Consider the following 57,671-nt stretch of genomic DNA (forward strand, 5'->3'; position numbering starts at 1 on the left):
GTTCAATGTAGTTTTCAAGTCCTTTTAGGGTTATGAAACTTGTGTAGCCAACAGCTATGACTACTATTTTAGATTTGTAAATATGAGCATTGGTGGTTATTGTAAAGTAATCTTCACTTTTTTCAATAGAACTTACTTTTTCGTTTTCAATTTGCTCAATATGAGGATAAAGGTTCTCTAGTTGTATTTTGCCATCTTGAAGAATGTCTTCACCTAAAGTTCCGGGTTGTAGTCCTAAAACATTATTAAACAGAGCGTTTTGAAGATGAGATGTTTTTTGATGAGTGATTATTCCAATACGTTTATCTTGAGCAAAAGGTTTATTTTTTGCTGAACCTAAAACTAGGGCACAAGATAAACCAGCTGCTCCTCCACCAATAATTAAAGTATCAAAACACATTAGCGTTGTTTGTCTAATTTTTCTATTTTTTTAGAAATTCTAAGAATTTGTAAAAGAATAATAGCACAAAGCGCTGCCACAATTGTAATTAATGCAGTTTGACTTTCTCCTGTTAATAATGCATTGAAATTTAATTTCGTAGCATTAAAAATAACAAGCCCAATTCCGATAATTGTTAAAACAAGTGTGAGTATTTTCATATTTAAAATAGTTTTATGCCAATAACTCTTTAATGTTATGGGCAAATAATTTTACAGCAATGGCTAACAAAATTACACCAAAAATCTTTCTTATAATGTTAATTCCATTAGTTCCTATAATACGTTCAATTTTAGCTGATGTTTTTAAAACAATAAAAATAACTAAGACATTACTTATTACGGCAACGATAATATTTTCAATAGCAAATTCTGCACGTAGAGATAGTAAGGTGGTTAAAGTTCCTGGTCCTGCCATAAGCGGAAATGCTAAAGGGAAAACGGAAGCGGTAACAGCGCTATGTTCATCATCTTTATAAAGTGTAATGCCTAAAACCATTTCTAGAGCAATAAAAAAGATAACAAATGCACCCGCTACGGCAAATGAATTAACATCAATACCAATAAGACTTAGTAAACTTTTACCTACAAAAAGGAAAATAATCATAATTACACCAGCGATAATTGAGGCTTTTCCACTTTGTATATGTCCCACTTTTTTACGTAGGTCTATAATAATTGGAATATTTCCAACGATATCAATCACTGCAAAAAGGATCATAAAGGCTGTGACTATTTCTTTAAAATTTAGGTGCATTTCTTCTTAATTTAAATTTTGTGATAACTTGAGTTTGTGTGTATAAGTACTTGTCTTATAATTTGTTAAATCTCATGTTTCACTATTTGGGTTGAAATTTTTTGCAAAGGTGCGATATTATTGCATATTTTCAATAATAAATTATAGTTAAGTTTAAGTATTTTTGTTCTCTGTTTTTTATGCTCAATTTCTACGCTTTAAAAGTGGCTATTAATAGTATATTTGCAGCAGAAAAAGAATTAATAACAGCCATTGTTATGGCTAATTTAATAAATTATGTTTCAACTCGGAAAAACCATTGTCTCTGAAGATATTATAGAGAAAGATTTTGTTTGTAATCTTTCAGCATGTAAAGGTGCTTGTTGTATTGATGGGGATGCTGGAGCACCTGTAGATAAAGAAGAAGTTGAAATTTTAGAAGATATATATCCTAAGGTAAAACCGTTTCTTCGTAAAGAAGGAATAGAGGCTATTGAAGCTCAGGGGACGTCAATTACTACAGAGTTTGGCGATTTTGAAACGCCTTTAATTAATGGAGCAGATTGTGCTTATGTTATTTTTGATGAAAAAAAGACAGCGCTTTGTGCTATTGAGGAGGCTTACAACCAAGGTGAGATTCAGTGGAAAAAACCAGTATCTTGTCATTTATACCCTATTCGTGTAAAAGATTATTCAGAATTTTCTGGTGTTAATTACGATAAATGGGAAATCTGTGATGATGCATGTTCTTTAGGTAAAGAATTACAAGTGCCAGTTTATAAATTTGTAAAGGAAGCACTAATTAGAAAATTTGGTGAAGATTGGTATGCTGAATTAGAAAAAGTAGCAGAAAAACACAAGTAAGATGTGTTAAAAAATAATATTACTTAGGTTTTATTGGTGCTATTTTAATAGCGACAGGTGTTTTAATTTTTTAATTATACTCCCATATAATACTTCTTTAAAATGGTAAATTTTTCTTTAGTGATATTTTAACCGATTTTTTAATTTATTCTTTTTTTATCCTTCAATTTTTTATGATATCTTAATTTTTAAGACTTGTTAGTTGCTCGTCTAAAGAATGTTAAACCCATGCTCTTTTTTGTTTGTAAATTTTTCATGTTTTTTAATATTAAACCCTCAGTAAACACGCTTGCTGACGTTTGATTTAATAAGAAAAAACTTACATTTTTTATTATTAAAAATACAACTTAATGATTTGTATTACAAGTGTTTAATGGTTTTTTTTGGAATAATCATGTTTTACGGGTGTTAAAGCGCTTTGTTAAAAACTTGTTGACAACGTTTATAAAATCAGCTTTCATTTTTGACTACAATTGTCAATCTTTGCATCAGGCATAATGAAATAGATTTTTGTAAATTTTTTATGATACAAAATCGAAAACTCTATTTTAAAAGCAAGCCCCTATATTCCTCTTAAAAAGGAAGAAATTTAAACTCGTTTTACGGAATTACTGATAGAATTTGGAATGATTCAAACTCATTCTAATGGATATCTAGTCTTTAAAATTAAAAGAAAAACTATGGAGATTACCCAGATTATAAAAAGAGATTACGAAACAACTCCGTTTGTTTTAAATAAGATTTCTAACGCTATTGAAAAAGCAATGCTTTCTGTAGGAAATGGAAGTAAAGAGGATGCAAAAGGGATTTCTGTAGATGTATTAGAAACACTTTTAGAAAGAAAAAAAGCAGATCATGATTATTTACCTACAGTAGAAGAGGTGCAAGATCTTGCTGAGGAGAAGTTAATGAAAAGTGCTTTTCATGATGTGGCAAAAGCTTACATTTTATATAGAGACGAGCAAGCGAGAAGTAGAAAAACAAATATTTTTGAAAAGCGTATTAACTTAAAACCTTACGAATATCCAGAACTTAATGAGTATGTAGATGCTATTAGACATTCGTACTGGATTCATTCAGAATTTAACTTTACAAGCGATATTCAAGATTTTAAAACAAGACTGACTGTTGTAGAGCAAAATGCAATTAAAAACACCATGCTTGCTATTTCTCAAATAGAAGTGGCTGTAAAATCATTTTGGGGAGAGATTTATAACAAAATGCCTAAGCCCGAAATAGGATCTGTAGGTGCAACATTTGCAGAAAGTGAAGTACGTCACCACGATGCTTACTCGCATTTATTAGAAATATTAGGTCTTAATAACGAATTTAAGAACCTTAAGAAAAAGCCGGTAATAATGAGACGTGTTCATTATTTAGAAACCGCTTTAAAGAATGCAAAAAGTGAAGACAATAAAGAATATGCAGAGTCAATTTTATTGTTCTCTTTATTTATTGAGCATGTGTCTTTATTTTCACAATTCTTAATCATCATGGCGTTTAATAAGCATAAAAATATGCTTAAAGGTGTATCTAATGTTGTTGAAGCAACTTCGAAAGAAGAGCAAATTCATGGTGACTTCGGAATTGATATTATAAAAATTATTAAAAATGAAAATCCAACATGGTTTGATGCAGAACACAGCAGTCTAGTAAGAGAATTATGTGTTGAAGCATTTGACTCTGAAAGCAAACTTGTGGATTGGATTTTTGAAGCAGGTGAACTAGAGTTTTTACCTAAAGATGTAATTAATGAATTTATTAAAAACAGATTTAATAATTCATTAGAAAGCATTGGCATCGAAAAAGTATTTGATGTTGATGAGAGCTTATTAGTACAAACCGAATGGTTTGATGATGAAATTATAGGAACAAAACATGGAGATTTCTTTGTAAAACGTTCTATAAACTATGCTAAGAGACAAAAAAGTGTAACAGGAGACGACTTATTTTAAACCACAACGACCATATGAACCAAGACATTAAAAATACAGTGATTCACGAATCAACAAAAACATCTAGCCACGATGAATTAATTAAAGCTAGAAAAGAAGCTATAAAAGAAGCTAAAACAGAACCAGAAATTAAGTGGTTAACAGAAAATAGTCGTCAGTTTTTAGCCTCAGGATACCTAACAGGAGATACAACACCTGAAGAGCGTATAAGAGAAATTGCTGATAACGCAGAAAAAATATTAGGCATCGATGGTTTTGCCGATAAGTTTTATGGCTACATGGCCGAAGGTTATTACTCATTAGCATCACCAGTTTGGTCTAACTTCGGGAAAAAACGTGGGTTACCAATCAGTTGTTTTGGTTCGCACATTTCTGATGATATGGGAGATATTCTATATACACAGTCTGAAGTTGGTATGATGTCTAAATTAGGAGGTGGTACTTCTGGTTATTTTGGTAAATTAAGACATAGAGGTGCGCCTGTAAAAAATAATGGTGAATCTTCAGGAGCAGTTCATATTATGCAATTGTTTGAAAAAATGGTCGATGTTGTAAGTCAAGGTTCAGTGAGAAGAGGTCGTTTTTCGCCATACTTACCAATTGAGCATGCAGATATTCACGAGTTTTTAGAAATAGGTACAGAAGGAAATCCAATACAAGAGTTAACCCATGGTGTTACTGTTGGTAACGAGTGGATGCAAGAAATGATTGATGGTGATTCTGATAAAAGAGCCATCTGGGCAAAAGTATTACAACGTAGAGGAGAAATAGGATATCCTTATATCTTCTTTAGAGACAATGCTAATAACGAAGCTCCGGACGTTTATAAAGACAAAAAGCATGAGATTTACGCTAGTAACTTATGTTCAGAAATTATGTTACCTACAAACGATCGTTGGTCTTTTGTTTGTGTACTATCTTCTATCAACTTATTGCATTATGATAAGTGGAAAGATACCGATGCTGTAGAAACTATGGTATACTTTTTAGATGCGGTTTTAGAAGAATTTATTACCAAATTAGAAGTTTACAGAGATTCTGAAAACCGTGATGATAGACATACATTTATGTTTATGGAAAAAGCATACACGTTTGCTAAAGAAAACAGAGCTTTAGGTTTAGGAGCTTTAGGATGGCACTCTTTATTACAATCTAAAATGGTAAGTTTTGATAGTAAGGAAGCTTTTGATTTAAACAGTGAGATCTTTAAAACAATTAAAGATAAATCTGTTAAAGCATCAGAAGAATTAGCAACATTATTTGGTGAGCCAGAAGTTTTAAAAGGTTACGGAAGACGTAATACAACATTAAATGCTGTAGCGCCAACAACATCTTCTGCGTTTATTTTAGGACAAGTATCTCAAGGTATCGAGCCAATTTGGTCTAACAGTTATGTAAAAGATATTGCTAAAATTAAAACGACGATTAAAAACCCGTATTTAGTAGCGCTTTTAGAAGACAAAGGATTAAACACTAGTGCAATTTGGAAAAGCATCCGTGATTACGATGGTTCTGTACAACATTTAGATGAGCTTACAGAAGAAGAAAAAGACGTATTTAAAACCTATTCTGAAATTGACCAAATGACCATTATTTATCAGGCGGCAAACAGACAAAACCACATAGATCAATCACAGTCATTGAATATTATGGTGCATCCAGATATGCCCGTAAAAGATATTAATAAGCTTTATGTAACAGCATGGCAGTTAGGTGTAAAATCATTGTACTACCAACACAGTATGAATGCTGCACAGAAGTTTAAACAAAAGAAAGATTGTGCTAGTTGTGAAGGCTAGTAAATTGCTGCGAAAGTAGTAATCTCTCTTATTATAAATTTTAAAACCACTCAATAAAAAAAGTTTGGGTGGTTTTTTAAGGCAAAATTTTAAAGTGTTAAAATTAATTTAAGATATTGATGTTTAGGTTTTTACAAATTTTTATTTGTGTAAAGTGTCACAATTAAAGATTCATGGGTGTCGCTTAAAAAAGAGATTAAATAATAAGTTTAATTAAATTAAAAATGAAGAGGTGAAAACAAAGATTAACCTTAAAATTTAAAATTAGGGTAAAAAAAAAGGGATGGTTTTGCAGAACCTCCCAATTTTTGTCATAATGTATTAATTGGTTTCGAGGCCAAATAAATAAAAAAGATTGAGGAATACCTCACCTCCTTTTCATGCTTCAAAAGTAATGAAATGAATTCTTCTTGACAAAATTTATCGTTCTGCTAATTATTTTTTTTATTAACAAGTGTTTACAAACAAATAAGGATATGGCATTAAATTTAAATAATGTATTAGTAATAGGAGTCTCATCAAGAGCACTCTTTGATTTAGAAGAAGAAAATTTGATTTTCGAAAACAAAGGAATAGAGGAATATCGTAAACATCAGTTGAAAACTGAAGATGTACCATTAAGACCTGGTTCAGCATTTTATTTAATTAAGAATATTCTTAATTTGAATAAATTGTCTAAGGGCAAAATCGTAGAAGTAGTTGTTATGTCTAAAAATAGCCCTGAAACAGGTATGAGGATATTAAACTCTTTAAATAACTATGAATTAGATATAACGAGAATGGCTTTTACAGGAGGTGAGCCATTGAATCAAAATTTGATTGACGGTTATCGTATCGATCTATTTTTATCTAAAAATGAAATTGATGTTCAAATGGTTATAGATAGTGGTTTGTGTGCAGCAGCAACTATTTTAGAAAATCCTTCAAACTATCAAAATACAGATAATAGAGTTAAAATAGCTTTTGACGCAGATGCAGTATTGTTTTCTGAAGAATCTGAACTGAGATATAAAACAGAAGGAATGGACTCTTTTCATCAATTTGAACAAGAGCATGAAAATGAACCTTTAAGAGAAGGTCCTTTTGCTTCTTTGATAAAAAAATTATCTATAATTCAATCCGAATTTCCTGAAAGCATAGAATTGTCACCACTTAGAATTGCAATAGTAACTGCTAGAAATGCACCATCTCACTTAAGAGTTATAAAAACTTTGAGAAAATGGGGTGTTTATGTTGATGAAGTTTATTTTTTAGGTGGTTGGCCTAAACATAAGATTCTTCAATCTTTCGGTGCTCAAATTTTCTTTGATGATCAAGTTGTACATTTAAAAGACACTTGTAAATGGATTCCTTCTGGACAAGTTCCATATAATAGTGGTTCTTTACTAAGAAAGATATCTTAATCAAGTCAAAAAGCATCTCAGAAATGAGATGCTTTTTTTATATTAGAGTTTTGCTTCGTGATCTTAAAGTATTATAAATTAAATATGAAACACATTCTATTCCTATTACTAATCTCAATAAGTACTTCAATGGTGGCGCAATCAGGCCAGGCAGTCCTTATTTTAAAAGACAGTACTCAAATTAAAGGGTATGGTGAAATTAGCGGAATTAGTTCAATTGTTTCTGTTAAATTCAAGAATGATACCTTAAAATATAAAACCTATAAATCAAAAGATCTTATCGGTGTAGATATTCTAGAAAACGATTATTACAGAAAATTCCGTTATAAATATATTGATGGTGATAAGTATCCAGAAATTATGGAAATTGTTGCTATAGATAATTTAAGCCTTTATGTGAGAGTTTATGAAGGCGGTGTTTTATCTAATTCATTTTTAAATGAAGCGTCATTTAATACGCTTCCAAATCAAACTGTAATATTAGATAATGGTCAGGAAATAAGTTTAAGTCAAAGTCGTAACATTTATATAGAAATAGATATTCCGAGATATAGTTACTATGTTGGTCTTGGTGATAGTGATCAGGTAGAACATCTCTATACTAAAGGACTACCTTTTGCTAAAAGCTTTAAGAAATCAATGAAAAAATACTTTAAAGATTGTTCTGCTTTGTTAGAGAAAGTTGAGAATAAAGAATTTTCAAAAGATAACTTAATAGACGTATTAGAATTTTATAATCAGAATTGTTTTAAGTCAAATTCTAATTAAAACCATAAGTTGAAAATCTACTCTTCAACCAAAGTGTCAGTTCCTAAATACTTATCAGCTTTGTTATAATACCAAGCTCTTACTTTAGGGATTTTAATACCGTTTAGAAGTGTTTCTTGAGAAAGTAATATATATTCACCACTATCTGGTTTCTCTTTACCATTCTCGTCTGTTTTAAAGAACTGATAGATTTCCATGGCATAAGTCTTGGGGTTAAAATAGAAGTACCAAACATCGCTTCCTACGGCTTCATCATAAGTCACTTTTAAAACCAAATAGTCTTTGCCTTTAAAAGTTTTCTTTTCAACGGTATCATTAAGATTGGTGCCGGCGTCTTTCAACTTCATCGGTAAACCATATAAATACGAATAGTAGTTTTTGTACAACGTAGCTCTATCGCAAGTCATGTTCTTTTGTTTAGCCGCTGAGCTATCTAAAACCTTTCCGTTATAACTCATGGTACATTTACGCTTGTTTAAAGTGTAAGTGGTGGTAACGGTATCTTTTGTGGCGGTAACGCTAAAATATTCAGTAGGTAAATTAATAGAGATGATACTGGTACGTTTTGCAGATTCTGGTGTCGTCATTTCTACATTAAAGGTCTCATTAAAAGTGTTCCAATTTCCGTTTGGATCGTGATAGGCAATGGCTTTGTCTAATAAGGTTTCAGGACTTATATTCTGACCAAAACTTAAAAAAGAGATAAAGAAGAGACTGTATGTAACGAATGATTTCATAGTTTTAATTTTGCTACAAATTACACATTAGGGCATAAAAAAAAGCATCCAATGCCGAATTTTACGGGAGGATGCTTTTTTGTGTTAAAATCTAAAAAAGATTTTTTTCTTATTTTTCTTCCATTAACGCGAAGAACTTATCAATGTTTGGCATTAAGATAATACGTGTTCTACGGTTTTTAGCTCTGTTTTCTTTAGTGTCATTTTCAACTAAAGGTTGGTAGCTACTACGACCAGAGGCGATTAATTGCTCAGGTGCAACTTTAAATTGGTTTTGTAATTTTCTAACCACAGATGTTGCACGTAATACACTTAAATCCCAGTTGTCTGCAATTTTATCTGTATTGATGCTTCTAGCGTCTGTATGACCTTCAACCATAACATCTAAACTTGGCTCAGAGTTAATTACGTCAGCTAATTTTTGTAAAATTTTGTCAGCTTTGTTTCCAACTCTGTAACTTGCTGTGTTAAATAACATATCGTCATCAATAGAGATCATAACAACAGTTTCGTTAATATCTACTACAATATCTTCGTCTTCGTTAAGATCGCTAGTGTTCATAGCTTTGCTTAAGTTGTACTGAATCGCTAAATTCATTGAATCTTTTAAAGTTTTTGCGCCAGCTAATTTTTCAGCATCTACATTTTTCAATGTTTCTTTCATCTTTTCTTTACTAGCTACAGATACTACGGTACCATCTTCAGCTATTTGAAATTTAGACTTACCGCTTTCAACTTCTTCGTTTAAAGATTGTATTTTAGAATTGTAATCGCTAACGCGAGCTTCTATTGCTGCAAATTTATTTTCTAAATCTTCTTTTTCTACTCTTGTTTTAGTCAGTTCACTTGTAATTTCCCCGTTTTGTTGCTCTAAGGCTACGTATTTCTTTTTTGAAACACAAGCTGTTAACATAATGGTTGCTACTAATAGGATTGAAATTTTTTTCATCGTAGGTTTTAATTTTATTAATTTCTAAAATAGATATACGGCGCTAGCCATAATCTGGATGTTAAAAAGCCTTATTTTTTTTAAAAAAATAAGGCTTTTATTTGTAATCTATTTACTATCAGGTTAATAATGATGGTAATTTATTCTTCTTCTGATGTCTCTAAATCATGAGTTAACCTTGCTGGTTTAACAGAGCTATCGTGTGCGTTATAATATTCTTCTAAAAGATTCATTGTCGCTGTTAATAGATCTTTAGTCTCTAATAATAAACTGAAATATAACGTTGTGTTTTTAGGACTTGATTCTTCAGTACGTGTACGTTCTACTTGTTTCTGAATTTTTTCAGTCACTAAATTGTAAACTTTAGATCTATCACTTAATATTTCTCCAATTTTTTCGAAAGATCTAGAATTAAAAGCTACTTGAGCATTGTTAAATAAAGCTTCAATTTTCTCATCGACTTCTTTCAGTTCTTTAATCTGAGAGAATTTTAATTTCTTATGATTGTTATTGACGTGCTTATGACTCGTTTTAGAGATGTAATCTAAAGACTGCGTAATATCTTGTAAATAACCTAATATATTAATGTAGAAGTTACTTGCAGAAAGACTTGGTTCTTCTAAGTTTTTAATAAAATAGAAGATGTTATCTCTTAGATCATCAATCTCATCAGAAAGCTTTTCAATTTGTTTTTTATTCTTCTTTAAGACTTTTAAATCTTGAACAGCTAAACCGTTAATAGCTGAAGAATAAATTTTATTACCACGTTTAATAACACTTGCAATGTTAGAAGCACTTTCGTGTATAACCCCTTGTGTAGAGCTACTTTCAGCTTTTTCTAACTGATCTTCTTCTTTCATCATTTTAGAACTCTGACGGTGAGATATAAAACTTCTTAATAATAAAAGGATCGCTAAAACTAATAAGCCTACTAAAGCATAGCCTTCTCCGTAATATAATATAAAGGCCATAATTGATGCGGCTGCAAAAGCACTAAAAGCAGTGAAAAACCAACCACCGATAACGTTTAATACACCTGCAACTCTGTAAACAGCACTTTCACTTCCCCAAGCTCTATCGGCTAAAGAGGTTCCCATTGCTACCATAAAGGTTACGTATGTGGTAGATAAAGGAAGTTTCATAGATGTAGCAATAGATATTAATACACTTGCTACCATTAGATTTACAGCTGCCCTTACAAGGTCAAACGCTGGTATATCTTCGGCTTTGGCAATAACTTTAGGCTTTATAAATTGTTTGTCTGCCCATTCCATATAAGGTTTAGGTAATATACTGTTTAAGGTATTAGATATTGTAATTGTAGATCTAACAATCATACGAGATAAGAAGTTAGGTTCAAAACGTTCTTTAACTTCATCTTGTCTCGATAAATCTACAGAGGTTTTAACAACTGAACGAGCTTTACTAGAAAACCATAGTGTTAATACCATAATAAGTCCTGCTATAAGTAATAAGATAGGTTGTGTCTTTACAGGTGCGCTTAAGGCTGTCATTACAAATTCTGTAGGCAAAGCTCCACTGATTGACCATGCTTCGTAAGAATTGTAAGCCGCAATAGGAACACCAATAAAATTCACTAAATCGTTACCAGCAAAAGCTACAGCAAGTGCAAACGTACCTACAACTATAATAATGGTATATATATTGGTTTTAAATGTATGGATAACGAAATAAGATAATAGTGTTAAAACTACAAAGCTAATTCCTATAAGTGCAACAGGGTTAGATGATATTACATTTGTGATATCTGCACTCATAAAGCTTGCGTTCTTAATCCCTTTTATTAATATGAAATAAAGAATTGAAGTATTTGCAACGCCGCTAAAAAGAGCACCATACCAAGATGGTTTTTCTTGAAACTTAAATGTTAATAGTAATCTAGAAGCGTATTGTATAATGGCACCAATAGTGAATGCAACAACTACGGAGAGTAGTATTCCTAGAATAATTTCAATGGCTTTAGAGTTGTTAATATATGTGCTTAAATCTACTATGGTTTGTGAGCTATCACTGTAAATTTTAATTAAAGCAACAGCTACAGAAGCACCTAAAAGTTCAAAAACAATAGAAACTGTTGTTGAAGTCGGCATACCTAAGGTATTAAAGAAATCGAGGAGTAGAATATCTGTGAGCATTACAGCCATAAAAATGACCATAATTTCATTAAACATAAATTCACCAGGGTTGAAGATACCTTTCCTGGCAACTTCCATCATTCCACTAGAAGTTAAAGCACCGACAGCGACACCAAGACTTGCTACAATCATTATTGTTTTAAAAGATACTGCCTTAGATCCGATAGCCGAATTTAAAAAGTTTACAGCATCATTACTTACACCAACTACTAAGTCTGCTACAGCTAAAAAAGCTAAGGCAGCGAGCATATAGATATAGAGGTTGTCCATTGAATTTAGTATATAAAAATTGAATGCAAAGTACCCGTTTTATGAGGAAGCGAATGTTACCTTAATGTTATTATTTTAAGTCGAGTGTGATTAAAATATATTTTTTACTTATATTTTTTCAGACTTTTATATTACAAGATGTAAGCATATATAGTTTTTCTTTTCTATTGTAATTGTCTAAACGATACTCTATTCTAAATTGAAGTTTTGTTTTTTCTTAAATTAACCAACCTATTCATGTTGCTGTTCTTTGGTCTAATGTTAGTTTAATCTTTTTTCTCATATTTAGTAAAGCTTCAATATAAGCGTTAAGATAACTTTCTCCTATACTCAGCTTTCTGCCTTTTATTGTGGAATCTATGCCGTAAGGGTTTTCCGATCTTATTATGGTTAAGGCTCTAAAGAAACGTTGTTCAAGTTTTAATTTATGATTAAACTATAATTGTTCTTTGGTTTTTGTATCATTATGTTACTGTATTAATCTATGCTCATTGCTTTCTCCATCTATAGATGCTCTTAGAGGATATTGAACCCCCAAACCTAAATGGTGCTTGCTATTTATATTAAAAGTTGAAAAAGGTATAAAAATTTAATTGTCTGTTTTCAGATTCTATAATTTCGTTTTATAGAAGTTGTAACACGATCTTACTTCAAATTTTATTTTGTTTTATTGTTGCAGTTATTGTGTATTAAAAGTCGTGTTTCTCTTAAATCTGTTAAGCTATTTTGTGAATAGAGAATGAGATTCGTTGATAATATAAATAGTATTGTTACGCATTTGAGTCGTATCATGTCTGTTAATCATTGATTCGATAGAGTTCATTTATTTTTGGTAAGCGTGACTATTGTAGTTTTTTATTTACGCGAAACTGTTATTAAGTAATGAAAATTATTTTGTTTAGAATAGCTTTTTTACAGTGTTTGATAATCTTATATCTTTATTAAGATGTGATTTTATTTTTCTAAATAGCTGTTAATTAGTGTGTTTCATTTTATTTTTTTTTTTCTTAAGCTTATGGTGATATGGCTTAAGGTGTTGGTAATTAGTTTTTTAAGGTTTTAATGTTAACTTAATGTTACGTAAGTGTTGTTTAAATGTAAAATTTGTAGTATATTCGTGATATAATAATTAACAATACAAAAACCCAAGAAATTATGAAAAAGATAGTAACATTATTAGTAATGCTGTGTGTAGGGTTTTCTTTCGCACAAGATAAAATCAATCCAAAATTAGAGAAAAAAGATAATTTAGTAGTAGCTACTTATTACCATGATAATGGAGAAGTACAACAAGTAGGTACATTTGATGCTGATGGTAAATTACAGGGAGAATGGACAAGTTATGATGCTAATGGAAAAAAATTAGCTTCAGCAACTTATGAAGCTGGTAAGAAGGTAGGAAAATGGTTCTTTTGGGGTAACGATTCTTTAAAAGAAGTAGATTATAAAAACAACAGTGTAGTACATGTTGTAGAATGGTCTAATGATAGAACTTTAGTATCAGTTGATTAACTAAATAAACTCTATAAATAAAAAAAGAGCTGTAATTTAATTACAGCTCTTTTTTTGTTTAATAGGTTTTAATATTATAAACTCATACTATATCCAAGGCTAAATGTTGTTCCTGGATTTCTTAATGAAAAATTAGCAGTTGCATCTCCATAAGACTCGTACTGACTTAATTTATCATCGTTAAGAATATTGTCTACCTTTAAGCTCAGCTTAGACCTATTATCCTTACCAAAGCTTTTTGAAAGGTTAAAGTTTAAGCTATTAAAAGATTGTGTGTATACATCTGGGTTTTGGCCAAAACCTACAACCTCTAATGTTTTACCTTGAACATTATAGAAAATACCAGTTTCAAATCCTGAGTCTGTATTGTTATAGTTAAGACCAACGTTTACTAAAAATGGCGATTGTCCTTGTAATTCACGGGTGTCATCTATAGTTTCTCCATCTCTAGCAAATTGTTGTCTAGATTCATATTCTTGGCCCTCTCCTTTAGCCATTTCGATTTTAGAATCTATAATTGAAACATTAACATTTAAACTTAAGTCACTTAACGACTCAGATATAAAACTAAAGTTTTTACGACCTTCAAATTCTAAACCTAAAACTTGTGCTTCTGGTGAGTTTCTAGGTGTAAATTGATTAGGTGCAACAAATGAATATGCAACTAATTCAATAGGGTCTTTAAATCTTTTGTAGAATCCACTAATAGCAAACATTTGCGCCTTTTCTCCAAAAAATTCATATCTGGCATCAAAGTTATTAATGTATGAAGGTTGTAAATCTATATTCCCTAAAAATGTGATTCCTGTAAGTAAATCTGAAATCTGTACTACTGAAGATTCTTTAAAACTAGGTCTAGCTACCGAACGGAAGTAAGATAAACGGATGTTAGATTTTTCGTTGGCTTCATATATGAAGTTTGCGGATGGAAATAAATCTAACTCTTCAATTGTTTTTTTGTCATTATAGATTTCGGTACCAGAATTATTTTGTCCTGTAAATAAAGTTGTAAAGTACTCTGCACGAACACCAATTATGGATTTTAATTTATCAGTAATCTTAAATTCATTAGAAACATAAACTGCAGCTGTGTTTTGAGTAGACTCGTAAGAGTTAGCAGGCTCAAAATTACCACGAATGTAAGAGCCAGAGTTAGTTTCAGGTGTCCAAATATTGCTAGGATCTAAAATAGCATTTGGATCTCCATCAAAACCAGAAGTGTTTACGCTTCTAAAAGCAACCTCGTATTTATAGATGTCATAGTTACGTTGTTTGTAACTTGCTAAAGCACCAAATTTAAGAGCCGCTTGGTTGTTAAATAAATTATATTTTTTAGTGAAATCAACTTTAGCTGTAGCATTAACTTCTTCTAGGTCTCTCCATAAACGTTGTGGGAAACCAGCATCAGAACTGATACTTGTAGAACCATCATTATTGATGATGAAAGTAGTTAATCTTACATCTTTATCGTAAACGCGACTAATACTTGGAGAAACTTTCCAATCTATAATAAAATCATTTTCAGCAAGGCTATGTTGACCTCCAATTAAAAAGTTAGTTAAACTGCGTTGTGTGTATTCTAAGTTGTCTTTATCAACGTCAATATCGTTAGAAATTTCAGTGTTTTGTGTAAATAAGGCAGCTCTACTTTCTCCACTCTGAATGTGTAATACATTAAAATTATATTTAGAGTTATCAGTTTTATAAGATAAGCCAACTAAACCGCTTAATAAAACATTATTTTCTCCTAAATCACCTATTTGTCTACGGTCAAACCTTAGTTCGTTAACTGAGCGATCTTCATTTTTTTGATAAACTCCATTTTCGAAACCTTCATAAAATTTAGTGTCGTTTTTGTAGTTTATAGATGCTATTAAGCCTAATCTATTGTCTCCAATATCAAATTGGTTACCATAATTAAAACCAAAACTGAAGTTAGGTGCGCTACTTTGACGCTCTGCAGCTAAAGTTCTATTAAAAGAACGTGTTATACCTTCTAAACTTGAGTTATCACTAGATGCAGGATTTGGAACGGTATTAGTAGGTGAAATTGGTAAATCTCTATCTCCACTATCAAAACCTAGAAAATCTGTTCCGCTACCTTCGTAAGTGACATAGTTAGAGTTAAATGTCATATCAGGATTATAGCTTGTAGAAAGCGAAAAACTTATGGCTTTTTTAGAAGGGAAATCTTTTGTAATGATATCTACAACACCTCCTGTAAAATCTGCAGGTAAATCAGCAGAACCAGACTTTTTAACTATAATATTCTCTAATATGTTAGTTGGGAAAATATCCATCTGAACCGTATTTTTATCAGGGTCTAACCCTGGAATGTCCATACCATTTAAAATAGATTTTGTATAACGATCTCCTAGACCTCTTACATATACAAATTTTCCATCTTGAACAGAAACACCTGGTACACTTTTAATCGCAGAAGCAATATTACTTGCACCTGATTTTTTTATGCTTTCTATAGAAAGACCATCTAGTAAAACAGCCGAATTACGTTGAAGATTTAATACAGATTCTTCTGTGTTTCTTCGTACTGATGTTGTAATTACAACTTCGCTTAATGCGGCAGAAGATGGATTTAAGGTAACGTTAACTTCAGTAACATTATTAGCTGTTATTACAACTTCTGAAATCGCTTTAGTTTCATATCCAACAAATGAATATACTAAAGTGTAAGTTCCAGCATCTAGTGTTAATTTATATTCACCATCAAAATCAGTTGTGGTACCTGTTGAAGAGTTTTGTACTATGACGTTAGCAAAAGGTAGTACATCGTTAAACTCTCCGTCAAAAATTTTTCCTGTTACTGTACCAGTTTCTTGTGCTGATACAAATGAAAAGGATAATAAAATTGCAAAAAATAGAGATACGGATTTAAGCATTTTTGGGTATTATTTAAAATATACAAAATGCCCGAAAGTTATTTCCGGACATTTTGATTATTATGTTTGTTAATTTAGAATGCGTTTTGTGAAGCAGCATAAGTCCAACCAAATACAGATGTATCTGCACCAGTTGTAGCTTCAGTAGCTGTAATTGCTGTAGCATTATCAGTAAAGCTCTCCATGTTAGCATCAGCTTGAAAGATATCAGCAAGAGCAACTCCTGTTGGTAAAACAACTTCCCAGTTAGAAAATGTTATTCTTCCAGCAGCTAGTTCAGTATGTGAGTCATCACCACTAATTCTTACTGTAGATTCAGCTCCGAAGTTATAAACTAAAACATTGTTCATGTTTGCAATTAAACCATCTCTACAATCAGCAATGTAGTTAGATGTAGATGCGTTACCAATTAAAGTAATATCATTGAATGTGTAACCAGCTTCAGTTGCAACAGATCCTTCAGGACCGTCTAATTCTAAAGCACTACCAGACTCACTACCTAAAATAACAACTGCATTAGTTACAGTACCTGACCAAGCTTGGTCAGCATCTAAACCATCATCACCGTCACCCCATGTAATTAAGTTTGTAGCGTTTACAGTTCCACCGAACCATTCAAAACCATCATCTTGGTTAGATACAACTTCTAAGTTATCTAACGTAGTTCCAGAACCAACACCACCTAAAGTAATACCGTTAATTTCGTTATCAGAACCGATAGTGATACCACCATGTCTTACAGAGATATATTTATAAGTACCAGAATTATCAGTAGCATCAGTACCACCATATTGACCGTAATCTTCAGTTGCAGGAATACCTTCAATCTGTGCAGTTTCAACATCTCCACTAACAGAGATAGGAGCACGACCTAAGATGATTAAACCTCCCCAAAGACCTACGTCATTTGAATCTAAGTTAGAACCTGCAGTTTGACCAACAGTGATATTATCTAAAATAGAAGTCATTATAATTGGGTTGCTTGCTGTACCTTCAGCCATAACTTTACCACCTTGATCTACTACTAAAGCAGAAGCTAAAGATTCTTGTCCTTCAGCACCTTTAATAATAGTACCAGCTTCAATAGTTAAAGTAACACCTTCGTTCACAACAACTTTACCACCTAAAACGTAAATGTTTTCTGCAGACCAAGTTTCATCTGAAGTTAAAATTCCTGATTTGTAAACTTCAGTTACAATTCCATCGTCATCTCCACCATCATCAGTTGAAGAATTGTCATCATCACTACTACAGTTAAATGCGAAAAGTGAAAATGTAAGTAAGAAAAATAAATTTTTAATTGTTTTCATTTTGTTTTTGTTCATTAAATGTTATGCTGCAAAGAAAGCTTGTTAATTCGTGTTTTGAGTTATTCAAAAATTACCAATTTGTAATTAAAAGGTTAGTTAAACGTATTCTTAATATTAACTAGTTTTGAATATGGAAACAATTAGTTAACATTGAAATTTGTTTCATCTATCTAAGCATTATATAATCGATTGTTTACCAATTTATTTATCTTGCATCCTATAAGAATGTAATTATGAATTGGGAACAACTACTGTCGTTAAAGCGCTATGGCGATACAAATAAAAGATTAAGAAAAGAACAAGATGAAACACGTTTAGGCTTTGAGGTCGATTATGATCGTATTATATTTTCTGCAGAATTTAGAGGATTACAAGATAAAACACAAGTCGTTCCGTTGTCTAAAACCGATTTTGTACATACGCGTTTAACGCATAGTTTAGAAGTTAGTGTTGTTGGGAGATCTCTTGGTAGAAGAGTTGGGCAGTTATTATTAAAGAAACACCCGCATTTAGAAAGTTCTCATGGTTATAAAATGAATGACTTTGGTGCTATTGTTGCAGCAGCAGCTTTAGCACATGATATTGGAAATCCTCCTTTTGGTCATTCTGGTGAAAAAGCAATTGGAGCTTATTTTAAAGAAGGGAGTGGTGCTAACTTTAAAGACTTATTAACGGCTAAAGAATACCAAGATTTATGTGATTTTGAAGGAAATGCTAATGGTTTTAAAATCTTAACTGAAAGTAGAGAAGGTAGAGAAGGTGGTTTGCGTCTTAGTTATGCAACCTTAGGTGCTTTTATGAAATACCCAAAAGAATCCTTACCTAAGAAACCAAGCAAGCATATTGTAGATAAAAAATATGGCTTTTTTCAAAGTGAAAAGCAAATGTTTAATGATGTTGCTACTGATTTAGGTTTAATTAAAAGACATGATGATTATCTAAGTTTTCAAAGACATCCTTTGGCATATTTAGTTGAAGCTGCTGATGATATCTGTTATACTATAATTGATTTTGAAGATGGAATTAATTTAGGTTTAATACAAGAAGAATATGCTTTAGAGTACCTAATTAATTTGGTTAGAGATAGTATTATAACTAAAAATTATAACACATTAAAAACAACTGAAGATCGCGTAAGTTATTTACGGGCATTAGCTATTGGGCGATTAATAGAAGAAGCTGCTACTTTATTTATGAAGCATGAAGAAGCAATCTTATCCGGTAAATTTGAGACAGGTTTATTAGATGTGAGTCAGTATAAAGCGCAAATCAAGGATATTATAGATATTAGTATCAATAATGTTTACCGATCTAAAGAGGTTATTAATAAGGAGATTGCCGGTTACCAGATTTTGAATCAATTATTGGAATCATTCGGAAAAATGGCTTTTAATTATTATGATGATAATATGTCTAATTATGATAAACTACTATTAAGTACATTGCCCGAAATTGTAAAACTTAGTAATGAATCTTTATATGAAAACCTGTTAGCTATTTGTCTTTATATTTCAAAATTATCAGATACAAATGCTATGCTATTACATAAAAAACTTCAAGGACAAATATTATAGACTTAATGGTTATTGATCACTAAGAATAAATTATCAATTGCCTCTTTTATTGAAATTGTATCTAATTTTTGCAGTTGCAGTAATTGTTCTACTGTTCCGTGTTCAATAAATTGATCTTCAATTCCGCGCGTTACTATTTTAGGATTGTAATTATGGGTGTTTGCAAAGGCTAAAATAGAACTTCCAAATCCACCAATAATAGTACCTTCTTCAATGGTGATTATGGCTTTTTGGGTTTTAAATATTTCATGCAATAGATTTTCGTCTAATGGTTTTACAAATTGCATGTCGTAATGACTTATCGCTTCTTTTTTATCATAAGTTGAAATTGTATCTTCTACTGTTTTGGCAATCGTACCAATAGAAAGTATGGCAATTTCATTTCCTGATTTTAATTGCTCTCCTTTTCCAATTTCAATCTTTTTAAAAGGTTTTTTCCAATCTAATATATGTCCACGTCCCCTTGGATAACGGATAGCAATAGGAAAATCAATACCCAATTGTGCTGTGTACATTATATTTCTTAGTGCAATAGCATCTCTTGGTGCAAAAATCACCATATTAGGAATGCAATTAAGGTAGGCTAAATCAAAAACGCCATGGTGTGTTGCTCCATCTTCACCAACTAATCCAGCACGATCCAAACAAAAAATAACAGGTAAATTCTGTAAAGCTACATCATGTATAATTTGATCATAAGCCCGTTGTAAAAAGGTAGAATAGATATTACAAAATGGAATAAGACCTTGCGTAGCCATACCAGCAGCTAAAGTAACGGCGTGTTGTTCTGCAATACCGACATCAAAAGCACGATTCGGAATAGTTTCCATCATATACTTTAAGGAACTTCCTGTTGGCATTGCTGGTGTAATCCCTACAATTTTATCATTTTTTAATGCTAATTCTACAATGGTCTCACCAAATACATCTTGAAATTTTGGCGGTTTTCTAGAGCCAGATTTAGCAATGAGTTCTCCTGTTTTAGCATCAAATTTTCCTGGCGCGTGATATTTTATTTGGTCTAATTCTGCTTGTCGTAATCCTTTTCCTTTAGTGGTGATAATGTGTAAAAACTTAGGACCTTTTACGGTTTTTAAACGCTTTAATTCAGAAAGTAATAACGGTAAATTATGACCATCAATAGGTCCTGAATAGTTAAAATTTAAAGCTTCAAAAATATTATCCTGCTTTTCGGTTCCTTTCTTTACATTAGTTAGGTATTGTTTTAAAGCACCAACACTTGGGTCAATACCAATAGCATTATCATTTAAGATAACGAGTAGGTTAGCATTTGTAACTCCTGCGTGGTTTAAACCTTCAAAAGCCATTCCGCTTGCTATAGACGCATCACCTATAACGGCAATATGATGTTTGTTTTCTCCTTTTAGTTCTGAAGCAATCGCCATGCCTAAAGCAGCAGAAATAGATGTAGAGGAATGCCCTACACCAAAAGCATCATAATTGCTTTCACTTCGTTTAGGGAAACCACTTATGCCTTTTAATTGCCTGTTGGTTTCAAATACGTCTTTTCTACCCGTTAGTAATTTATGACCATAGGCTTGGTGACCAACATCCCAAATTAATAAATCTTTAGGGGTGTTAAATATATAATGTAGAGCTATGGTTAGTTCTACAACTCCTAAACTGGCACCTAAATGTCCTTCTTTGGTTGCGACGATATTAATTATTAACTCGCGCAATTCTTTAGCAAGTAAAGGTAAATCGTCCGGTTTTAGATTTCGTAAATCTTCAGGAAGGTTAATATGGTCTAAAAATGTCTTGTTCACGGTGTAAAAATACGAGATTTAGTATTTCTTATGTATGCTTTGTGTTCTCTCTTTTTAGTTAAAGAGATAATTAACTGTAAGTAAGCGTCTTTTTATAAGACTTAATTATCAGAATTAATCCCTATTTATGATAAAAACATACATTTGCCTAGTCCTTTTCTTATTGTTATCAGCTTCTTATTCGTTTGGTCAAAGTGATCTGAAATCTTCAAAATACGGAATCACGATACTTGATTATTTAAAGGATAATAAATCAAATTTCAATTTTATAGATAAAGATTTAGAGAATCCTGTAATAAACAACGAGTACTATTCTGAAAATACAGAAGTAACTCATGTTTATTTAAATCAAACCTATCAAGGCATCAAACTTTATAATGCTATATCTAGCATAGCAATTAAAGATGGTGAAATTTTTTATTATGCTAATAGGTTTTTAAATCACATACCGTCTAAAGTTAATTCTACAACACCAGCTTTTTCTCCTAATGCTTCAATTATTAAGGTTGCTCAACAATTTGAATTAGGAAATGTGAAAAATATGCAAGAGTTAGAGCATAATGGTAATCAATATGTATTCTCTAATTCTGGGATTTCAACACAAAATATTAAGGTTGAATTGGTTTTTGTAAAACAAGATGAAAATTTAAAGTTAGCATGGGATTTTATTATTTACACTAATGATAATAAGCATTGGTGGAGTGTTAGGGTTAATGCAATTACAAATGAGGTCATAGAATTTAATGATTTAATCTTAACCTGTACTTTTGATGCTGAACACGACCATTCTAAGCATGCGGATCAACAAGATTTTACAAAACTAGCTCCAATAACTAATTCTGTTTTGGTTGATGGTTCTAATTATAACGTATTTCCACTCCCTTTAGAGAGTCCAAATCATGGTTCTAGACAAATTGTTACAGAACCTGCAAGTTCTAATGCTTCCCCATTTGGATGGCACGATAATAACGGGTTTCCTGGTGCTGATTTTACAACGGCTAGAGGTAATAATGTTTGGGCTAAAGATGATATTAGAGGAAATAATTCTAATGATAGTTTTTCTCCAGAAGGTACAGCATTCTTAAATTTCGATTTCCCATTAGATTTTAATTTATCTCCATTAGACTATCAAGAAGCTGCTATTACCAATTTGTTTTATATGAATAACATGATGCATGATATATGGTTTAATCATGGTTTTGATGAGAGTTCGGGGAATTTTCAAACAACAAATTACAGTAATCAAGGTAATGGTGACGATTTTGTTTTTGCAGATGCTCAAGACGGAAGTGGTTTTAATAATGCTAATTTTGGGACGCCTCCAGATGGTGTTAATCCAAGAATGCAAATGTTTTTATGGTCTCCACCAGGTGGTGATACAAGTGAGCGTGTTGTTATAGAAAACGGGAGTTTAATGGGAGAGTATGATGCTTTGGGTGCTTCGTTTGGAGCGCTATTGTCTGCTGTGCCTGTAACATCTAGTTTAATATCAGTAATTGATACTACGGCAGATACTTTAAATGCTTGCGAAACAATTATTAATTCAGCAGAACTTAATGGAAATATAGCAATATTAAGACGTGGAGAATGTGAGTTTGGGGCAAAGGTTTTAGCAGTAGAAAATGCAGGTGCTATTGGTGTGATTGTTGTCAATAATACGGCTGGTGAAAGCATTGAAATGGGACCAGGAGCTGATGGAGATTTAGTAACGATACCTTCAGTAATGGTGACACAAGTTATTGGAGAAGCACTTATTTCTGCATTAAATAATGGAGAAAACATTACAGCGAGTTTAGTAGGGCCAGATTTAACTGATTTTATTGATGGTGGATTTGATAATGGAATTATAGCTCACGAGTACGGTCATGGTATTTCTAATAGATTAGCTGGTGGTCCATCTGCAGCTAATTGCTTACAAAATAATGAGCAGATGGGAGAAGGATGGTCAGATTGGTTTGCTTTGATGGTTACTATGAAAGCATCAGATGTTTCTACTGATGGAAGAGGAATCGGAACATTTGCAACAAGCCAATCTACTACAGCAGTTGGTATTAGACCCGCACGCTATAATACTGATTTTTCAGATAATGGATTTACATATAACGCATCAAATACACTTTCTCAACCCCACGGTATTGGTTTTGTTTGGGCAACCACATTATGGGATTTAACTTGGGCTTATATAGATAAATATGGTTTTGATTCTGATCTATATAATGGAAATGGTGGTAATAATAAAGTGATGAATTTAGTGATTAATGGCTTAAAATTACAACCATGTAATTCTGGATTTGTAGATGGTAGAGATGCTATTTTAGCAGCTGATAGATTAACTACAGGAGGTGTCGATCAGTGTTTAATTTGGGAAGTATTTGCTGCTAGAGGTTTAGGTGTGAATGCAGAACAAGGCGATGTTGATTCTCGTAGTGATCAAATAGAAGATTTTACAATGCCATTAAGTAGTACTCCATCATTAGCTAATTGTTCGGCTTTAAGTGTTAATGAATTTGATAAGGCTAATCTTAGTATTTATCCAAATCCTACGGAAACAGAATTATCAATTACGTCAATTAATACTTTAGGTGATGTTAGTATTAGTATCGTTGATCTTAATGGTAGAATTGTATATAAAACACAAAAAGAATCATTTAATAGTGTTACTATAAATACGAGTCAATTACAAACTGGATTATATATTTTAAGAATTATTGGAGTTAATATTAACTTCAATGAAAAAATAATAAAGAAGTAATGTATCTTTATTTTTTAAATTATATATGATAAACCCATTTGACGATACTTACTTTATGAAAAAAGCACTTCAGGAAGCTGAGGCTGCTTTTGAAAAAGGTGAAATACCTGTTGGCGCAATAATTGTTGTAGAAGATAGAATCATTGCAAGAACACATAATTTAACAGAATTACTCAATGATGTTACTGCGCATGCAGAAATGCAAGCCATTACGTCTGCTGCTAATTTTTTAGGAGGAAAATATTTGACTAACTGTAGGCTTTATGTCACTTTAGAACCTTGTCAAATGTGTGCAGGTGCATTGTATTGGAGTCAGATTTCTAAAATCGTCTATGGTGCTTCTGATACACAAAGAGGTTTTAAAACGATGGGGACACAATTGCATCCTAAAACAGAGGTAGTTAGTGGAGTCTTAGCGGAGGAAGCTTCTGCTTTGATGAAACGTTTTTTTGTTGAAAAACGAAATTTAAATTAAGGCTTAAAAAAGACAAGAGATATGAAAGTGAAGTTTATAATATTAATAGCAATCAGTTTATTTAGTTGTAAGGCCAACCAAAATAATGATAAAATGGCAACTATTGAAACGGTGTTAATAGCAAAAGGAAATCTTCATGGTTCAGGATCTGAAGGATTTACTAAACAGAATATGATTATTGATAACCAAAGTGATTGGGAGTCTTTATTGTCTCAAATAAATACAGTTAATAATGTATCTGATCATTTTACAGAAACTAAAATTAATTTTTCTGAGTATACTGTTATTGCGGTATTTGATGATGTTAAGGGAAGTGGTGGACATAAAATAGACCTTGATGTTATAAAGACAAGCAAACAAGTATTGGTAACTGTCGATTTTGTTAGTCCGAGCGGAATGGCTACAACCGTAATGACACAACCTTACTATATAACTAAGATTCTTAAAACGGATTTACCAATTATATTTAAATAGAGGTAGAGAATTTTTAGAATAAAAAAAGGCAAAAAAAACGCCCAACCAAAGGCTGAGCGTTGAAACTTTAAGATATATACTTATAATACCTGCACATTTGCAGCTACTAAACCTTTTCTTCCTTCTTCTTCATCGTACTCTACATTGTCACCTTCGCGTAATTCTACGCCATTAAGGTTTGATACATGTACAAAGATGTCTTTTCCTGTTTCTTCGTTGGTAATGAATCCAAATCCTTTTGAATCATTAAAAAATTTAACTGTTCCAGTCATTATAATATAAATAAAAATTAAAGCACAAAGATAAATAAAAATTAAAACTCAATGTTATTAAATTGTTTAATTTTAAATTATAGCTTAATTATTTGGTTGCCTAAATGACAAATTATGATCTGTAATCTTTTTGGTTTTCTCGCATTTTATCAAGATTTTCTTTAGTTAACATATAATCTTGTACGTCTTTATCTTTCCATCTGTAGTATGAAAATAATGGAAAAACAACGAAAAATAATCCTAATACACCAAAGCCAATAAGTTTTTGATTGTACGCTACATCAAATACCAATCCACTAACAATACTGGTTAAAGAGGCTATAAAAGCAATAAAGGTTATTATTTTGATGGGTTTCATAGTTCTGAGTTAATCTTTTGAATAGAGGTGAATACTTAAATTTAATTTAAGATGTAATATTAATTAATTCACGTCTGTATGCGGTTAATAATTTTGATTTTGAAATAAACCCAACATACATTCCGTCTTTAATAACTGGTAAATTCCAAGCGTTACTATCTTGAAATTTCTTCATAATAACGGTCATCTTATCCTTGTCGATATTGATAATAGCTGGTGGTTTTTGCATCACTTCAATCGCTAAGACTTTATCATATAATTTCTGGTCAAACATTATAGATCTTATATCATCTAATAGAATTACTCCTTTTAAAGTTTTGTCTTTTTCATCTAAAACAGGAAAGATATTCCGATTGGATTTAACAACGGCATTATTAACAATTTCACCCAAGGTCATTTTAGTAGTTACACTTGTAAAGTTTGTTTCAATAACTTTATGGATGTCCATTAATGTTAAAATGGCATGATCTTTATCGTGGGTAATTAAGTCGCCTTTTCTACCTAATTCCATAGTGTAAACAGAATGTGGGGTGTAAAATCTTGTAATACCAAACGAAATCGCTGAGGTGATCATTAAAGGAATAAATAAATCATAGCCACCCGTTAATTCTGCAATTAAAAAAATAGCAGTTAATGGGGCTTGTAATACTCCAGCTAATAAACCAGCCATACCAACAAGGGTAAAGTTACTTTCAGAAACAGGCGAACTAAATAAGCCACAATGGTTAATTATTTTAGCGATACAGTTTCCCATTAAACTTCCCATAAATAGCGTAGGGGCAAAAATACCACCAACACCTCCGGCACCAAATGTTATGGCACTTGCAAAAATTTTAAAAAATACAAGTCCAGCTAAAAGAGCAATGACAACCCAAATGTTAGTAAGATCTAAATTGAAGAAGTTATTTTCTAGCGCTTTTTGAGGATTTCCTGCAATAAGGCTGTTCATTGTTTCGAATCCCTCTCCGTAAAGTGGTGGGATAAAAAACACTAAAACCCCAATAGCAAAACCACCAACAAGAAGTTTTTTTATGGGTGAGTTTAGTTTGTCAAAAAAATCTTGAACTTTCTCGTAAACCTGATTAAAATAGATAGAAACAAAAGCCGTACAAACCCCTAAGAAGGCATAAAATGGAACATCTGATATGATAAAATTATCTTCAATTCTAAAAGGAAGTAACACATCATCTCCAAAGAAAAAATAAGACGTGATAATAGCTGATAGTGATGCTAACAATAAAGGCAGCATAGAAACCATAGTTAAGTCTAAACTAAAGACTTCAATGGCAAAAATAATAGCAGCAATTGGCGCTTTAAAAATAGAAGACAATGCACCAGCAGCAGCACAACCAATAAGTAAAGTTTTGGTCTTCTGGTTCATTCTAAATAACCTAGAAATATTAGAGCTAATTGCTGCACCTGTTGCAACAGAAGGTCCTTCTAATCCTACTGATCCACCAAAACCAACGGTTAAAGGTGCTGTTAAAATAGACCCAAACATTTGAAATTTTCTTATAACGCCTTTACGTTTTGCTATGGCGTATAACGTGGAAGGGATACCATGGCTAACCTTGGCTCTTATGACATATTTTGATACTAAATAGACTAAAATAAATCCTATTAGAGGAAATAAAAAGTAAAAGGCATGATGGTAATACCTTACTAAATTTCCTTCTAATAAATGTTGAATAAAGTGTGTTAAGTTTTTAAGTATTACGGCTCCAATTCCAGAGGTAATACCAACAAGTACACTTAGGAAAAACACAAACTGTTTGTCAGAAATATGTTTAGTTCTCCATATTAGAATTTTTTTAAAGATGGGATGTTTTCTTGGCATGGTCTTAAAGCTAATAAAAAAATCCTGCACGGAGCAGGATTTAATATTTTTAAGCTTTTAAATTTAGTTTTAAACTTAGTTCTTCAAGTTGTTGATCGTCAATTGGTGCAGGTGCATCAATCATTACGTCGCGGCCTGAATTATTTTTTGGGAAAGCAATAAAATCGCGTATAGTTTCTTGTCCGCCTAAAATAGCAACAAGTCTATCTAAACCAAAAGCAAGTCCTCCGTGTGGTGGTGCTCCATATTCAAAGGCATCCATTAAGAAACCAAATTGTGCTTTAGCATCTTCTTCAGAAAACCCTAAATGTTTCAGCATAATAGCTTGTGTTTTCTTATCGTGAATTCTAATAGAACCTCCTCCTATTTCATTACCATTTAAAACTAAATCGTAAGCATTTGCTTTTACTTCTCCTGGTTTAGAATCTAACAATTCTATTTGCCCTGGTTTTGGTGATGTAAAAGGGTGGTGCATGGCGTGGTAGTTACCCGTTTCTTCGTCTAGTTCTAATAAAGGGAAATCTATAACCCAAAGCGGTGCAAATACTTTAGGGTCTCTTAAACCTAAGCGTGTTGCTAATTCCATACGTAAAGCACTTAATTGCGCTCTTACTTTATTAGTGTCGCCAGATAAAACGCAAACTAAATCACCAGCTTTTGCTCCTGTGATTTCTGCCCATTTAGCTAAATCTTCTTGATCGTAAAATTTATCTACTGAAGATTTATAAGTTCCATCATCATTACAACGCGAATAGATCATACCTAAAGCTCCAACTTGTGGACGCTTTACCCAGTCTATTAATTTATCAATTTCTTTTCTTGTATAAGAATTTCCACCTGGTACAGCAATACCAACGACTAATTCGGCATTATTAAAAACACCAAATTCTTTATGTTGTGTAACTTCGTTAAGTTCTCCAAACTCCATTCCAAATCTAATATCTGGTTTGTCATTTCCGTATAAACGCATCGCATCGTCATAAAGCATTCTTGGGAATTTTTCAATTTCAACACCATTCACTTCTTTAAGTAAGTGACGTGTTAACCCTTCAAAAACATTTAAAATATCTTCTTGCTCTACAAATGCCATTTCACAATCTATTTGTGTGAATTCTGGCTGACGGTCTGCACGTAAATCTTCATCTCTAAAACACTTTACAATCTGAAAATATTTATCCATACCACCAACCATCAATAGTTGTTTGAAAGTTTGTGGCGATTGTGGAAGTGCGTAAAATTGTCCTCCGTTCATACGAGAAGGCACAACAAAATCACGAGCACCTTCTGGTGTAGACTTTATTAAATAAGGTGTTTCTACTTCGATAAAACCATCGTTAGAAAGAAAGTTTCTTACCGCTTGCGTAACTTTTGCTCTAAAGATTAAGTTATTTTTTACAGGATTACGACGAATATCGATGTAACGGTATTTCATTCGTAAATCATCACCACCATCTGTTTTATCTTCAATAGTAAAAGGAGGTGTTAATGATGTGTTTAAAATGTTTAATTCTGAAACTAAAACTTCAATATCTCCTGTTGGGATATTTGGGTTTTTAGAAGCACGTTCTACAACTTTACCTTTCGCTTGGATAACGAATTCACGTCCTAATTTTGAAGCCTTTTCCATGATGTCTTTTGGAGTGCTTTTCTCATCAAAATAGAGTTGTGTAATTCCATAACGATCTCTAAGATCTAAATAGATCATAAAACCTTTATCTCTAACACCTTGAACCCATCCTGAAAGTGTAACTTCTGTATTGTTGTGTGATGTTCTTAATTCACCACAATTGTGACTTCTGTACATAATGAAATTTTAATTTTGTCCGTCCTTGCTAATGCAATTATGAATGCGGGTGCAAATTTAACTAAGTTTAATTATTATTAGATAAGGAAACAGGATTTTTCGTGATAAGAAGGTCGAATAATTTAAAGAATATATAAATGAACCTTTCATATTAAAAAATATAATCTAAAATTCAGTTTAAATGCTATAAGATGAAACCTTAACAAAATATAAACACGCTGTATAAAAGTCATTTTACGACTATTTATACAGCGTGTTTTTTTCTTAAAATAAGAATCTAGTTAGTTATCTATTTCAATTGGGTCAAAATCTTTAGCTTCATTTGCTCTTAAAGGTTCTGATGTTAATTTTAAGCGCAACCACATTTTAAATTTCACACTTAAGAAAAATAGAATTGGGACTAGAATTAAGGTTAAGAATGTAGCGACTAATAAACCATAAATAACCGTCCATGCTAATGGTCCCCAGAAAACAACGTTATCTCCACCCATGTAAATGTTAGGGTCTAAGTCTGAAAATAAAGTAAAGAAGTTGATATTTAAACCAATTGCTAATGGCACTAATCCTAAAATTGTAGTAATAGCAGTTAATAAAACAGGTCTTAAACGCGCTTTACCTGCTCTAACAATACTTTCAAATAAGTCTTCTGTTGTTAAGTAATCACTTTCAATAAGGTCTAATTCGTTTTTCTTTCTATCAATTAAAAGTTGCGCATAATCTAAAAGAACCACACCGTTATTTACTACAATTCCGGCGAGTGAAATAATACCCACCATGGTCATCATAATAACGAAAGCACTACCTGTAATAACGATACCGCCAAACACACCAATAAAACTTAAGAAAATCGCAATCATAATAATAGTTGGCTTAGAAATAGAGTTGAATTGAAAGATTAGGATAAAGAAAATTAACCCAAGACCTGTAAAAAATGCACCAACTAAGAAGGCCATTTGTTTGTTTTGTTCTTCAATTTGACCAGTGTAATCGATATGAATGTCTTTAGATAAACCTTCATAACTTTTCATTTCATTTTGAACTTGAGTCACAATAGCACCTGCGTCTGTAAATCCTGGTGATAATGCAGAATATACGGTAACCACACGTTTAGAGTCTATGTGTTTTATAGCACTAAAACTAGAAGTATTTTTCTGCCTTGCTACAGTAGATAAAGGAACTTCCTTAATCTGACCTAAGTTATCTCTAAATGTAATGTTCTGATTAAAAAGAGCACTTTTATCATAACGATTAGCTTCGTTAAAACGCACATAGATATCAAAATCATCGCCGTCTTCTTTAAAAATTCCGGCTTTAGAACCAAAGATGGAATTACGTAATTGATCTCCAATTTGCTTTGCCGTAATACCTAATTCACCTGCTTTTTTTCTGTCGATTTCAACTAACATTGAAGGCTTATCTTTATTAACGTCAATTTTTAGCTCATCAATCCCTGGGATGTTTTTAGCGTTAATAAACGTACGCATCTGTTCTGCAGTAGCAATTAATTCATTATAATCATCACCGATAATTTCAATATTAATAGGAGAACCCGCAGGTGGTCCGTTGGTGTCTTTTTCAACAGAAATTAAAACTCCAGGATAAATACCTACTAAGGCTTCTTGTACTTTTTGGCGTAAGATCTCACTATTTTCTCCACGTCTAAATTTATACTCGCGCATAGAGGCTGTAATCTTAGCTTTGTGTGGCATTTCTGCACCAGATCCCATATCTGTTTGTGGGTTACCTGCACCTTCACCAACCTGAGAAACCGCACTTTCTACTAAGAAGTTTCTGTCTCCATCCATGTATTCATCTGAGTTAATAACAGCATCAATACGTTTTTCTATCTGAGCAGTAATAGCATTGGTTTTTTCAATAGCTGTACCTTGTGGATACTCTATGTAGACAATAATTTGGTTGGGTTTATTATCTGGAAAAAATTCAACTTTTGTACGTTGTGTCTTTAGTGAGATACCAAAGGCAACAAATGCTGCAATTAATAATAAGAATGTGCTAACACTTAATATCGTTGGTGACCAACCAGACAGTGCGTTACGTAATCTTATTTCGTACCAATTTTCGAACTTCACTAAAGCTTTATTCTGAAAATTATTAGCCATTCCTCTAACAATATAACGGTAAACCCATAGCATAACCGCTGTGAAAATCATAATGGTACCTAAACCTTTATAAGCACCACCAAATAATAGAATTAAGATTCCAAATAAAGCAATAATGATAGTGATTTTAATCAGTTGTTTTAACGGCATATCCTTGTCTTCCGTAGTCATGTAACGAGAGACTAATACTGAATTAAAAAAGATAGCTACAATTAAAGAAGAACCTAAAACAACAGATAATGTTATTGGTAATATCTTCATAAACTCACCCATAATACCAGGCCAAAGTCCTAAAGGAACAAAGGCTGCAACGGTTGTTGCTGTAGATATAATAATAGGATAGGCAATTTCTCCAATACCTTTCTTGGCAGCCTCAATGCGGCCCATACCTTCATCTTCCATTAAACGGAATACGTTTTCAACAACCACAATTCCGTTATCTACTAACATTCCGAGTCCCATAATAAGTCCAAATAATACCATAGTATTTAAACTATAGCCTATAAAACTTAAAATCATAAGAGACATAAACATAGACATTGGGATTGCAAAACCAACGAATAATGCATTTTTAAATCCTAAGAAGAACATTAACACGGTAACAACCAAAATAACACCAAAGATGATGTTGTTTACCAAGTCGTCAACCTTACCAATGGTTACAGGGGATTGGTCGTTGGTAATTGTTACTTCTAAATCTTTTGGGAATACATTATCTATTGCATTTTGTACAATAACCTGCGTTTGTTCTGCAGCAGCAACCATGTTTTTACCAGCACGTTTTTTAACGTCTAGCATTACTACTGGTTTTTCTGATTTTCTAGCAAAAGTGGTTTTGTCTTCTTCGTGAAAAGAAACGGTGGCAACATCTTTTAAGTAGATAGGATTACCATTGTCTGATTTTACAACGAAGTCTTCAAGTTCAGAAGGATCTTCAATTTCACCAATAATTCTAATAGTACGTCTTTGTCCACTCGCTTTTAAGTTACCAGCAGATTGTGTTACGTTTCCATAACTAATAGCAGCAAGAATATCATTAAAAGTCACTTTAGAAGCCATCATTTTATAGATATCCACTTCTACTTCTACCTCTTTTTCTTGAGCCCCACGGATGTCTGCCTTCTTAATTTCTTGTAAATCTTCAATTTCTTCTTGAAGATATTCAGCATAATCCTTTAATTTTTCAATAGGGTAATCACCAGAAATATTAATGTTAAGAATAGGCATTTCTTCTGAAAGACTCAATTCAAAAACATTAGGTTCTACTTTTGCATCATTAAATGTTGGCCAATCTTCACTTGCGGTTTCAGAATCAATTTCATCTTTAACCTTTTGTTTGGCTTGTTCTACGGTAATGCTTTCGTCAAATTCTACAACGACCATAGAGTAATCTTCTTGTGATGTTGAGGTGATTTCTACAACATTACTAACCGTTTTTAGACGGTCTTCTACAGGGTTTGTAATTAACTTTTCAATATCTTCAGCAGTATTACCAGGATAAATAGTACTGACGTAAATTTTAGTCTCATTGACTTCTGGAAAAGCTTCTCTTGGCATGTCGAAAAAAGCTGAAATTCCTAAATAGAAAAATACAGCAATAAGCACATACATTGTGGTTTTATTGTTAATTGCCCAGGAAGACCAACTAAATTCCTTTTCGGTATTTTTTTTGTTTTCAGCCATTAGTTTTTAGTTTCATAATTAATAACTTCAACAGATTGTCCGTCTCTTACACTACGTGCTCCTTCTTGAATAATTTCTGCACCAGAAGAAAGTCCTTCAAGGATTTCAATAATGTCACCTTGCGTTTTTCCGGTTTTAATGATAATGCGCTCAGCGGTACCAATACCTTTTTCATTTTTATCGTTTACAACATAAACGTATTGTTCTCCTTCTGCATTTTCTGAAACAACACTTTGAGGAATTAATATAGCCTCCTCGCTAGTATAGTCGTTGATTTTTAAACGTGCAGATAAATTAGGTTTAATGGCTTTGTCCTTGTTAGGGATTTCTACTTCAATCTTGAAAGTACGGTTTGCAGGGTTGATAAAATCTCCAGCTTGACGAATTTTGGTTTCTATTGTTTGTCCTAAAACAGGAATGTTTACACTTACATTTTTTCCTTTAGTAACATTAGAAACATAACTTTCTGGTACTTCTGTTTCAATATACATATTGTCTAAATTTACAATACGCATTAATGGAGACTGACCAGCAGCAACAACACTTCCTTGTTCCGTAATGATATCGTCAATAGTTCCAGAAAAAGGAGCTTTTACTGTTGTTTTGGCGATTTGCTGATACAATTGGTTTACAGCTTCTTGTTGCGACTGATAAGTAGATTTTGATTGTAAATATTGAATTTCACTTCCAATATTTTGTTCCCAAAGTCTTTGTTGACGCTCGTAAGTCGTTTTAGCAAGTTCTGCTTGTATTTTTAATTGAGCCAGTTGCTGACTTAATCCTCCGTCATCAATCTTAGCTAACGTTTGCCCTTTTGTAACTTTTTGTCCTTCCTTAACATATACATGGGTTAAAATACCGTTGTACTCAGGTGTTATGGTTAAAAGGTTTTTAGTAGTTACGTTACCTTGAAGTTCTAAAACGTGATTAAAAACTTCAGTTTTGGTTTTAAACGTTGTAATTAAAGGAACATTTTTAGTGGTATCAACTGTTTTTATTTTTTCATCTAAAAGCTTAATCTTATCGTTAATAGCCTGTTGTTCTCCAACAAGTTCGCCACGTTTTTCTCTTAAAGTTTTAAGATTACCATTTTCTATAAGGTATTCTACTGAGTTTTTCTTTTTCTCAGAACACGATACTGATAGCGCAGCAACGATTATTAATAGATATATATATTTCATTTTAATTAGGATTTTTAGTTATTGATTGGTGTATTTAAAACGGTTTCTAAAACAGCTTTAGAGTTAACAACATCTAGCATTGCTTGTAGTAATTCTTGTTGTGCTGCGTACAATTGAGTTTGGGCTTGTCTTAGTTCAAAACTAGAACCAATACCTTCAAAAAACTTAGTTTGATTTTTAGTTTCAATACGTTCTGCAAGCTCTAAATTCTCTTTTTTGTTGTCGTAATCTTCTATAGCGAATTGGTAATCGCTTTTAGCAGATGCAATTTCTAGTTTTATACGTTGTTCGGTTTCTGTAAGTTCCGTTTCTGCTTTTTCTAAATTAATTTGAGCACGTTGGGTAGAAGCATTTCGCATACCTGAGCTAAATATTGGAATATCTAAGCTTACACCAAATAAAGAAGATCCAAACCAATCTTGACTCTTTTTAGTGAAATTAAACTCATCACCATAACCAGAGTAACCACCATTTATAAAAGCATTTAAGGTTGGTAAGGCTTTACTTTTTTCTAACTTCAATAATAAAGATTTAGCTTCTGCATCGTTAGATGCTATTAGGTAATCTATAGTACTCTCTGGGTTTTCTTCAATATCTAAAATATTAAGAGAGATATTATTTTCGGTTAATGTTTCTAAATTATCAGTTAAAGTTAGTGTGTCGTGCACGTCTAGCCCTAAAGTGAAATTAAGCATCTGGTAGGCTAATTTTTTTAATCTATTAGTATTACTTAAACTGCTCTTAACACCAGATAATGTAATTTTAAGTTGTTCTACACTTTCTTCTTCCTCTAAACCATTTTCAAAAATCTTATTGGTTTCGTAAAGGTTTTTTTCTAAAACTTCTATGTTACGTTCTAAAATAGCAATGCTTTCTTCGGCTAAAAGAACATTACCGTAAGCATCTATAACAGCTTTTCTAACTTCTAAATCTGTTTTTACTTTAGCATTTTTAGATATTTCTAAATATACTTTAGCAGATTGTAATCCTACAATGTACGAACCATCAAATATTTTTTGAGATAAGGTTGCAAAAGCTGTTACACTTTGTTTTGTGCTAAAAACAACCTCTGCAAATTCGCCTTCTTGTCCTCCAAGAAATTCTGCAGGAATAACTGAAACTTGTTGTTTTAAATAATTTTGATAATCTACACTTGCACTTATTTGCGGTAAGCCGGTAGCAGTAGTTTCCCACTTTTGTTGTTTTGCAGCATCAATATCACGTGTTGCATTTATGGAAGATCTGTTGTTTTCCAAAGCATAGTCTATGGCTTCTTGAAGCGAAAGGCTAGAGGGTTGTTCTTGTGAAAACCCTGTTTGGAAAAGTATGAAAGTGACTATTATAGTAAGTGTTTTTTTCATTACTTAATTTTGATTGATATTTAATTTTGTTAGTGTTTCTAATCCTTTTTGTGAGCAAATACCTCTTAAATGGTATTCTAAATAATTGTTCATTAACATTGTCATTGAGAAATTTTCACGAGGAAAAATATCCTGATCTTTTAATGATAAAATGTTATTAAAGTAGAGTCTTGCAATAAAATTAATATCTATTGTTTCTCTATAAAGTCCTGCGGCAACTCCACGATCTAAATTACGTGTCACGCAACCTGTCATTTTTTGGTACTGTTTACCTTTTAAAGAAGCAAAAATCTTTGGGTAATATTTCTGAAGCTGATATTGTGGTGATGACTTTTCATCTTTTAGATGTGTCATTACAAACTTTTTTATTTCATAGATTTCTTCAATAGGGTTTTTGTCAAGTTCGCAAATACAGTCTATGCCATAAGAAATGTTATTAAAAACATGCATTGCCGTAGCTTCTACTAATTTAGTTTTATTTTGAAAATGTTGATAAATCGTTTTTTTAGAAATTCCCATTTCATTAGCAATATCATCCATTGTTACACTCTTAAACCCTAGGTTTAAAAATAAATCAACAGATTTATGTATTATTTTGTCTTTCATTTTTAGTGTTTCCACGCTTGGAAATCTTATTTTTAATAAGGTGCAAAACTACAATAGGAAACTTTAAAAACCAAAAAAGTTTCCTAAGTTTAATGTTTTTTTTACCTATCGCATTATATCAGTCAATTTTTTCAAACTAGACAGTCTTTATTATTGAAACAATTGATTTATTTTTGCCTTATGCAACACATTGAACAGTACCAAAAACCATTTCTAAAATATTTAGAAACTTTTACCGTAAATAAAGAACCTCAAAACTTATATCAACCTATAAATTACATTCTTCAATTAGGTGGTAAACGGTTGCGACCTATTTTAACTTTGATGACTGCTGAGGTTTTTGGAGGAACGGCAAAAAATGCAATGGATGCCGCTTTGTCTATAGAGGTGTTTCATAATTTTTCGTTAGTTCACGATGATATTATGGATGATGCACCTTTACGTAGAGGTGAAGCGACCGTGCATGAGAAATGGAATCTTAACACAGGTATTCTATCTGGTGATGCCATGTTGATTATGGCTTATCAACTTTTTGAGAATTATGAGCCCATTATTTTTCAAGCTTTAGCAAAATTATTTAGCAAAACAGCTTTAGAGGTTTGTGAGGGGCAGCAATATGATATCGATTTTGAAACTCGTGACGATGTTACGATTGCTGAGTATCTTAAAATGATAGAGTTTAAAACAGCCGTTTTAGTTGGTGCAGCCATGAAAATGGGAGCTATTGTAGCTAAGGCTTCAGAAGAAGATCAAACTTCTATTTACGAATTTGGTCGTTTATTAGGAATTGCATTTCAACTGCAAGATGATTATTTAGATGCTTTTGGAAACCCTGAAACTTTTGGAAAACAAGTTGGTGGTGATATTCTTGAAAATAAAAAAACCTATTTGTATTTAAAGACTTTAGAATTAGGGACTGCAGATGATAGTTCTAATTTGAAAAAAGCGATTAATAATACAAAGCTTTCTAATGATGATAAAGTTGAAATGGTAAAGCAGCTTTTTGTGAATTCAGGTGCAGCAGAAGCAACTCAGATTGCTGTAAAAGCTTATACAAATAAAGCACTGAATGTTTTAGAAACATTAAATATTGCAGAAGAAAGAAAACAATCACTTAGATTATTTGGAGCGCAATTAATGAATAGACGTGTATAATGACTTTGCCCTCTAATTTTGAAGATTTAATAACAGAAGCAGAAAGTTTAAACCTTTATAAAAAGCTGATTTTGCAACTGAACAAGGATCTGTTGTATGCTAATATTGATTTAGAATTTCATAAAGATACTTTGCCAACAAGTTTAAAGTTAGTACTACAAGAAACAATTTTTAATCTTATAAACTCTAAATTTTCAGACTACCTTAATTTATTATATATCGTTGATGTTTCAGAAATAAAAATTAAAAACCTCGATGGTAGTGATGTTTTAAAAATGTCTGAAGACGTTACTTTTTTGCTGCTACAACGCGAATGGCAAAAGGTTTGGTATAAGTCTAAATATGTTTAGATTATTTATTTGGGATAAATTTATCTTATTTAAAATAATGTTGTATTTTTGTATTCTAAATTAATTATACAATGTTTTCTAAAGCCTGTGAATACGGAATAAAAGCAGCTATCTTTATTGCTAGTAATTCATTTGAGAATAGACGTGTTAGTCCAAAAGAAATTTCAGAAGAGATTGATTCTCCCCAAGCTTTTACGGCTAAAATTTTACAAGCTTTAGTTAAGAATAATATTGTAAAATCTGTAAGAGGTGCTTATGGTGGTTTTGAAATTGATAAAGATAAAATTGCAACCACTAAACTAGCGCAAATTGTTTATGCTATTGATGGAGATGGTATCTATAAAGGTTGTGGATTAGGTTTGCATACTTGCGATGAAAACCATCCTTGTCCTGTACACGATAAGTTTAAGGTTATTAGAGATGAACTTCAAGATATGTTAGGAAACACAAGTTTAGAGCAATTAGCATTAGATATAAAATCTGGTGTATCATTTTTAAAGGTCTAAAAAAAATTTGAATATAAATAAGATAAATTTATCCGAAATAAAATTATAATATGGAAACACTTCAAAAAAATACCGTAAAAGAAATAGGGCAGTATGTTGCTGATGATTTTAGAACTGCAGCAATTTTTTCTAAATATAAAATTGATTTTTGTTGTAATGGTAATAGAACAGTAGAAGAGGCTTGTGAAAAAAAAGGAATTGATAGTACTAAATTAATAAAAGAGATTCAGCAAGTTTTAGACTCTAAATCTGGTGAAAGTATTGATTATAAATCTTGGCCATTAGATTTGTTGGCAGAGTATATTGAAAAAAAACACCATAGATATGTTGAAGAAAAGACTCCTGTTTTACGTCAGTTTTTAGATAAATTATGTAAAGTACATGGCGAGCGTCATCCAGAATTGTTTGAAGTCAATAAATTGTTTACAGCTTCTGCTGGCGAATTAGCATCACATTTAAAGAAAGAAGAACTCATTCTTTTTCCATTTATTAAAAAAATGGTCGCTGCTAAATTAGAAAATGGCGCAGTACAATATCCGCAATTTGGTACGGTTGAAAACCCTATTACTATGATGATGGAAGAACATGATAACGAAGGACAACGCTTTAGAGATATTGCCGAATTGACAAATAATTACAATCCTCCAGCAGACGCATGTAATACTTATAGAGTGACTTACGCTATGCTAGAAGAATTTGAAAAAGATTTGCACCTACATATTCATTTAGAAAATAATATATTGTTTCCTGAAGCTATAAAATTAGAACAACAATTTGGTTAATATCAGATTCCTTAATTGTTTTCTTACTTTAGAAAATCCTAAGATGTTAATCACTGACATCTTGGGGTTTTCATTTTTGTAATGAGTATATTTCTAAATCGTAATCTAAACGATGCCCAAAAAATTAGTTGTCATATGTTTAATTAATTTTCTAATTGCTGCCTTAATGGGGTTGGCGCTACGCTTCTCATTTTTACAATCCATTGGTTTAAATTATAGATTTTTAACGCATGCGCATTCTCATGTTGCTATGTTAGGGTGGGTATATTTAATGTTATTTACACTTTTTGTGCATTATTTTATTCCAGATCAACCTAAACGTTTTACACGTTTGTTTTGGGTAACAGAATTTGCTGTTGTTGGGATGATGATAAGCTTTCCGCTTCAAGGGTATGCTGCTATTTCTATATCGTTTTCAACACTACATATTTTTTGTAGCTACTATTTTATGCATCTCATTTGGAAATATCAAAAAGTAAATAGTAGAGTAAGCCAAAAACTATTAAAAACAGCACTCATTTTTATGGTGGTTTCTACGATAGGTGTTTGGTGTTTGGGACCTGTGATTTCTATACTTGGTTCTGATTCAGTGTTTTACAATATCGCGATTCAATTCTTTTTACATTTTCAGTTTAATGGTTGGTTTTTAATTGGAGTTATTGCAATTTTCTTTCATCTTTTAAGAGTTGAAGATTCAAAAATATTTAGACAGTTTTATGTCTTATTAATCCTATCAACTATATTAACGTTTGCATTGCCAATTCAATGGTTTTTACCTCACAAGAGTTTGCTATGGATTAATGGCGTTGGTATAATTCTTCAGGTGGTAACACTCTATTTATGCTTTCAAATACTAAAATCAAAACAGCTTATTTTAATCAAAAATGAGCATACGCTTGTGTTATATATGTATGGTTTTGCTCTGGTTTGTTTTTTGTTAAAAGTCGTGTTTCAAACCCTTTCAGTTTTACCTCAATTTTCAGAAGTTGTTTTTAATCATCATAATTTTGTGATTGGTTTTATTCATTTATTAATGTTAGGTGTGATTTCAGGATTTCTATTTGCTTTTATTCTAAAAAGTGAATTGGTAACCAATTCTAAAAGCTTAACTATTGGTCTTTATAGCTTTGTTTTGGGTTTTCTTTTAACAGAAATATTACTCTTAATTCAAGGTGTGATGTTTTACTTTGAAATAGGCTTGCTTTCAAATTATTATCTATTACTATTTATGTTTAGCATTTTATTGCCCTTAGGAATTAGTTTTATTTTATTCAATATTATTAGAAAAAGTAGACAATACAGAGATTTATAGGCTATAAAAAAGACGTGTTTTTTGAAGTTAATATTTTAAACTGATTTATGTCATAGTTTTATATTCAGGGTTATAATAACTTTAATAATAAGTTCTAGAGTTATGAAGAATATACTTCTACTTACTGATTTTTCTGAAAATGCGACTAATGCCATTAGGTATGCTATGCATTTTTTTGAATCTAAAAAGTGTACGTTTTATCTTATGTACGTGCATAAAATTGGGAATTATATCTCTGACGATTTATTAATATCTCCCAAAAATAGTATCTACGATTCTATAACAAAGAAACCAAAGGCAAAATTAGAAACCTTAATAACCATACTTAAAAATGATTTTAAAACTGAAGATTATCATTTTGAAACTGTTGTAGATTATGATGTTTTTACTGATGCCATCAATCAATCTATTACTAAATTTTTGATAGATTTTGTAATTATGGGAAGTAATGGTACTTCTAATGTTAAAGAAGTTCTTTTTGGTAGTAATACAATGAATGTGATTAAAAAAGTAAAATGTAAAACCATTGTAGTACCCAAGGATTATAGATTTAAACCTCTTAATCAATTTCTTGTGTCTTTAGAATTAGATAGTGCGTTAAATACCGAGTTGATTGAAAATATTATAGATTTTACAGAAGACTTTCATTTAAAGCTTCACGTACTTAGAATTATTTTAGGGAATAATGATTCTAATATTATCCTTAGAGATAAGGAAAGGTTATCGCTTTTAGATGCTAAATATCAGTATATCGAAGATGTACCTATAGATTATGCGGTGTCCAGTTATCTTCAAACTAATGATATTAATATAACCGCTTTTATTGCACAAGATAAGTCATTTTTAAAACGATTATTTAATGCTTCTCCAAGTAAAGAATTAAAGTCTAGAATGAAATTACCATTATTAGTGCTGCATAGTCAATAAAGTAGATGTCGAATTTAAATCGTGAAATTATGATTAAGTCATTAAGTCATGAAGATTGTAAAAGAATACTTCATAAAAATTACATAGGTCACTTAGCATATGTGTATCATAATAAGCCCTTTGTTGTACCTATTACTTACTATTACGATGATAATAGAATTATTTGTTACTCTAATGAGGGGCATAAAATATCTGCTTTGCGTAAATACAATAGAGTAGCGATTGAAGTCTTAGATATAAGATCCATAACAAAGTGGAAGTCTGTTACTGTTCATGGTATATTTGAAGAGTTAGAAGGAAGCGGTGCAAAAGCGGTGCTTCATGAGTTCTCTTTGGGAATTAAAAATGTTGTGATGAGAACAGAGTTACGCGACTTAGACTACATCAGTGAATTTTCTGCTAAAATTAGCAGTGATAAAACGGCTATAGTTTTTGTTATTAATATTGAAGAAATGATAGGGAAGATGACACTAGATTAATAATTCTGTTTTTATTTAAAAATATAAGATAAATTCACATAAAAATTACGTCCTTGTCTAGGGAAGTTATTCCAATCTGCATACGTAGAATATTTAGTATCTAATATATTTTCAACACCATATTTTACTACCGTTTTCCAGATTTTATTATAAAACACATTCCCTAAATTAAGATTTAATATCGCATAATCAGCAGTTTCATTTTCACCATACTGACTGCTGTAATTACTTTGGTTTCCGTTACCATCTAATTGCAATGCAGCATTAAATTTAGGTGTGTTGTAGTTGAATTCAGCAAAGTAAGAAAATGGTTTTATGAGTGGTAAATTTTCACCATCATTCCCTTTGCCGTAATTGTAGCCAACCGTTCCGTTTATTGCAAAACGTTCCGATATTTTATAACTACTATTTACATATGTATTAAAAATTGACGCATAATCTAAAGCTGTGTAAATACGCACACCATTGGCACCAATAGTCATTGAGCTTACGTCTGGCGCAATCTCACCGATAATATAATCCATAATATGGAAGTAGGAAGATTCTAAACCAATTTCAAAATCGTTGAATTTTTGTTTAAAACTAAAGTTCGCTTCTAAGGCTTTTTCATCTTTTAAATTTGGGTTTCCGATGTAATCGTAATTGTCAGAACTGTTGAATAAATAAAAACCATAACCTTCACTAACCGAAGGTGCGCGTTCACCATAACCTAAACCAAGGGATAGATTATAATTCTCTTTTTTAAGTTGATATGTAGATGCTAAACTCACTAGAAATCTATTGTTTTGTTCGTCTACAGTATCATGAAATATCTCTAGACTTTGTACACCAACTTCTTTTGCTATTTTGTTATTGTGATAGCCTAAATGTATAGAAGATGCGAGTGTTTCATGTACACTAAAATGAAAGTCATCTTTAATGAAAATACCAGAATATAGCGTTCTAATGTCTGGCCAAGTGTACATAAACATATCTGGCTCATCCGGATTGTTAGAAAACATGGTCATTTCTGCTAAAGACTTATTATAAAATCCGTTAAAGTTGAATGTAAAATGATGTTTGTTTTTTACAACATTAGCTTTACTGTAAAATCCATACGTATCGCTCCAGCCTGGCATGTCCATTCTTATAGCTACAACAGGTCGCTTAGTATCGTCCATAATATGCGTTATGGTATTAAAATACAATTTGGTTTCTAAAGACTTTAAGGCTTTACCTTCAGGTTTGTAATAGTGCGTTAGAGATGCAATTAAAGCTTCAGCTAAAGAAACATCCATTGGTAAAGCAGGATAACCTACATCTGTAGCTTTATCATAAATAACGTTGGCATCTATGCTTTGCGTTTCCGAAAATTTGTAACCAGATTGTAGTGAAATGTTATACTTTTCGAACTGAGAATATAGGATTTCTTCATTGCCACCTGCATCATAATTATCGGATTTTCTGTAAATACCGTCAGCGCTAATAAAGAATTTATTGCCTGTGTATTCTAAATCTAAGCCTGTCGCTTTGTAATTACCGTTGGTTTCATAACCTAAGTCTAATCCAGATTTAAAACCAGAACCATTAAATTTAGAGGATGGTAATTTTAAATCAATGCCACCACCAATAGCATGTCCATTTTCTGTGCCTTCTTGACCAGAACCAATAGTTACTTTTTCGAGGTTAGAAACATCAACATAAGATGTTATTGGGTCCATTTTATCTGTACAGGCACCAAAAATTTGCATACCATCGATAGTCACTACCAAACGCTCACTTGCCATGTTGTTAATGGTTGGTTCCCAAGCGTAATTACCACGTTTTATCATGGTTACTTTATTAGATTTTTCAAGATAGTCATCAATGCTAGACAGTGTTTTTTCTTGTCTGTGATTGCTTAATTTTCGCCTAGAAAGTACGAGGACTTCTTCTAATTTTGTAGTGTCTTTTTTAATCTCTTTATTGTTGTCTTGGGCAAATCCCAAAGAAGACAATAGCAGACATAGAATGACTGTTATTAGCATTTTCATGGCTAAAAATTTTAGTGTTTTAAATGAATTGGTAAAAATGTGTCTTATAAGTTAGAGGCGAAACTGAAGAATCACAACCACTATTAAAGTTGAGATTCTTCACTTCGTGCCTCATTCTTAATGACAGTAAGGATAAATTAAAATTCCAGTTCTAAATACAAACTGCTAGATTCGTTTTCTTCAGTGACATCTTCACCTTTTAAAACATCATCATTAGTGTTCATTAACTTTAGATTTAGCTTCCAATAACCTGTCATGGTTAATGATAAATCGCCGTAATAAAAATTATCTGCATTGTTATAAGTTAAATCAGTGTTGTTAGGTGAGGAATGATTTCCCATACCTGGCATACGTGGGTCTAAAGCGATAGTGTAATCTTCTACAACCGGAAACGTCATCATGTTTTCCATTTTAAATAGACCAACTTTCATTTCGTTTACAGCAATGCTTGGGTCTTTTGGTTCAATTAACGCTAAGATATAATTGCTGCCATCGCTACTCATAAAAGTTGCTGTGTTTTGGTTTTCATATTGAAATACAGATATCGTTTCTGTAACCGAATAATCAGTACCATCAATAGTGTAATTTAAGGTTAGTGACCAACCAGAAGCATCTGTATTTGTCATTTGGTAGATGATAAAACCTTCATAAACGGTATCTTTTCCTAAAGCTTTAGTAATTGTAGATTTAGGCGAAGAATGTTCCATAGTTGGCATTTGCATCATTGGCATCCAAGAAAGGGTAGCATCTTCAATATAGCTATCTGTGGTGTTGTCTTTAATTCTAAGACTAACTAAATTATAGCCAGTTTCAAACATACCTTTCTCGTTGTAAAGTTCTATGGTTTGGTTGTTGTTAATAATAGTTTGAATAAGTTCTAGGCCTTCAGTTTCATTAACTATGGCATCATCATCGTTGTCTGTTGAACATGAAAAGAATAGTGCAATAAATGCTATTGGTAATAAATATTTAAGTTTCATTTTAAAATGTTTAAGTTATTTTTTAATGTAAGAATCCTGTTTGAAGCCGATTTGGTTTCAAAAAAATGGAAGTTGCTCTGAGTGGAGCTTCAAAAAAATTAACTTAAATCTGGTGGTGGTGTATGGATATCATAATACCCAGAAACAGGTTGTTTTATTCTGTAATAAAAAGTGTTTTTAAGATTTGAAATTTTAGAAAAATCATTAAAAGTATATTCTATAGTTGTATTAATAACATAGATGTCTAAGCGTGTTCTGTCAACTAAATTTAGCGGTGTATCTGAATTAGAATCTGTGTTGTTTTGTACCAGCTGTTTTGTTAAATGACATTTACCATTACAGCCTTTTTGGTCATCTTTTTGAATACAAAGTGTTTTGGTAATAAAATCTTGGTTAATTATAAAATCGGTTACAATAGCCACATTATTTATAGTGTTCATGAGTAAAACGAACGTTAAAAACAATGCCGTAGTTTTATATATGATTTTTAATATCATAAGGCTAAATTCGGACTAATTTGTCTTTAATAATATGATTTATGTCAGCTAACCTTAAATTTTAAAATATTGAAAATAGGTGGAGGTTAAACGTCTTAGAGTTGTGACTTTTTTCTCAACGTCTAAAGAGTTTTTTACATCTTTTATATCTGTAATTTCTTCTAGAATAGGAACGAGCACCACATGAAGCTGGTCGTGTGCTTCGCCTTCCATATCGCAGCTTTTTATAATATAGCTGGTTTGTTTTGAAAGGGCTTCACCTAATAGTTTTCCATTTGTTGAAGTGTTATTTTTTAAAATAGAATCAATACGTTTCATGCCAATATGCGTTTCTTTATTGGCAATCCATTTTTCGTTATTATTTAAGGTTAAACCTTCAAGTTGAATGGCTGAATGTTTTTCAGGCTTAGCAGTTTCGTTTTTACAACCAAAAGTTAATGCTAATAGCAACGTGATTATTACATATTTTATTGTCATGATTTTTATAAGTTTAAAAAGATACGAGATGTCACCTTGAGCGCAGTCGAAAGGTCTTTAATATTAAAAGAAAAGGTTTTGACTGCGCTCAACCAGATAACAATTGATAATTATTGAGATCACAACTAAAAATCTTTTTTCTTTGATTTGAATACAATGCGTAAAACAGGCATCACAACCCAAACGGTGAGCATCACAAAAGATACAATTAAACCAAAGCTTGTTCCGAAAAATTGTTTGAAAACAGCACCTGTGTAACCTAATAATGCTGAGATGTCTAATTTTAAAAGAATTAGCGTTCTTGATAAATCTATAGGATTTAGCATGGTGCCAAAAAGTGATACTTTGTCTAGTGGATAATCTTCAAACATAATTAAGGTCATTAAAAAGAGGCCGTCATAAATAACAGCCAAGAACAACCAAAGTAAAATGGCGTAACCAAATCCTTTAATCTTATTCTCGTTAGATAACGCAATATTGAAAGCAAGAGCGGTAAATATTAAGGTTAAAAATGTACCAGTAATAAGTAGAAGAGAAAAGTCCCAAATGGCACTACTTTCAAATAGTCCGTAAAACACAAATGGAATCCCTAATCCTAAAATTAAACTCATAGATAAGGATAGCGCAACACCTAAATATTGACCTAAGAATATGGAAGAACGTTTAATGGGTTGTGCTAAAAGTAGCTCCGTAAATTCTTGCGAATTATAATAATACATGACGCCAAAAATGGTTCCTATTAATGGTACTAAAACGATGATGACGTTCATTAAAGTAATCACTGCTTTAGATAAATCGTTATTTAAAAATAATAACACAACTCCAAGCAATAAATAAAATGCGAAATACACATAACTCCAGCGACTACGCATAAGGTCGTAAAAACTATATTTTAATATCTTAAGCATGATTATCTGTTAATATAGACGCAATCGCATGTTCAAAATCGGGTTGATTGGTCTTGGTTTTTAATTTTTGAATAGAGCCTTTAAAGTAAATTTTGCCTTCTAGGATAAATACAATTTCATCTGAAATTTCTTCAACAAAACTCATAATGTGTGAGGTAATGAGCACTGTTTTTCCTTTGTTTTTTTCAGCTTTAATTAAATCTTTTAATCTAATAAGGGAAATGGGGTCTAAACCTGTGGTTGGTTCGTCTAAAATAATTAATGGACTATCAAACATAAAGGTTAAAACGAGATTTACTTTTTGTTTTGTTCCTCCAGAAAGATTTCCTAATTTTTTATCTAAAAAAGGTTCAAGTTTGAATAGGTCAATTAAACGCTCATCTTCATTGGTTGGCTTACGTAAATCCTTAATCATTTTAATTAATTCTTTAACTTTAAGATTGCTCGGAAAGTTGGCGATTTGTGGTAAATAGTCTATTTTATGTCTGTATTCTGAATTCTTTTTAATGTTTTCACCAAGTACAGAAATATCTCCTTTATCTGGAATCACCATACCCAAAACTGATTTTATCAACGTGGTTTTACCTGAGCCATTTGGACCAAGAACAGCAAAAATTCCACCTTCACTTATAGATAAATCAACACCACTAAGGACTTGGTTTTTTCCGAACGTTTTATGTAGATTTTGAATGGTTACCATGTTATTTTTTTTATTATTGGGTTATTGTCTAGTAAATTGTCTGGCGTAAATACTGGCGACACTTTTTCTGAAAAATCAATGATATCTATAAACATACTACGCAGTAAAATGATAGTTTCTGGTGTGCGATTCACGATATAAGAAAACAGTTTTACAGGTCTGTAAGGAACGTCTCCAACACCATTTTTGTCTAAGTCATAACCGGTGTAATTACTCCAGTAATTTTTATCAAAAACATTATCGTTAACATTACTGTTGTAAGCAATATCAAAGGAATTGTATAAAAAATTGTTTTCCGTAAATGTATTAGTATAACAGGCGCCTTTTACTTTGATGGCCCATCCGTTATTTGAAAAATTATTGTGTTTATAAATAATACGGTTAGAACCTTCTATGTTGATTCCGATGGTATTGTCTTCAAAAGTATTACCTATGATTTCGGCATCATTTATTTCTTTTAAAAGCATTCCGTAAGAAGCTGTTCCCCAGTTTTCTTTAAAAAGATTATTGTACATTTTTATGCGCTTTGAAAACATAACAGCAACACCAGCTCCATTGTTTTCAAAAGTATTGTCTTCGTATAAATCGTCGTTAGAAAACATAAAGTGTAAGCCATAGCGTACGTTTAATGCGCTGACATTGTTTTTAATAGTGCAAAAGTCAGAAAATTCTAGATAAATACCGTCTCTAACATGCTGAACAAAATTATGTTCAATCTGAATATTTTTACTGTACCAAAGTTGAATGCCGTTTCCTGAATTATATTCTTCAATCGCCTCTCCAATTATTTTATTATGAAAGACTTTACCATCTCTTGATTTTTCGATATAAATACCGAAGAATAATTTTTCTAAAACCAAATTTTGAATTAAGAAATTTTTACTGTTTTTAACACGTATGGCTGCATAATCTGCAGTATAACTATTGCCAACATTAATAATAAATAAACCATCAACAGTAACATTATCTGAAATAATCGTAATAATTTCACCTTTCAATTCACCATCAATAATGGGATAATTCTCACCAATAATGGTTAAGGGCTTGTTCACAATAACATTATGTTCCTTATACGTCCCTTTTTTAACTACAATGGTATCAAAATCCTTTGCTTGAGCAATACCATCGCTTAATGTTGAAATAGGACAAGTTTTGCAAACTTCAATTTGGTGTGCAAAGCTGTTGCGACTTGCAAGGAATAGAACTAATAGTAATAATATGATTTTAATGTTTTTCATAAGCTATAATAATCCTCCTGATCTTAAACTAAATCCTACAAAAACGAACAACACAGCGATCAGCGTAACCAAACCTATGTGGTAAGCGAGTGGCTTTAATTTTTTCTTTGGAATTAAAAAAAAGCGCGCATGTACGGCAAGTAGAACAGTGCATAACAATAAGATTAATTTAATGTATATATGCTTGTTTTGATGATTTGAAAAGTCGAACTTAAAAAAATCTGTGGTGTAAATACTGGCCATATAAATACCAGTTATTACTAAAATAAGTAATGCAGGAATGCCAATACGTTCAAACTTTGATTCAAATTGCTCTATGATGCTAAAGTCATTTTTTGATAATGCTTTAGGCAAAAAGCCTAATGCTAGAATTAAGTGACCGCCAGTCCAGATCGTTGCACAAATAATGTGTAAGAATATGATGAGTTTTAAAAGCATGACCTAATTATTTAACTTTGAAAGAAGTTGATTCCATGTATATAATTGCCCTCCATTATCTGCTTGAAATTTTTCAGCATCAGACTTATTTTTAAAGGCTGAAAGAAACGCTCCCATGGGGCTAGGAATCTGCTCACTAATTAAAAATGTGGCTTTTGTAGCGTCAATTAAAATTTCGGGTTCTGTGTAATTATTAGATAAGTAGAGTTGAATTTCAGACGTGTTAAATTCTTTTGTGAAATTAATCATACATTCTGTTGCATCAAATTTATAGACTTTACCTTTTTGAGTTACAATTTGAGCGGCATGTACTTTATCTACAATAGTCATTGTACAAAATTGACAACTATCGCTTCCATAGTTTATGGGTGCTGGGCCAACATTACAACTTGTAAAAATAAGAAGTAATAAGACTGGTAAATAGTGTTTTAGTGTTTGCATGGGTATAGTGTTTTTTTAGAGCGTTACTGTTATACCTTTTTAAGGCTTGCTTTTCGGCCTAACCAAAAAGCAACAAGTGTTAATGCCATACCAATAAACATAAGATAACCTCCTGTGTGTGGTAATGACGTAACATCAAAATTTAATAGTTTTTGAAATCCTAATAATGGTGGTTTATAAGACATAGGTGTCCCATCCGGATTGGTTACCTTAATAATAGCATGCGGATCTAAATTACTACCATAGTCTATGAGCCAATTATTAAAATCATACATACCTAATATGCCTAATACTGACATTAATAGAAACCATCCTATAAAGTATTTATAGCCTAGTTTTTCAAAATATCCTAATAAGCCAATAACAGCACCTAAAATGGCCATACCTAAAATAACTTTGGGAAAAACTGAAAACTCCCACATCTCTTCGGCTTTTGGGATTGTTTTCATGCCAATGTAGTGGTTTAGACCATCAATATTTTGTAGATCAAATTCTTCAACACCTTTAATACCTTCAATGTAGATATTCATTCCTAATGGATCAGGATATTGTGGTGCACCTAGCATAATGTTCCATAGAGGGAATTTAAAAAGTCCTAATAATAGTAATGAACCTATAATCATTATAATGCTAGCCTTTTTCATGATAAGTTGTATTTAATGTGGTAATCAGTGAGGTTTCTGTGTAAACAGAATAAAGTGTTTTAAAAAAGAAAGGCGAGAGCGAAAATTCAACTCTCGCCTTAATTAGAGAAATAAACACTAAAACAAAATCTCTCTAATTTTTAATATTAGTTATTCGATATCTTCACCTAGAGACCACTTAATTGGTGTGTCTGAATCAGCTGCAGAGACTCTTATGTAACCTTGCATTTCTTGGTGTAATGCAGAGCAGAAATCTGTACAGTAAAATGGCCATACACCAACTTGTTTTGGTTCCCAAACAGATGTTTTTGTTTGTCCTGGCATTACTAGTAACTCTGAATTATTTTGTCCTATTACCGCAAATCCATGAGGTACATCAAAATCTTGCTCTAAGTTAGTAACGTGGAAATATACTTTGTCGCCTACTTTTACACCTTCAATATTATCTGGTGAGAAGTGACTTCTAATAGTTGTCATATAAATATGTACTTCTTTTCCGTCTCTTACCACTTTGGTGTCTGCATCAGATTTTGCAGCATATGGATGCTTGTTATCTGCTAGTTTATAGATTTTTTGAGATTGCTCCTTTATAATACTTGCTTCCATTGCAGCAGCGTAATGTGGCTCTCCATGCGTTGGGAAATCTAATAATAGCTCCATTTTGTCTCCAGAGATATCATATAATTGTGCTGAGTGTTCCATCTCTGGACCCGTTGGTAAGTATCTGTCTTTGGTTATTTTATTCATTGCAAACATGTATTTACCTTGTGGTTTTCCAGAGTTTCCTCCAGGAATTGTTAAGTGACCAACAGAATAATAAGTAGGTTTTCTGTCGATAACTTCCCATGTTCCTAGTTTCCATTTTACAACTTCAGAAGAAATAAAGAATGTCGTATATGCATTTCCTTTCCCGTCAAATTCAGTGTGTAATGGTCCTAATCCTGCTTGGTTTACAACACCTGCTAACACATCTTCAAAGTTTAAAATAGGTATTCCGTAAGCTTCACCTGCAAATTTTTCATTTTTAATAGCATCTAACATTTTTGTAAATGAATGCACTGTTACGTTTGCTGATAATTTACCATTACCTACAATGTATTCTCCAGAAGGATCTACAGCACAACCATGAGGTGATTTTGGTGTTGGAATAAAATAAACAGCTCCAGGAACATCAATTGGGTTTACAACACGAACTTCTTTTTTCATAGTAGAGGTTGCTGTATGTGTGTCCTCATTATATACATTATGTGCATAATTAGCAGGCGTCATTGTTCCACCACCATTATTTACATACTCTTCAATTTTTTTCCAGTTAATAGCTGCAATAAAATCTTTATCATTTTGTGACGCATTAACTTCTAAAAGGGTATTAGCCTCTTCTGTATTATATGTTGTAAAGAAAAACCAACCATGAGATTTTCCACGTCCAGGGTGCGATAAATCATAGTTAAAACCTGGCATTAGGATTTGGAATTTAATATCCATGTTACCAGTTTCAGGCGCTACGCTAATAAAAGATAAGGATCCTTTGAAGTTTCCTTTGTAGTCCTTAATTGGCATATCACGTTGTGGAATTGGCACAGAAAAACGTGTTCCTGCAACAACATATTCTGTGTTTTCTGTTACAAAAGAAGAACTGTGATTACCTGCACTATTAGGTACTTCAATAATTTCTTCGGTTTCAAATGTGGTAAGACTTAGTCTTGCAATACGAGGCGTGTTGTTTTCATTTATAAATAACCAACGACCATCTAATTCCCCTTTTGATTGAGAGATATCTGGATGATGCGCATCTCCCCAAGGGATAAATCCGTGAGAGGTGTTTAACATTGGTTTTGTTTCTTCAGAATACCCATAACCAGAGGTTGGAAATTGAGAAAAGACAGGGATTTCTTTAAACATTCTACCAGAAGGTAAACCGTACACTGTTACGTTACCGCTGTATCCACCTGATAGGAAGGCATAATGCGAGTCGTACTCTCCAGGAGCTACATAAACTTTTTCAGCGATATTACTTCCTAAGGCACCAGACTTACCGCCTGACTTTCCTGAATTATTACAACTAGTAAATGTTGTTAAAGCAATTACAATTGCAAATGTTGATATTATTATATTCTTCATTGTTAATTAGTTTTGGTTATTGTTTTATTCCGTAGGTGGTAATAATACCTTATCGATAACATGTACAATACCGTTTCCAGTCTTATAACTTGCCAATATTTTTGCACCACTAATAAGTGGTTATCCATTCATAACTTCTATCTTAACGTATTCATTGTTAGCTTGATCTACTTTTTTGAATTTTCAAGAAATTCCTTAGAATAGTTTCCAGGCCTTACATGATATTTTAAAATTTTTGCTAAGGCATCTTTATTTTTCTGGGTTTAGTAAATTTTCAACAGTACCTTTAGATAAAGCTTCAAATGCCTCGTTTGTTAGTGTAAAAACCATTAATGGTGCTGCATTTACTAAAGTATTTTCTAATTGAGCTGGCTTGTAAAGTAGCGACTAAAAGCACGGTTCTTAAAGCTAATAGCAATGCTTAAAACGGTGATACTATCATCATCTTCAATTAAAGCTTGACTAGTTCGTTCTGTAGATTGTGTTTCTGTTTTTATTTTTGAAGACACTGTAGAGGCATCATCATTTGTGTATTCACAAGAAAAAAAGAGTTGCAATTATAAAAAAGAAACACGTGCTTAATTTGGTTTATAGATTATTATAAGGTTCTAAAATATTCTAATACAGCTCTAGCTTCTTCTTCAGTAAGATGCTGATTTGCCATAGGGGCACCATTAAATTCCATTAATAAGTCTTTAGCTAATGGATCTTCTTTAACCATTTGTTCTGGGTTTAGAATCATATTCATAACCCATTCAGGAGTTCTTCGTTCTAAAATACCTGTTGGTGCAGGTCCAATAAATTTTTTGTCTGCTTTATGGCAAGCGGTACACATTTTTGCGTAAACGTCCTTTCCGTGTTTAGCCATATCTTGGTCTATCTCTTCACCTAAGGTTACAGAGGTTACTGAACCAACACCTTTATTTGAGAGTTCTATACGTTGTGAAGCAGGTACTTTTTTTTCTACTTTGGCTGGTGCTTTTTTACCGTAACCTGTTTCTTCTTTCTTTTTGTCGCTTTCACCACAACTTACTAAAGTTGCAATAGCGATAATAGCTAATAGTTTTAGAGATTTTTTCATCGAATTAGATTTAATTTTAGGCAAATTTAAAAAGGAGTCATTAGAAAATACATGACATTTGTCATGATTAGGATGTTTTTATCCGATTTAAATTTTCACCTATATTTAATACCCTTTTAAAAGGTGTGATTGAGTCTTCTTTAATTGAATTAAAAACTTAAGGTGTCGTAAAGATTATAGTCTGTTATGATCAATAAATAAAAACCCCACAAATTAATTGTGAGGTTTAATTTAATGTAAATAGAGCGTTTTTAAAGCTGTGCTTTTTTAATAAAATAGGATAATTAATTCTTATTAAAACGTAAACCTTACAAAAGGCATCCAGGCTTCATTGTAAATGCTTTTGTCTTTATTATAAAGTACGTCGTATCTAATACCAATGGTAACATTTCCGCTAGAGTAACCAGCGCCTAAAAATAAAGCAGGGTACCAATAATCTTCATCGAGATTTGTTACAAAGTTGCTGTCAAAATTTCGACTAACATGTAATTGTTCAAATTCTGCAGAAATCTGAACTTCTCTGTAAGGATTAACAAGACCAATAATACTTCCTCCTAAAACAGTAGATTTAAAAATATCTTTTTGGCTGCTGTACGAATAATTTAAACCAATACCTGTTGCTACATAGGGATTAAACCTGTAAAGTGCGTTTGGTGCTATAGATCCGCTAAAAAAACCATCGCCAAAATTAAGGCCTAAGCCACCACCGAATTCTACGTGATTCCAAAAATCACTTTTATTAGAGGTTGAATTTTGAGCGAATGAAAATAATGTAAAGAAAGACATTATTAGGCTACATAATAATATTTTAGGGCTTAGTAGGTGTTTCAAATTTGTCATTGTTTTAATAGTTCTAATCAATATGTTATAAATATAATAAATCCTTATCTATATTTACTAAAAGTTGTATTTTTGACTAAATTATGTTGAAACGACAACGTCTCAAAAAGTAAAATGGATAAATATTCCTTTCTCAACGCGGCACATACGGCATATTTTGCTGACTTATATGACCAATACCTCAAAAACCCAGATTCTGTAGAGCCAAGTTGGCGCGCCTTTTTTCAAGGTTACGACTTCGGATCTGAAAATTTCGGTTTAGATGGTGAAAATATTGAAAGTGTTTCTTCGGAAATACCAGAACAAATTCAAAAAGAATTCCAAGTTTTAAACCTTATTCAAGGTTATAGAAGTAGAGGGCATTTGTTTACCAAAACAAATCCTGTACGAGCAAGACGTAAATACGCGCCAACCTTAGAGGTTGAAAACTTCGGATTGTCTAAGAATGATTTACAAACCGTTTTCTCCGCTGGAGAAGTATTAGGTTTAGGGTCTTCAGCGACTTTGCAAGTTATTATTGATCACTTAGAAAAAGTGTATTGCGAATCTATTGGTGTAGAATATATGTACATCAGAAAACCTGAAGAAATTTATTGGATTCAGCAGAAACTTAATGTTAATGATAATCATCCAAATTTTTCTGGTGATGAAAAGAAAACAATATTAAGAAAATTAAACGAAGCTGTTTCTTTCGAAAACTTTTTACATACAAAATATGTAGGTCAAAAGCGTTTTTCTTTAGAAGGTGGTGAAGCTTTAATTCCTGCTTTAGATGCCTTAATAGAACATGCTTCTGGCTATGATGTAAAAGAATTTGTAATGGGAATGGCCCATCGTGGTCGCCTTAGTACATTAACAAACATCTTTGGTAAATCTGCAAAAGATATTTTTAGCGAGTTTGATGGTAAAGATTACGAGCAAACAGTCTTTGATGGTGATGTAAAATACCATTTAGGTTGGACGAGCGATCGTGTAACCGATAATGGAAACAAAATAAACATAAACTTAGCTCCAAACCCTTCGCATTTAGAAACTGTTGGTGCAGTAGTAGAAGGTATTACAAGAGCTAAGCAAGATGATAAATATCCTGATAATCCTTCACAGGTTTTACCTATTATTGTTCATGGTGATGCAGCTATTGCCGGACAAGGTTTAGTCTATGAGTTAGTGCAAATGGCACAACTAGATGGTTATAAAACAGGAGGTACAATTCATATTGTAGTCAATAATCAAATTGGGTTTACAACCAATTATTTAGATGCACGTTCTAGTACGTATTGTACGGATGTAGGTAAAGTAACACTTTCTCCGGTATTGCACGTTAATGCAGATGACCCAGAGGCTGTTGTTCATGCTACATTATTCGCATTGCATTTTAGAATGAAATTTAAGCGTGATGTCTTTATAGATATGTTAGGTTATAGAAAATATGGGCATAACGAGGGTGATGAACCTAAGTTTACACAACCATTATTATATAAAGCTATTTCTAAACATAAAAATCCTAGAGATATTTATGCTGAGCGTTTATTAGCAGAAGGCGTTATAGATAAAGGATTTGTAGCTAAAATAGAAAAAGAATATAAGGATAAGCTTGAAGAAAAACTTGAGGATTCTCGTAAGCTAGCAAAAACAGAAATCACACCATTTATGCAAAATGAATGGATCGATTTTGTTTCTGTTCAAGAAGATAAAATGATGTTACCTGTGGATACTACATATCCTAAGGAGGGTCTAGCGAAAATCACTAAGATTATTTCAAATTTACCTGAAGATAAGAAGTTTATAAGAAAAATTCAGCGTTTAATTGAATCGAGACAAACCATGTTTGACGAAAATCGATTAGATTGGGCAATGGCAGAGCATTTAGCTTATGGTTCTATATTATTAGAAGGAAACGATGTTCGTATATCTGGGCAAGATGTAGAGCGTGGTACTTTCTCTCACCGTCATGCAGTTGTAAAAGTTGAAGATAGTGAAGAAGAAATTGTTCTTCATAATAAATTAAGTGACGATCAAGGGAAGTTTTTTATATACAACTCTTTATTATCAGAATATGGTGTTGTAGGTTTTGATTATGGTTATGCTATGGCAAGTCCTAAAACATTAACCATTTGGGAAGCACAGTTTGGTGATTTCAGTAATGGAGCACAGATTATGTTAGATCAATATATTTCTGCAGCTGAAGATAAATGGAAACTACAAAACGGATTGGTAATGTTATTACCTCATGGTTATGAAGGTCAAGGAGCAGAGCATTCATCTGGTCGTATGGAACGTTATTTACAGTTATGTGCAAAGGATAATATGTTTGTTGCAGATTGTACTACTCCAGCCAATATGTTCCACTTATTACGTAGACAAGTTAAAGCAGGGTATAGAAAACCATTAATTGTATTTACTCCAAAAAGTTTATTACGTCATCCTAAAGTAGTTTCTACAGTAGATGAATTAGTAAATGGAAGTTTCCAAATGTTAATTGATGATGCTAATGCTAAAGTAGATAAGGTAAAAACACTTGTTTTTGTAACAGGTAAGTTTTATTATGATTTATTAGAAGAGCAAGAAAATCTTGAAAGAGATGATGTTGCTTTAGTTAGAATAGAACAGTTATTCCCATTACCAGCTCAAGATATGAGAGCGGTACTTGAGAAATATAAAAATGCAGACGATATTGTTTGGGCTCAAGAAGAACCAAGAAACATGGGGGCTTATGGTCACATGTTAATGAACTTTGATGAAGCTAAACAATTTAGAATAGCAAGTAGAAGACCTTATGGTGCTCCTGCTGCAGGAAGTTCTGTACGTTCTAAAAAACGACATAAGGAAGTTATTGATTTCGTTTTTGATAAATCAAAAAACAATCAGAGATAATAAATTTATGGTATCATAAATTGTGATACTACAAAACAAGAACAACGTAAAACCATTGGTTATAAAAATTACAATATGATTTTAGAAATGAAAGTGCCTTCACCAGGCGAGTCAATTACTGAGGTGGAAATTGCAGAATGGTTAGTGCAAGACGGAGATTATGTAGAAAAAGATCAAGCTATTGCTGAGGTTGATAGTGATAAAGCAACATTAGAGTTACCAGCTGAAGTAAGTGGAATAATTACACTTAAAGCAGAAGAAGGTGATGCTGTAGCTGTTGGTGCTGTTGTATGTTTAATTGATACTAGTGCTGCAAAACCAGAAGGTGGTGAGGCTCCAGTAAAAGATGAAGTAAAAGATGAAGCGCCTAAAGTAGAAGCAGCAAAACCAGTTGCTTCAGAATCTAAAACGTATGCTACAGGAACTGCTAGTCCTGCAGCTAAAAAAGTATTAGCTGAAAAAGGAATAGATGCTAGTGCTGTTTCTGGAACAGGTAAAGATGGAAGAATTACTCAAGATGATGCTGTAAAAGCTGTACCATCAATGGGAACTCCAACAGGTGGGAATAGAGGAACAACACATAGCAAAATGTCTATGTTACGTCGTAAAGTTGCAGAACGTTTAGTTGAAGCTAAAAATACAACTGCAATGTTAACCACATTTAATGAGGTTAATATGACGCCAATTTTTGAATTACGTAAGTTATATAAAGAAGACTTTAAAGCGAAGCACGGTGTAAGTCTTGGTTTTATGAGTTTCTTTTCTTTAGCTGTTGTAAGAGCTTTAAAAATGTATCCTGCTGTTAACTCTATGATCGATGGTAAGCAA

General features: G+C 32.1%; 50 protein-coding genes (2 of these 50 running past the window's edge). 19 read left to right on the top strand and 31 right to left on the bottom strand.

Annotated features, from left to right (window positions below; genetic code table 11):
- The 3 genes in view from HSX10_RS11175 to HSX10_RS11185 are tightly spaced (at most 13 nt apart) and all read right to left on the bottom strand, a layout consistent with a single transcriptional unit that may run on beyond the window.
- A protein-coding gene (locus HSX10_RS11175; RefSeq protein ID WP_173588310.1) for an FAD-dependent oxidoreductase crosses the window boundary here: on the bottom strand, window positions 1–400 show its 5' portion. 206 nt of this gene lie to the left of the window's left edge; the window shows 400 of its 606 coding nt (coding positions 1–400); its start codon is at window positions 398–400; its stop codon lies beyond the left edge, outside the window.
- Window positions 400–600, bottom strand: coding sequence for a hypothetical protein (locus HSX10_RS11180; protein WP_173588311.1), 201 nt, complete (start codon window positions 598–600; stop codon window positions 400–402). Before HSX10_RS11180 ends, HSX10_RS11175 begins: the two co-directional genes overlap by 1 nt.
- Window positions 601–613: 13 nt before the next feature.
- The gene (locus HSX10_RS11185) at window positions 614–1,195 is read right to left on the bottom strand and encodes a MarC family protein (RefSeq protein ID WP_173588312.1); all 582 of its coding nucleotides are present in this window, start codon (window positions 1,193–1,195) and stop codon (window positions 614–616) included.
- 276 nt (window positions 1,196–1,471) lie between these two features.
- Between HSX10_RS11185 and HSX10_RS11190 the strand changes: the two genes are divergently transcribed.
- The 5 genes from HSX10_RS11190 to HSX10_RS11210 all read left to right on the top strand — a co-directional run bounded on the left by HSX10_RS11190 (window position 1,472) and on the right by HSX10_RS11210 (window position 7,963).
- Window positions 1,472–2,038, top strand: a complete 567-nt coding sequence (locus tag HSX10_RS11190; protein WP_173588313.1) for a DUF3109 family protein — start codon at window positions 1,472–1,474, stop codon at window positions 2,036–2,038.
- A 680-nt stretch (window positions 2,039–2,718) separates the two neighbouring features.
- Window positions 2,719–3,993 (top strand): ribonucleotide-diphosphate reductase subunit beta, encoded by a 1,275-nt coding sequence (locus HSX10_RS11195; RefSeq protein ID WP_173588314.1) that lies wholly within the window; start codon window positions 2,719–2,721, stop codon window positions 3,991–3,993.
- A gap of 14 nt (window positions 3,994–4,007) precedes the next feature.
- Window positions 4,008–5,792, top strand: coding sequence for a ribonucleoside-diphosphate reductase subunit alpha (locus HSX10_RS11200; RefSeq protein WP_173588315.1), 1,785 nt, complete (start codon window positions 4,008–4,010; stop codon window positions 5,790–5,792).
- A 476-nt stretch (window positions 5,793–6,268) separates the two neighbouring features.
- Complete coding sequence (locus tag HSX10_RS11205; RefSeq protein ID WP_173588316.1) at window positions 6,269–7,195, top strand: 5'-nucleotidase; 927 nt, start codon at window positions 6,269–6,271, stop codon at window positions 7,193–7,195.
- A gap of 84 nt (window positions 7,196–7,279) precedes the next feature.
- Window positions 7,280–7,963 (top strand): hypothetical protein, encoded by a 684-nt coding sequence (locus HSX10_RS11210; RefSeq protein ID WP_173588317.1) that lies wholly within the window; start codon window positions 7,280–7,282, stop codon window positions 7,961–7,963.
- A gap of 17 nt (window positions 7,964–7,980) precedes the next feature.
- Here the strand turns inward: HSX10_RS11210 and HSX10_RS11215 are convergent, their stop codons facing one another.
- From HSX10_RS11215 to HSX10_RS11225, 3 genes are all read right to left on the bottom strand, one after another.
- Entirely contained in the window at window positions 7,981–8,700 is a 720-nt protein-coding gene (locus tag HSX10_RS11215) for a DUF6503 family protein (protein ID WP_173588318.1), read from the bottom strand.
- 109 nt (window positions 8,701–8,809) lie between these two features.
- Window positions 8,810–9,649, bottom strand: a complete 840-nt coding sequence (locus HSX10_RS11220; protein ID WP_173588319.1) for an OmpA/MotB family protein — start codon at window positions 9,647–9,649, stop codon at window positions 8,810–8,812.
- A 140-nt stretch (window positions 9,650–9,789) separates the two neighbouring features.
- Window positions 9,790–12,075 carry an inorganic phosphate transporter gene (locus HSX10_RS11225; protein ID WP_173588320.1) on the bottom strand — a complete coding sequence of 762 codons (2,286 nt, stop codon included), beginning with the start codon at window positions 12,073–12,075 and terminating at the stop codon, window positions 9,790–9,792.
- Window positions 12,076–13,230: 1,155 nt separating this feature from the next.
- On the opposite strand from HSX10_RS11225, the gene HSX10_RS11230 reads away from it, so the two are divergent.
- A complete protein-coding gene (locus HSX10_RS11230) occupies window positions 13,231–13,587 on the top strand; it encodes a toxin-antitoxin system YwqK family antitoxin (protein ID WP_173588321.1) in 357 nt (118 codons plus the stop codon).
- A gap of 74 nt (window positions 13,588–13,661) precedes the next feature.
- On the opposite strand, the gene HSX10_RS11235 is transcribed toward HSX10_RS11230, so the two are convergent.
- Together HSX10_RS11235 and HSX10_RS11240 are read right to left on the bottom strand one after the other, a co-directional pair.
- Window positions 13,662–16,487 (bottom strand): TonB-dependent receptor, encoded by a 2,826-nt coding sequence (locus HSX10_RS11235; RefSeq protein WP_173588322.1) that lies wholly within the window; start codon window positions 16,485–16,487, stop codon window positions 13,662–13,664.
- 74 nt (window positions 16,488–16,561) lie between these two features.
- Window positions 16,562–17,797, bottom strand: coding sequence for a beta-helix domain-containing protein (locus tag HSX10_RS11240; protein WP_173588323.1), 1,236 nt, complete (start codon window positions 17,795–17,797; stop codon window positions 16,562–16,564).
- A gap of 233 nt (window positions 17,798–18,030) precedes the next feature.
- On the opposite strand from HSX10_RS11240, the gene HSX10_RS11245 reads away from it, so the two are divergent.
- Window positions 18,031–19,371: a deoxyguanosinetriphosphate triphosphohydrolase gene (locus HSX10_RS11245; protein ID WP_173588324.1), complete on the top strand. Its 1,341-nt coding sequence runs from the start codon at window positions 18,031–18,033 to the stop codon at window positions 19,369–19,371.
- A 2-nt stretch (window positions 19,372–19,373) separates the two neighbouring features.
- Here HSX10_RS11245 and HSX10_RS11250 read toward each other — a convergent pair whose 3' ends face one another.
- Window positions 19,374–21,158 carry a 1-deoxy-D-xylulose-5-phosphate synthase gene (locus HSX10_RS11250; RefSeq protein WP_173588325.1) on the bottom strand — a complete coding sequence of 595 codons (1,785 nt, stop codon included), beginning with the start codon at window positions 21,156–21,158 and terminating at the stop codon, window positions 19,374–19,376.
- 127 nt (window positions 21,159–21,285) lie between these two features.
- Here HSX10_RS11250 and HSX10_RS11255 point away from each other — a divergent pair, with 127 nt between their 5' ends.
- From HSX10_RS11255 to HSX10_RS11265, 3 genes are all read left to right on the top strand, one after another.
- Window positions 21,286–23,910 (top strand): T9SS-dependent M36 family metallopeptidase, encoded by a 2,625-nt coding sequence (locus HSX10_RS11255; RefSeq protein WP_173588326.1) that lies wholly within the window; start codon window positions 21,286–21,288, stop codon window positions 23,908–23,910.
- 25 nt (window positions 23,911–23,935) lie between these two features.
- Window positions 23,936–24,385 (top strand): nucleoside deaminase, encoded by a 450-nt coding sequence (locus tag HSX10_RS11260; protein ID WP_173588327.1) that lies wholly within the window; start codon window positions 23,936–23,938, stop codon window positions 24,383–24,385.
- Window positions 24,386–24,478: 93 nt separating this feature from the next.
- Complete coding sequence (locus HSX10_RS11265; protein ID WP_254453231.1) at window positions 24,479–24,859, top strand: hypothetical protein; 381 nt, start codon at window positions 24,479–24,481, stop codon at window positions 24,857–24,859.
- An 80-nt stretch (window positions 24,860–24,939) separates the two neighbouring features.
- Here HSX10_RS11265 and HSX10_RS11270 read toward each other — a convergent pair whose 3' ends face one another.
- The 8 genes from HSX10_RS11270 to HSX10_RS11305 all read right to left on the bottom strand — a co-directional run bounded on the left by HSX10_RS11270 (window position 24,940) and on the right by HSX10_RS11305 (window position 36,081).
- Window positions 24,940–25,131 (bottom strand): cold-shock protein, encoded by a 192-nt coding sequence (locus HSX10_RS11270; protein ID WP_092446448.1) that lies wholly within the window; start codon window positions 25,129–25,131, stop codon window positions 24,940–24,942.
- Window positions 25,132–25,243: 112 nt separating this feature from the next.
- Window positions 25,244–25,489 (bottom strand): hypothetical protein, encoded by a 246-nt coding sequence (locus HSX10_RS11275; protein WP_173588329.1) that lies wholly within the window; start codon window positions 25,487–25,489, stop codon window positions 25,244–25,246.
- A gap of 46 nt (window positions 25,490–25,535) precedes the next feature.
- Entirely contained in the window at window positions 25,536–27,326 is a 1,791-nt protein-coding gene (locus tag HSX10_RS11280; protein ID WP_173588330.1) for a chloride channel protein, read from the bottom strand.
- A gap of 49 nt (window positions 27,327–27,375) precedes the next feature.
- Window positions 27,376–29,130, bottom strand: a complete 1,755-nt coding sequence (aspS, locus tag HSX10_RS11285; RefSeq protein WP_173588331.1) for an aspartate--tRNA ligase — start codon at window positions 29,128–29,130, stop codon at window positions 27,376–27,378.
- 281 nt (window positions 29,131–29,411) lie between these two features.
- The gene (locus HSX10_RS11290) at window positions 29,412–32,933 is read right to left on the bottom strand and encodes an efflux RND transporter permease subunit (RefSeq protein ID WP_173588332.1); all 3,522 of its coding nucleotides are present in this window, start codon (window positions 32,931–32,933) and stop codon (window positions 29,412–29,414) included.
- Window positions 32,933–34,114: an efflux RND transporter periplasmic adaptor subunit gene (locus HSX10_RS11295; RefSeq protein WP_173588333.1), complete on the bottom strand. Its 1,182-nt coding sequence runs from the start codon at window positions 34,112–34,114 to the stop codon at window positions 32,933–32,935. The genes HSX10_RS11290 and HSX10_RS11295 overlap by 1 nt, the downstream gene beginning before the upstream one ends.
- A gap of 14 nt (window positions 34,115–34,128) precedes the next feature.
- Entirely contained in the window at window positions 34,129–35,475 is a 1,347-nt protein-coding gene (locus HSX10_RS11300) for a TolC family protein (RefSeq protein ID WP_173588334.1), read from the bottom strand.
- Between the two features lie 3 nt (window positions 35,476–35,478).
- The gene (locus tag HSX10_RS11305) at window positions 35,479–36,081 is read right to left on the bottom strand and encodes a TetR/AcrR family transcriptional regulator (RefSeq protein WP_173588335.1); all 603 of its coding nucleotides are present in this window, start codon (window positions 36,079–36,081) and stop codon (window positions 35,479–35,481) included.
- A 180-nt stretch (window positions 36,082–36,261) separates the two neighbouring features.
- Here HSX10_RS11305 and HSX10_RS11310 point away from each other — a divergent pair, with 180 nt between their 5' ends.
- From HSX10_RS11310 to HSX10_RS11340, 7 genes are all read left to right on the top strand, one after another.
- Window positions 36,262–37,236 carry a polyprenyl synthetase family protein gene (locus HSX10_RS11310; protein WP_173588336.1) on the top strand — a complete coding sequence of 325 codons (975 nt, stop codon included), beginning with the start codon at window positions 36,262–36,264 and terminating at the stop codon, window positions 37,234–37,236.
- Complete coding sequence (locus HSX10_RS11315; protein WP_173588337.1) at window positions 37,236–37,586, top strand: hypothetical protein; 351 nt, start codon at window positions 37,236–37,238, stop codon at window positions 37,584–37,586. The genes HSX10_RS11310 and HSX10_RS11315 overlap by 1 nt, the downstream gene beginning before the upstream one ends.
- 71 nt (window positions 37,587–37,657) lie before the next feature.
- Window positions 37,658–38,092, top strand: a complete 435-nt coding sequence (locus HSX10_RS11320; protein ID WP_173588338.1) for an RrF2 family transcriptional regulator — start codon at window positions 37,658–37,660, stop codon at window positions 38,090–38,092.
- A gap of 50 nt (window positions 38,093–38,142) precedes the next feature.
- A complete protein-coding gene (ric, locus tag HSX10_RS11325) occupies window positions 38,143–38,874 on the top strand; it encodes an iron-sulfur cluster repair di-iron protein (RefSeq protein WP_173588339.1) in 732 nt (243 codons plus the stop codon).
- Between the two features lie 112 nt (window positions 38,875–38,986).
- Window positions 38,987–40,186, top strand: coding sequence for a hypothetical protein (locus HSX10_RS11330; RefSeq protein ID WP_173588340.1), 1,200 nt, complete (start codon window positions 38,987–38,989; stop codon window positions 40,184–40,186).
- A gap of 102 nt (window positions 40,187–40,288) precedes the next feature.
- Window positions 40,289–41,113, top strand: coding sequence for a universal stress protein (locus tag HSX10_RS11335; RefSeq protein WP_173588341.1), 825 nt, complete (start codon window positions 40,289–40,291; stop codon window positions 41,111–41,113).
- 29 nt (window positions 41,114–41,142) lie between these two features.
- Window positions 41,143–41,592 carry a pyridoxamine 5'-phosphate oxidase family protein gene (locus tag HSX10_RS11340; RefSeq protein WP_173588342.1) on the top strand — a complete coding sequence of 150 codons (450 nt, stop codon included), beginning with the start codon at window positions 41,143–41,145 and terminating at the stop codon, window positions 41,590–41,592.
- Between the two features lie 11 nt (window positions 41,593–41,603).
- Here HSX10_RS11340 and HSX10_RS11345 read toward each other — a convergent pair whose 3' ends face one another.
- The 14 genes from HSX10_RS11345 to HSX10_RS11410 all read right to left on the bottom strand — a co-directional run bounded on the left by HSX10_RS11345 (window position 41,604) and on the right by HSX10_RS11410 (window position 53,969).
- Window positions 41,604–43,604 (bottom strand): TonB-dependent receptor plug domain-containing protein, encoded by a 2,001-nt coding sequence (locus tag HSX10_RS11345; protein ID WP_173588343.1) that lies wholly within the window; start codon window positions 43,602–43,604, stop codon window positions 41,604–41,606.
- 137 nt (window positions 43,605–43,741) lie between these two features.
- A complete protein-coding gene (locus HSX10_RS11350) occupies window positions 43,742–44,584 on the bottom strand; it encodes a hypothetical protein (RefSeq protein WP_173588344.1) in 843 nt (280 codons plus the stop codon).
- 98 nt (window positions 44,585–44,682) lie between these two features.
- A complete protein-coding gene (locus HSX10_RS11355; protein ID WP_173588345.1) occupies window positions 44,683–45,024 on the bottom strand; it encodes a hypothetical protein in 342 nt (113 codons plus the stop codon).
- 111 nt (window positions 45,025–45,135) lie between these two features.
- Entirely contained in the window at window positions 45,136–45,558 is a 423-nt protein-coding gene (locus tag HSX10_RS11360) for a hypothetical protein (protein WP_254453232.1), read from the bottom strand.
- A gap of 125 nt (window positions 45,559–45,683) precedes the next feature.
- Window positions 45,684–46,466 (bottom strand): ABC transporter permease, encoded by a 783-nt coding sequence (locus tag HSX10_RS11365; protein ID WP_173588346.1) that lies wholly within the window; start codon window positions 46,464–46,466, stop codon window positions 45,684–45,686.
- Complete coding sequence (locus HSX10_RS11370) at window positions 46,459–47,166, bottom strand: ABC transporter ATP-binding protein (RefSeq protein WP_173588347.1); 708 nt, start codon at window positions 47,164–47,166, stop codon at window positions 46,459–46,461. The genes HSX10_RS11365 and HSX10_RS11370 overlap by 8 nt, the downstream gene beginning before the upstream one ends.
- Window positions 47,160–48,404: a nitrous oxide reductase family maturation protein NosD gene (locus HSX10_RS11375; RefSeq protein WP_173588348.1), complete on the bottom strand. Its 1,245-nt coding sequence runs from the start codon at window positions 48,402–48,404 to the stop codon at window positions 47,160–47,162. Before HSX10_RS11375 ends, HSX10_RS11370 begins: the two co-directional genes overlap by 7 nt.
- A 3-nt stretch (window positions 48,405–48,407) precedes the next feature.
- The gene (locus HSX10_RS11380; RefSeq protein WP_173588349.1) at window positions 48,408–48,842 is read right to left on the bottom strand and encodes a CopD family protein; all 435 of its coding nucleotides are present in this window, start codon (window positions 48,840–48,842) and stop codon (window positions 48,408–48,410) included.
- A 3-nt stretch (window positions 48,843–48,845) separates the two neighbouring features.
- Window positions 48,846–49,283 carry a nitrous oxide reductase accessory protein NosL gene (locus tag HSX10_RS11385; RefSeq protein ID WP_173588350.1) on the bottom strand — a complete coding sequence of 146 codons (438 nt, stop codon included), beginning with the start codon at window positions 49,281–49,283 and terminating at the stop codon, window positions 48,846–48,848.
- 29 nt (window positions 49,284–49,312) lie between these two features.
- Window positions 49,313–49,927, bottom strand: a complete 615-nt coding sequence (locus tag HSX10_RS11390; RefSeq protein WP_173588351.1) for a hypothetical protein — start codon at window positions 49,925–49,927, stop codon at window positions 49,313–49,315.
- A gap of 150 nt (window positions 49,928–50,077) precedes the next feature.
- Window positions 50,078–52,048, bottom strand: a complete 1,971-nt coding sequence (gene nosZ / locus HSX10_RS11395) for a Sec-dependent nitrous-oxide reductase (protein ID WP_173588352.1) — start codon at window positions 52,046–52,048, stop codon at window positions 50,078–50,080.
- 359 nt (window positions 52,049–52,407) lie between these two features.
- A complete protein-coding gene (locus HSX10_RS18740) occupies window positions 52,408–52,605 on the bottom strand; it encodes a hypothetical protein (RefSeq protein ID WP_254453233.1) in 198 nt (65 codons plus the stop codon).
- Window positions 52,606–52,646: 41 nt separating this feature from the next.
- A complete protein-coding gene (locus HSX10_RS11405; RefSeq protein ID WP_173588353.1) occupies window positions 52,647–53,129 on the bottom strand; it encodes a c-type cytochrome in 483 nt (160 codons plus the stop codon).
- 294 nt (window positions 53,130–53,423) lie between these two features.
- Window positions 53,424–53,969 (bottom strand): alpha-ketoglutarate decarboxylase, encoded by a 546-nt coding sequence (locus HSX10_RS11410; protein WP_437344041.1) that lies wholly within the window; start codon window positions 53,967–53,969, stop codon window positions 53,424–53,426.
- Between the two features lie 114 nt (window positions 53,970–54,083).
- Between HSX10_RS11410 and HSX10_RS11415 the strand changes: the two genes are divergently transcribed.
- Complete coding sequence (locus tag HSX10_RS11415) at window positions 54,084–56,843, top strand: 2-oxoglutarate dehydrogenase E1 component (protein ID WP_173588354.1); 2,760 nt, start codon at window positions 54,084–54,086, stop codon at window positions 56,841–56,843.
- A 75-nt stretch (window positions 56,844–56,918) separates the two neighbouring features.
- Window positions 56,919–57,671 carry the 5' portion of a 2-oxoglutarate dehydrogenase complex dihydrolipoyllysine-residue succinyltransferase gene (odhB, locus tag HSX10_RS11420; RefSeq protein ID WP_173588355.1) on the top strand. It continues 462 nt past the right edge of the window, so only the first 753 of its 1,215 coding nucleotides appear in the window; the start codon lies at window positions 56,919–56,921; its stop codon lies off the right edge, out of view.

The sequence above is a fragment of the Winogradskyella undariae genome, from assembly GCF_013285155.1.
GTDB lineage: Bacteria > Bacteroidota > Bacteroidia > Flavobacteriales > Flavobacteriaceae > Winogradskyella > Winogradskyella undariae.

Bases quoted from the DNA above. Each gene is read 5' to 3' on its own strand.
- HSX10_RS11180 (WP_173588311.1), bottom strand. From the start codon at position 600: ATGAAAATACTCACACTTGTTTTAACAATTATCGGAATTGGGCTTGTT.
- HSX10_RS11185 (WP_173588312.1), bottom strand. From the start codon at position 1,195: ATGCACCTAAATTTTAAAGAAATAGTCACAGCCTTTATGATCCTTTTT.
- HSX10_RS11190 (WP_173588313.1), top strand. From the start codon at position 1,472: ATGTTTCAACTCGGAAAAACCATTGTCTCTGAAGATATTATAGAGAAA.
- HSX10_RS11195 (WP_173588314.1), top strand. From the start codon at position 2,719: ATGGAGATTACCCAGATTATAAAAAGAGATTACGAAACAACTCCGTTT.
- HSX10_RS11200 (WP_173588315.1), top strand. From the start codon at position 4,008: ATGAACCAAGACATTAAAAATACAGTGATTCACGAATCAACAAAAACA.
- HSX10_RS11205 (WP_173588316.1), top strand. From the start codon at position 6,269: ATGGCATTAAATTTAAATAATGTATTAGTAATAGGAGTCTCATCAAGA.
- HSX10_RS11210 (WP_173588317.1), top strand. From the start codon at position 7,280: ATGAAACACATTCTATTCCTATTACTAATCTCAATAAGTACTTCAATG.
- HSX10_RS11215 (WP_173588318.1), bottom strand. From the start codon at position 8,700: ATGAAATCATTCGTTACATACAGTCTCTTCTTTATCTCTTTTTTAAGT.
- HSX10_RS11220 (WP_173588319.1), bottom strand. From the start codon at position 9,649: ATGAAAAAAATTTCAATCCTATTAGTAGCAACCATTATGTTAACAGCT.
- HSX10_RS11225 (WP_173588320.1), bottom strand. From the start codon at position 12,075: ATGGACAACCTCTATATCTATATGCTCGCTGCCTTAGCTTTTTTAGCT.
- HSX10_RS11230 (WP_173588321.1), top strand. From the start codon at position 13,231: ATGAAAAAGATAGTAACATTATTAGTAATGCTGTGTGTAGGGTTTTCT.
- HSX10_RS11235 (WP_173588322.1), bottom strand. From the start codon at position 16,487: ATGCTTAAATCCGTATCTCTATTTTTTGCAATTTTATTATCCTTTTCA.
- HSX10_RS11240 (WP_173588323.1), bottom strand. From the start codon at position 17,797: ATGAAAACAATTAAAAATTTATTTTTCTTACTTACATTTTCACTTTTC.
- HSX10_RS11245 (WP_173588324.1), top strand. From the start codon at position 18,031: ATGAATTGGGAACAACTACTGTCGTTAAAGCGCTATGGCGATACAAAT.
- HSX10_RS11255 (WP_173588326.1), top strand. From the start codon at position 21,286: ATGATAAAAACATACATTTGCCTAGTCCTTTTCTTATTGTTATCAGCT.
- HSX10_RS11260 (WP_173588327.1), top strand. From the start codon at position 23,936: ATGATAAACCCATTTGACGATACTTACTTTATGAAAAAAGCACTTCAG.
- HSX10_RS11265 (WP_254453231.1), top strand. From the start codon at position 24,479: ATGGCAACTATTGAAACGGTGTTAATAGCAAAAGGAAATCTTCATGGT.
- HSX10_RS11270 (WP_092446448.1), bottom strand. From the start codon at position 25,131: ATGACTGGAACAGTTAAATTTTTTAATGATTCAAAAGGATTTGGATTC.
- HSX10_RS11275 (WP_173588329.1), bottom strand. From the start codon at position 25,489: ATGAAACCCATCAAAATAATAACCTTTATTGCTTTTATAGCCTCTTTA.
- HSX10_RS11280 (WP_173588330.1), bottom strand. From the start codon at position 27,326: ATGCCAAGAAAACATCCCATCTTTAAAAAAATTCTAATATGGAGAACT.
- aspS (WP_173588331.1), bottom strand. From the start codon at position 29,130: ATGTACAGAAGTCACAATTGTGGTGAATTAAGAACATCACACAACAAT.
- HSX10_RS11290 (WP_173588332.1), bottom strand. From the start codon at position 32,933: ATGGCTGAAAACAAAAAAAATACCGAAAAGGAATTTAGTTGGTCTTCC.
- HSX10_RS11295 (WP_173588333.1), bottom strand. From the start codon at position 34,114: ATGAAATATATATATCTATTAATAATCGTTGCTGCGCTATCAGTATCG.
- HSX10_RS11300 (WP_173588334.1), bottom strand. From the start codon at position 35,475: ATGAAAAAAACACTTACTATAATAGTCACTTTCATACTTTTCCAAACA.
- HSX10_RS11305 (WP_173588335.1), bottom strand. From the start codon at position 36,081: ATGAAAGACAAAATAATACATAAATCTGTTGATTTATTTTTAAACCTA.
- HSX10_RS11310 (WP_173588336.1), top strand. From the start codon at position 36,262: ATGCAACACATTGAACAGTACCAAAAACCATTTCTAAAATATTTAGAA.
- HSX10_RS11315 (WP_173588337.1), top strand. From the start codon at position 37,236: ATGACTTTGCCCTCTAATTTTGAAGATTTAATAACAGAAGCAGAAAGT.
- HSX10_RS11320 (WP_173588338.1), top strand. From the start codon at position 37,658: ATGTTTTCTAAAGCCTGTGAATACGGAATAAAAGCAGCTATCTTTATT.
- ric (WP_173588339.1), top strand. From the start codon at position 38,143: ATGGAAACACTTCAAAAAAATACCGTAAAAGAAATAGGGCAGTATGTT.
- HSX10_RS11330 (WP_173588340.1), top strand. From the start codon at position 38,987: ATGCCCAAAAAATTAGTTGTCATATGTTTAATTAATTTTCTAATTGCT.
- HSX10_RS11335 (WP_173588341.1), top strand. From the start codon at position 40,289: ATGAAGAATATACTTCTACTTACTGATTTTTCTGAAAATGCGACTAAT.
- HSX10_RS11340 (WP_173588342.1), top strand. From the start codon at position 41,143: ATGATTAAGTCATTAAGTCATGAAGATTGTAAAAGAATACTTCATAAA.
- HSX10_RS11345 (WP_173588343.1), bottom strand. From the start codon at position 43,604: ATGAAAATGCTAATAACAGTCATTCTATGTCTGCTATTGTCTTCTTTG.
- HSX10_RS11350 (WP_173588344.1), bottom strand. From the start codon at position 44,584: ATGAAACTTAAATATTTATTACCAATAGCATTTATTGCACTATTCTTT.
- HSX10_RS11355 (WP_173588345.1), bottom strand. From the start codon at position 45,024: ATGAACACTATAAATAATGTGGCTATTGTAACCGATTTTATAATTAAC.
- HSX10_RS11360 (WP_254453232.1), bottom strand. From the start codon at position 45,558: ATGACAATAAAATATGTAATAATCACGTTGCTATTAGCATTAACTTTT.
- HSX10_RS11365 (WP_173588346.1), bottom strand. From the start codon at position 46,466: ATGCTTAAGATATTAAAATATAGTTTTTACGACCTTATGCGTAGTCGC.
- HSX10_RS11370 (WP_173588347.1), bottom strand. From the start codon at position 47,166: ATGGTAACCATTCAAAATCTACATAAAACGTTCGGAAAAAACCAAGTC.
- HSX10_RS11375 (WP_173588348.1), bottom strand. From the start codon at position 48,404: ATGAAAAACATTAAAATCATATTATTACTATTAGTTCTATTCCTTGCA.
- HSX10_RS11380 (WP_173588349.1), bottom strand. From the start codon at position 48,842: ATGCTTTTAAAACTCATCATATTCTTACACATTATTTGTGCAACGATC.
- HSX10_RS11385 (WP_173588350.1), bottom strand. From the start codon at position 49,283: ATGCAAACACTAAAACACTATTTACCAGTCTTATTACTTCTTATTTTT.
- HSX10_RS11390 (WP_173588351.1), bottom strand. From the start codon at position 49,927: ATGAAAAAGGCTAGCATTATAATGATTATAGGTTCATTACTATTATTA.
- nosZ (WP_173588352.1), bottom strand. From the start codon at position 52,048: ATGAAGAATATAATAATATCAACATTTGCAATTGTAATTGCTTTAACA.
- HSX10_RS11405 (WP_173588353.1), bottom strand. From the start codon at position 53,129: ATGAAAAAATCTCTAAAACTATTAGCTATTATCGCTATTGCAACTTTA.
- HSX10_RS11410 (WP_437344041.1), bottom strand. From the start codon at position 53,969: ATGACAAATTTGAAACACCTACTAAGCCCTAAAATATTATTATGTAGC.
- HSX10_RS11415 (WP_173588354.1), top strand. From the start codon at position 54,084: ATGGATAAATATTCCTTTCTCAACGCGGCACATACGGCATATTTTGCT.